This is a genomic window from Neorhizobium sp. USDA 3394, from assembly GCF_056280385.1.
In genome coordinates this window covers 1527931-1584778 of sequence record NZ_JBWCDU010000002.1, presented here as the reverse complement: position 1 = coordinate 1584778, position 56848 = coordinate 1527931, and the positions used below count along the sequence as shown (strand labels likewise).

55 protein-coding genes (2 of these 55 running past the window's edge) are annotated in these 56848 nt (G+C 61.2%); 40 read left to right on the top strand and 15 right to left on the bottom strand.

Annotated features, from left to right (window positions below; all coding sequences use genetic code 11):
- The 25 genes from ACZ9EJ_RS29090 to ACZ9EJ_RS28970 form a co-directional block, all read left to right on the top strand.
- Positions 1-99, top strand: the 3' end of a protein-coding gene (locus tag ACZ9EJ_RS29090; RefSeq protein ID WP_080955787.1) for an MmgE/PrpD family protein. The gene continues 1542 nt to the left of window position 1, outside the view; the window shows 99 of its 1641 coding nt (coding positions 1543-1641); its start codon lies off the left edge, out of view; it ends in the stop codon at positions 97-99.
- Between the two features lie 78 nt (positions 100-177).
- Positions 178-1758 (top strand): ABC transporter substrate-binding protein, encoded by a 1581-nt coding sequence (locus ACZ9EJ_RS29085; RefSeq protein ID WP_080955786.1) that lies wholly within the window; start codon positions 178-180, stop codon positions 1756-1758.
- Between the two features lie 64 nt (positions 1759-1822).
- A complete protein-coding gene (locus ACZ9EJ_RS29080) occupies positions 1823-2797 on the top strand; it encodes an ABC transporter permease (RefSeq protein ID WP_255737103.1) in 975 nt (324 codons plus the stop codon).
- The gene (locus ACZ9EJ_RS29075) at positions 2797-3711 is read left to right on the top strand and encodes an ABC transporter permease (RefSeq protein WP_046641231.1); all 915 of its coding nucleotides are present in this window, start codon (positions 2797-2799) and stop codon (positions 3709-3711) included. The genes ACZ9EJ_RS29080 and ACZ9EJ_RS29075 overlap by 1 nt, the downstream gene beginning before the upstream one ends.
- The gene (locus tag ACZ9EJ_RS29070; RefSeq protein WP_255736761.1) at positions 3711-4712 is read left to right on the top strand and encodes an ABC transporter ATP-binding protein; all 1002 of its coding nucleotides are present in this window, start codon (positions 3711-3713) and stop codon (positions 4710-4712) included. Before ACZ9EJ_RS29075 ends, ACZ9EJ_RS29070 begins: the two co-directional genes overlap by 1 nt.
- A complete protein-coding gene (locus tag ACZ9EJ_RS29065; protein ID WP_046641230.1) occupies positions 4709-5737 on the top strand; it encodes an ABC transporter ATP-binding protein in 1029 nt (342 codons plus the stop codon). Before ACZ9EJ_RS29070 ends, ACZ9EJ_RS29065 begins: the two co-directional genes overlap by 4 nt.
- A 2-nt stretch (positions 5738-5739) precedes the next feature.
- Complete coding sequence (locus tag ACZ9EJ_RS29060; protein WP_046641229.1) at positions 5740-6987, top strand: M20/M25/M40 family metallo-hydrolase; 1248 nt, start codon at positions 5740-5742, stop codon at positions 6985-6987.
- A gap of 16 nt (positions 6988-7003) precedes the next feature.
- On the top strand, positions 7004-8464 hold the full coding sequence (locus tag ACZ9EJ_RS29055; protein WP_046641272.1) for a M20 family metallopeptidase: 1461 nt from the start codon (positions 7004-7006) through the stop codon (positions 8462-8464).
- 158 nt (positions 8465-8622) lie between these two features.
- On the top strand, positions 8623-9285 hold the full coding sequence (locus ACZ9EJ_RS29050) for a transcriptional regulator (protein ID WP_476100344.1): 663 nt from the start codon (positions 8623-8625) through the stop codon (positions 9283-9285).
- A gap of 130 nt (positions 9286-9415) precedes the next feature.
- Entirely contained in the window at positions 9416-9973 is a 558-nt protein-coding gene (locus ACZ9EJ_RS29045; protein WP_476100342.1) for a hypothetical protein, read from the top strand.
- Positions 9974-10258: 285 nt separating this feature from the next.
- Positions 10259-10945: a TetR/AcrR family transcriptional regulator gene (locus tag ACZ9EJ_RS29040; RefSeq protein ID WP_046642045.1), complete on the top strand. Its 687-nt coding sequence runs from the start codon at positions 10259-10261 to the stop codon at positions 10943-10945.
- A gap of 296 nt (positions 10946-11241) precedes the next feature.
- Entirely contained in the window at positions 11242-12189 is a 948-nt protein-coding gene (locus tag ACZ9EJ_RS29035; protein WP_046642046.1) for a 4-hydroxy-tetrahydrodipicolinate synthase family protein, read from the top strand.
- Positions 12190-12199: 10 nt separating this feature from the next.
- A complete protein-coding gene (locus tag ACZ9EJ_RS29030) occupies positions 12200-12979 on the top strand; it encodes an SDR family NAD(P)-dependent oxidoreductase (protein ID WP_046627609.1) in 780 nt (259 codons plus the stop codon).
- A 113-nt stretch (positions 12980-13092) separates the two neighbouring features.
- Positions 13093-14064: a Bug family tripartite tricarboxylate transporter substrate binding protein gene (locus ACZ9EJ_RS29025; RefSeq protein ID WP_046627608.1), complete on the top strand. Its 972-nt coding sequence runs from the start codon at positions 13093-13095 to the stop codon at positions 14062-14064.
- A 2-nt stretch (positions 14065-14066) separates the two neighbouring features.
- Positions 14067-16427 carry a molybdopterin-dependent oxidoreductase gene (locus ACZ9EJ_RS29020; protein ID WP_046642083.1) on the top strand — a complete coding sequence of 787 codons (2361 nt, stop codon included), beginning with the start codon at positions 14067-14069 and terminating at the stop codon, positions 16425-16427.
- 11 nt (positions 16428-16438) lie between these two features.
- The gene (locus ACZ9EJ_RS29015) at positions 16439-16897 is read left to right on the top strand and encodes a tripartite tricarboxylate transporter TctB family protein (protein ID WP_046642047.1); all 459 of its coding nucleotides are present in this window, start codon (positions 16439-16441) and stop codon (positions 16895-16897) included.
- A gap of 10 nt (positions 16898-16907) precedes the next feature.
- Positions 16908-18407, top strand: coding sequence for a tripartite tricarboxylate transporter permease (locus ACZ9EJ_RS29010; protein ID WP_046642048.1), 1500 nt, complete (start codon positions 16908-16910; stop codon positions 18405-18407).
- A 34-nt stretch (positions 18408-18441) separates the two neighbouring features.
- Positions 18442-19698: an NAD(P)/FAD-dependent oxidoreductase gene (locus ACZ9EJ_RS29005; RefSeq protein WP_046642049.1), complete on the top strand. Its 1257-nt coding sequence runs from the start codon at positions 18442-18444 to the stop codon at positions 19696-19698.
- A gap of 226 nt (positions 19699-19924) precedes the next feature.
- A complete protein-coding gene (locus ACZ9EJ_RS29000; RefSeq protein WP_046642050.1) occupies positions 19925-20374 on the top strand; it encodes an acetyl-CoA carboxylase biotin carboxyl carrier protein in 450 nt (149 codons plus the stop codon).
- Complete coding sequence (gene accC / locus ACZ9EJ_RS28995; RefSeq protein ID WP_046642052.1) at positions 20374-21753, top strand: acetyl-CoA carboxylase biotin carboxylase subunit; 1380 nt, start codon at positions 20374-20376, stop codon at positions 21751-21753. The genes ACZ9EJ_RS29000 and accC overlap by 1 nt, the downstream gene beginning before the upstream one ends.
- Entirely contained in the window at positions 21750-22175 is a 426-nt protein-coding gene (locus ACZ9EJ_RS28990) for an acetyl-CoA carboxylase (protein ID WP_046642054.1), read from the top strand. Before accC ends, ACZ9EJ_RS28990 begins: the two co-directional genes overlap by 4 nt.
- Positions 22172-22879, top strand: a complete 708-nt coding sequence (gene pxpB, locus ACZ9EJ_RS28985) for a 5-oxoprolinase subunit PxpB (RefSeq protein ID WP_046642055.1) — start codon at positions 22172-22174, stop codon at positions 22877-22879. The genes ACZ9EJ_RS28990 and pxpB overlap by 4 nt, the downstream gene beginning before the upstream one ends.
- Entirely contained in the window at positions 22876-23871 is a 996-nt protein-coding gene (locus ACZ9EJ_RS28980) for a 5-oxoprolinase subunit C family protein (RefSeq protein WP_046642056.1), read from the top strand. Before pxpB ends, ACZ9EJ_RS28980 begins: the two co-directional genes overlap by 4 nt.
- A gap of 28 nt (positions 23872-23899) precedes the next feature.
- Entirely contained in the window at positions 23900-24667 is a 768-nt protein-coding gene (locus tag ACZ9EJ_RS28975; protein WP_046642057.1) for a 5-oxoprolinase subunit PxpA, read from the top strand.
- A 60-nt stretch (positions 24668-24727) separates the two neighbouring features.
- Entirely contained in the window at positions 24728-25933 is a 1206-nt protein-coding gene (locus ACZ9EJ_RS28970) for a pyridoxal phosphate-dependent aminotransferase (protein ID WP_255742806.1), read from the top strand.
- Positions 25934-25982: 49 nt separating this feature from the next.
- Here the strand turns inward: ACZ9EJ_RS28970 and nac are convergent, their stop codons facing one another.
- Complete coding sequence (nac, locus tag ACZ9EJ_RS28965) at positions 25983-26888, bottom strand: nitrogen assimilation transcriptional regulator NAC (protein ID WP_046642059.1); 906 nt, start codon at positions 26886-26888, stop codon at positions 25983-25985.
- A gap of 211 nt (positions 26889-27099) precedes the next feature.
- Between nac and ACZ9EJ_RS28960 the strand changes: the two genes are divergently transcribed.
- From ACZ9EJ_RS28960 to ACZ9EJ_RS28920, 9 genes are all read left to right on the top strand, one after another.
- On the top strand, positions 27100-27882 hold the full coding sequence (locus ACZ9EJ_RS28960) for an SDR family oxidoreductase (protein WP_046642060.1): 783 nt from the start codon (positions 27100-27102) through the stop codon (positions 27880-27882).
- The gene (locus ACZ9EJ_RS28955; protein WP_046627588.1) at positions 27879-28586 is read left to right on the top strand and encodes an amino acid ABC transporter permease; all 708 of its coding nucleotides are present in this window, start codon (positions 27879-27881) and stop codon (positions 28584-28586) included. The genes ACZ9EJ_RS28960 and ACZ9EJ_RS28955 overlap by 4 nt, the downstream gene beginning before the upstream one ends.
- Positions 28583-29341: an amino acid ABC transporter permease gene (locus ACZ9EJ_RS28950; RefSeq protein ID WP_007752154.1), complete on the top strand. Its 759-nt coding sequence runs from the start codon at positions 28583-28585 to the stop codon at positions 29339-29341. The genes ACZ9EJ_RS28955 and ACZ9EJ_RS28950 overlap by 4 nt, the downstream gene beginning before the upstream one ends.
- A complete protein-coding gene (locus ACZ9EJ_RS28945) occupies positions 29338-30105 on the top strand; it encodes an amino acid ABC transporter ATP-binding protein (RefSeq protein ID WP_046627587.1) in 768 nt (255 codons plus the stop codon). Before ACZ9EJ_RS28950 ends, ACZ9EJ_RS28945 begins: the two co-directional genes overlap by 4 nt.
- A gap of 38 nt (positions 30106-30143) precedes the next feature.
- The gene (locus ACZ9EJ_RS28940; protein WP_046627586.1) at positions 30144-30980 is read left to right on the top strand and encodes an ABC transporter substrate-binding protein; all 837 of its coding nucleotides are present in this window, start codon (positions 30144-30146) and stop codon (positions 30978-30980) included.
- Positions 30981-31074: 94 nt separating this feature from the next.
- Complete coding sequence (locus ACZ9EJ_RS28935; protein WP_007752169.1) at positions 31075-31749, top strand: 4-carboxy-4-hydroxy-2-oxoadipate aldolase/oxaloacetate decarboxylase; 675 nt, start codon at positions 31075-31077, stop codon at positions 31747-31749.
- Between the two features lie 56 nt (positions 31750-31805).
- Positions 31806-32573, top strand: a complete 768-nt coding sequence (locus tag ACZ9EJ_RS28930; RefSeq protein ID WP_046642061.1) for an SDR family oxidoreductase — start codon at positions 31806-31808, stop codon at positions 32571-32573.
- A gap of 56 nt (positions 32574-32629) precedes the next feature.
- Positions 32630-33577, top strand: coding sequence for a 2-hydroxyacid dehydrogenase (locus ACZ9EJ_RS28925; RefSeq protein ID WP_046642062.1), 948 nt, complete (start codon positions 32630-32632; stop codon positions 33575-33577).
- Between the two features lie 10 nt (positions 33578-33587).
- The gene (locus ACZ9EJ_RS28920) at positions 33588-34619 is read left to right on the top strand and encodes an L-idonate 5-dehydrogenase (RefSeq protein ID WP_046642063.1); all 1032 of its coding nucleotides are present in this window, start codon (positions 33588-33590) and stop codon (positions 34617-34619) included.
- Between the two features lie 194 nt (positions 34620-34813).
- Here ACZ9EJ_RS28920 and ACZ9EJ_RS28915 read toward each other — a convergent pair whose 3' ends face one another.
- Entirely contained in the window at positions 34814-36097 is a 1284-nt protein-coding gene (locus tag ACZ9EJ_RS28915) for an MFS transporter (protein WP_046642064.1), read from the bottom strand.
- Between the two features lie 198 nt (positions 36098-36295).
- On the bottom strand, positions 36296-36751 hold the full coding sequence (locus ACZ9EJ_RS28910) for a MarR family winged helix-turn-helix transcriptional regulator (RefSeq protein WP_046642065.1): 456 nt from the start codon (positions 36749-36751) through the stop codon (positions 36296-36298).
- 206 nt (positions 36752-36957) lie between these two features.
- Between ACZ9EJ_RS28910 and ACZ9EJ_RS28905 the strand changes: the two genes are divergently transcribed.
- The 5 genes from ACZ9EJ_RS28905 to ACZ9EJ_RS28885 are packed head-to-tail and all read left to right on the top strand — an operon-like array spanning position 36958 to position 41720.
- Positions 36958-37497 (top strand): flavin reductase family protein, encoded by a 540-nt coding sequence (locus ACZ9EJ_RS28905; RefSeq protein ID WP_046627573.1) that lies wholly within the window; start codon positions 36958-36960, stop codon positions 37495-37497.
- Between the two features lie 10 nt (positions 37498-37507).
- Complete coding sequence (locus ACZ9EJ_RS28900) at positions 37508-38740, top strand: flavin-dependent monooxygenase (protein ID WP_046642066.1); 1233 nt, start codon at positions 37508-37510, stop codon at positions 38738-38740.
- 41 nt (positions 38741-38781) lie between these two features.
- Entirely contained in the window at positions 38782-39762 is a 981-nt protein-coding gene (gene tsdA, locus ACZ9EJ_RS28895) for a gamma-resorcylate decarboxylase (protein WP_046642067.1), read from the top strand.
- 31 nt (positions 39763-39793) lie between these two features.
- Positions 39794-40852: a maleylacetate reductase gene (locus ACZ9EJ_RS28890; protein WP_046642068.1), complete on the top strand. Its 1059-nt coding sequence runs from the start codon at positions 39794-39796 to the stop codon at positions 40850-40852.
- A 19-nt stretch (positions 40853-40871) separates the two neighbouring features.
- Positions 40872-41720, top strand: coding sequence for a dioxygenase family protein (locus ACZ9EJ_RS28885; protein WP_046642069.1), 849 nt, complete (start codon positions 40872-40874; stop codon positions 41718-41720).
- Between the two features lie 153 nt (positions 41721-41873).
- On the opposite strand, the gene ACZ9EJ_RS28880 is transcribed toward ACZ9EJ_RS28885, so the two are convergent.
- The 7 genes from ACZ9EJ_RS28880 to iolG form a co-directional block, all read right to left on the bottom strand.
- Positions 41874-42662 carry a TIM barrel protein gene (locus ACZ9EJ_RS28880; protein ID WP_046642070.1) on the bottom strand — a complete coding sequence of 263 codons (789 nt, stop codon included), beginning with the start codon at positions 42660-42662 and terminating at the stop codon, positions 41874-41876.
- A 113-nt stretch (positions 42663-42775) separates the two neighbouring features.
- The gene (locus ACZ9EJ_RS28875) at positions 42776-43546 is read right to left on the bottom strand and encodes a Gfo/Idh/MocA family protein (protein WP_476100326.1); all 771 of its coding nucleotides are present in this window, start codon (positions 43544-43546) and stop codon (positions 42776-42778) included.
- Positions 43510-43914 carry a Gfo/Idh/MocA family protein gene (locus tag ACZ9EJ_RS28870; protein WP_476100324.1) on the bottom strand — a complete coding sequence of 135 codons (405 nt, stop codon included), beginning with the start codon at positions 43912-43914 and terminating at the stop codon, positions 43510-43512. Before ACZ9EJ_RS28870 ends, ACZ9EJ_RS28875 begins: the two co-directional genes overlap by 37 nt.
- Before the next feature lie 11 nt (positions 43915-43925).
- On the bottom strand, positions 43926-44705 hold the full coding sequence (locus ACZ9EJ_RS28865) for an ATP-binding cassette domain-containing protein (RefSeq protein ID WP_046627559.1): 780 nt from the start codon (positions 44703-44705) through the stop codon (positions 43926-43928).
- A gap of 1 nt (position 44706) precedes the next feature.
- Positions 44707-45813 carry an ABC transporter permease gene (locus ACZ9EJ_RS28860; protein WP_046642072.1) on the bottom strand — a complete coding sequence of 369 codons (1107 nt, stop codon included), beginning with the start codon at positions 45811-45813 and terminating at the stop codon, positions 44707-44709.
- Between the two features lie 66 nt (positions 45814-45879).
- Positions 45880-46803: a sugar ABC transporter substrate-binding protein gene (locus ACZ9EJ_RS28855; RefSeq protein ID WP_046642073.1), complete on the bottom strand. Its 924-nt coding sequence runs from the start codon at positions 46801-46803 to the stop codon at positions 45880-45882.
- A gap of 146 nt (positions 46804-46949) precedes the next feature.
- On the bottom strand, positions 46950-47942 hold the full coding sequence (iolG, locus tag ACZ9EJ_RS28850) for an inositol 2-dehydrogenase (protein ID WP_046642074.1): 993 nt from the start codon (positions 47940-47942) through the stop codon (positions 46950-46952).
- A gap of 166 nt (positions 47943-48108) precedes the next feature.
- Here iolG and ACZ9EJ_RS28845 point away from each other — a divergent pair, with 166 nt between their 5' ends.
- Positions 48109-49131 (top strand): LacI family DNA-binding transcriptional regulator, encoded by a 1023-nt coding sequence (locus tag ACZ9EJ_RS28845; protein ID WP_046642075.1) that lies wholly within the window; start codon positions 48109-48111, stop codon positions 49129-49131.
- Positions 49132-49532: 401 nt separating this feature from the next.
- Here the strand turns inward: ACZ9EJ_RS28845 and ACZ9EJ_RS28840 are convergent, their stop codons facing one another.
- The 5 genes from ACZ9EJ_RS28840 to ACZ9EJ_RS28820 form a co-directional block, all read right to left on the bottom strand.
- Positions 49533-51527 carry a PhoX family protein gene (locus ACZ9EJ_RS28840; protein WP_046642076.1) on the bottom strand — a complete coding sequence of 665 codons (1995 nt, stop codon included), beginning with the start codon at positions 51525-51527 and terminating at the stop codon, positions 49533-49535.
- 322 nt (positions 51528-51849) lie between these two features.
- A complete protein-coding gene (locus ACZ9EJ_RS28835; RefSeq protein WP_046642077.1) occupies positions 51850-53853 on the bottom strand; it encodes a CocE/NonD family hydrolase in 2004 nt (667 codons plus the stop codon).
- 50 nt (positions 53854-53903) lie between these two features.
- The gene (locus tag ACZ9EJ_RS28830; RefSeq protein WP_046642078.1) at positions 53904-55535 is read right to left on the bottom strand and encodes an ABC transporter ATP-binding protein; all 1632 of its coding nucleotides are present in this window, start codon (positions 55533-55535) and stop codon (positions 53904-53906) included.
- Positions 55528-56355, bottom strand: coding sequence for an ABC transporter permease (locus ACZ9EJ_RS28825; protein ID WP_046642079.1), 828 nt, complete (start codon positions 56353-56355; stop codon positions 55528-55530). The genes ACZ9EJ_RS28830 and ACZ9EJ_RS28825 overlap by 8 nt, the downstream gene beginning before the upstream one ends.
- On the bottom strand, positions 56352-56848 hold the end of the coding sequence (locus tag ACZ9EJ_RS28820) for an ABC transporter permease (RefSeq protein WP_046642084.1). It continues 511 nt past the right edge of the window; 497 of the gene's 1008 nt are visible here — the last part of the coding sequence; its start codon lies beyond the right edge, outside the window; its stop codon occupies positions 56352-56354. Before ACZ9EJ_RS28820 ends, ACZ9EJ_RS28825 begins: the two co-directional genes overlap by 4 nt.

Here is a 56848-nt window from a genome sequence, read left to right as displayed (position 1 = left end):
GCGGCCGAACCGCTTTTCAAACTCGCAGGGGCGTTGGGAGCGGCAATCGACGTCGGTGAAGTCATGGCGGAGGTCGAAAGGACCCTGCGCATCCAATAAACGGCCCATCCGGGCCAATCGGTAAAAGGGAACGTCTTCGAAGAAATACAAGAACGAAGACAAAAGTGGAGTGAAATCATGAATTTCGTGAAAACCAGGCTGGCCGCTTCGGCAGCTTTTCTTCTTATGGGTGCATTGTCTCTTTCTGCGGCGGATCTCAAGATCGGTGTCAAATCAGAACCGTCTTCGCTCGATCCGCAGTTCCACGTTCTCGTGCCGAACGTGCAGGTGACCTTCGCCATGTTCGATCCGCTGGTGATGATGGACCCGAAGCTGGTGCCACAGCCGGCGTTGGCCGAGAGCTGGAAGCCGACCAGCGACACGGTCTGGGAATTCGCCTTGCGGAAGGATGCAAAGTTCTCCGACGGCTCGCCGCTAACTGCCGACGACGTGGTTTTCACGTTCGACCGCATTCCGAAGGTTCCGAACAGCCCGACGGCTTTCACGCTGTTCACCCGCCAGATCGCCAAGGTGGAGGCAGCCGATGCGCATACGGTGCGCATCGCCACGAAGCAGCCCTATCCGCTGTTGGTGACCGATATTGCCAACCTGCCAATCCTGTCGAAGGCGGCAGCATCCGGCCCGGCTGCTGAAGGCAAGACGACCGTCGAGTTCAACCGCGGCGAAGGACTTGTCGGTACGGGCCCGTTCAAGTTCGTTTCCTGGCAAAAGGGCGCAGATCTCGTTCTGGAGCGCAATCCGAACTATTGGGGCAAGCCGGCGGCATGGGACAAGGTGATCTATCGCCCGATGACCAATCCGGCGGCCCGTGCCGCAGCGCTCCTGTCCGGTGACATCGACATGATGGAAGACCCACCGACGACGGACCTGGAACAGTTCAAGACGAACCCCAAGCTCACGGTGGCGGAAGCCCCCGGCACGCGTATCGTCTACATCGCTCTGGACCAGAAGGGCGAACCGAGCCCGGGCATTCCCGGACAGGGCAACAAGAATCCGCTGATGGACAAACGGGTCCGTGAAGCGCTTTCGCTGGCCATCGATCGCAAGGCGATCGCCGAACGGGTGATGGGCGGCGTCGCCGTCGCCACGGGAGACCTGCTGCCCGAGCCGATGTTCGGCGCGGTCAAGGCACGGCAGGCCGCACCGGCGGTCGACACCGCCAAGGCCAAGGCCCTGCTTGCGGAAGCCGGCTATCCCAACGGCTTCCAGATCACGCTTGGCACTCCGAACGGCCGCTACGTCAACGACGCCCGCGTCGCCCAGACGATTGCCGCCATGTGGACGCGTGCCGGCGTCAAATCCGAAGTCGCCGCCGCTGCTCCGCCGGTCTTCTTCAAGAGCCGCGACAATTTCGAATACAGCGCCTATCTTGCCGCCTGGGGAAATTCCACGGGAGAGATGTCCACGACGCTGCGGTCGCTGGTCGGAACCCGCGAGCCGTCCAAGGGCTCGGGCACTTCGAACGGCGGGCGTTATTCCAATCCGGAACTGGACGCCCTCCTCGACAAGGCATCGGCCACCATGGACGACAAAGCCCGCAAGGAGCTGCTGCAGAAGGCCGACGAGATGGTCCTGTCGGACTACGGCATCATTCCGGTCCATTTCGAAGTACCGGTCTGGGCGCTGCGCAAGGGCCTGAGCTACGCCGCCCGCGCCGATCAGTATACCCTGCCTCAGGACGTCACGTCCGCGAAGTAAATCAAGTTTCCGGCCTGCTTCGCGATGCGCAGCAGGCCGGGACCAGCGAAAGAAGGACAGGCAAGTGCCCGTTTTTATCATAAACCGACTGTTTCAGGCACTCGGCGTGATCCTTGTCATGTCGGTCCTGGTCTTTGTCGGCCTCTACCTGATCGGTGATCCGACGTCGATGCTGGTCAGCCCCGAGGCGACGGAGATCGAACGGCAGGCGTTGCGCAAGGCGCTTGGCCTCGATCAATCGATATGGGTTCAATACCTGACGTTTCTCGAAAATGCCGTGCAGGGTGATTTCGGTCGCAGCTTTCTCACCGGCCAGCCGGCGCTGCAACTGATCATCGAGCGCATGCCCGCGACCGTCGAACTCGTGATCGTTGCCATGACGTTTTCCGTGCTTGTCGGCGTCCCGCTCGGCATTCTGGCCGGGTTGCGGCCGAAGGCGCCGTCCAGCAAGGCGATCATGACGGGCTCGATCCTCGGCTTCAGCCTGCCGAATTTCTGGATCGGCCTGATGCTGATCATGCTGTTTGCGGTCTATCTCGGTGTCCTGCCGGCATCGGCACGCGGCGAAACCGTCAGTGTAGGCCCGGTTGCGCTCAGCATATTGACGGTCGATGGCTGGCAGCATCTGGCGCTGCCGGCGCTCACGCTCGGCCTTGCCAAGGCCGCGCTGATGATCCGCGTCACCAGGGCTGCCACCCGCGAAGTCCTGCCGATGGATTACATCAAATTCGCCCGCGCCAAGGGACTGCGCCCCTCTCGCATTCTCAACGTCCACCTGCTGAAGAACATCCTGATCCCGATCATCACTGTCGCCGGTTTGGAATTCGGCCAGGCCATCGCGTTTGCGGTCGTCACCGAGAGCGTCTTTTCCTGGCCCGGAATGGGCAAGCTGCTGATCGATTCCATCATCACCCTCGATCGTCCTGTGGTCGTCGCCTACCTCATCATGATGGTGTTTTTCCTGGTGATCCTGAACCTCGTCGTCGACATTCTCTACATGGCGATTGACCCGAGTGCCCGCGAAAAGGTGCGCGACTGATGAGCACGCCAACCACCGTTTTACCCACGACAACCGTCGAGGAAACGCCCTTCCGCCGCTTTGTGGTGCAGTTCAGGGAAAACAAGCTGGCCATGGCCGGTCTGATCCTGATGATCCTGCTTGCGATTCCCGCCTTTGCGGCACCGTGGATCGCGCCACAGAACCCCTATGATATCGGCGCGCTTGATATTCTGGATTCGCAGATGCCGCCGGGCAGCGTCGCCGAGGTCAGCGGTATCACTTACTGGCTCGGCACGGACAGCCAGGCCCGCGACGTCCTCTCCGCCGTCCTCTACGGCATGCGGACGAGCCTGCTGGTTGCCTTCCTGTCCGTCACGGTTTCACTTCTGATCGGCTCGACGGTCGGCCTCTGCGCGGCCTATTTCGGCGGCTGGCTGGACGCCCTGTTGATGCGCATCGTCGACATCCAGCTTTCCTTCCCGGCGATCCTCGTGGCGCTGGTCATGCTTTCGGTCCTCGGCCAGGGACTGGACAAGGTGATCATCGCGCTCATCATCGTGCAATGGGCCTATTTTGCCCGGACCGTCCGAGGCACCGCGCTTGTGGAGCGCAATCGCGAGTACATTCTGGCGGCCCGCTGCCTTTCGCTCGGCTGGCGGCGCATCATCGCCCGCCACCTCCTGCCGAACTGTCTTCCGCCGCTGATCGTCATCGCCACGATCGATCTTGCGAACGCCATCGCGCTTGAAGCGACCCTTTCCTTCCTCGGCGTCGGCGTTCCGGTCACGCAGCCGTCGCTGGGCATGCTGATCGCCAACGGTTTCGAATTCATGCTGTCCGGTCAGTACTGGATCTCGTTCTTTCCGGGTATCGCGCTGGCTCTCACCATCGTCGGGATCAATCTCGTGGGCGATCACCTTCGCGACATTCTCAACCCGAGGAATGCCCTGTGATGGACGTTAGCAGCATGCAAGCAACCGCGACGACCAGACAGGAGCCGCTACTCTCGATCAAGGGGCTGAAAACCCATTTCGCCACGAGAGCAGGCGTCGTGAAAGCGGTCGACGGGGTCGATATCGAACTCGGTCGCGGCGAGATCCTGGGTCTTGTCGGCGAGTCCGGTTCCGGCAAGTCGATCACCGGCTTTTCCATTCTGGGTCTGATCGATCCGCCCGGCCGTATCGTGGACGGCAGCATCGAGTATGACGGTCTCGATCTCGTTTCGATGGGCGAGGAGCCACGCCGGCAATTGCGCGGCAACGACATCGCGATGATCTTCCAGGATCCATCGATGACCCTCAATCCGGTTCTCCGCATCGACACGCAGTTGATCGAAACGGTTCAGGCTCATGCAGAGGTCAGCACGGCCGAAGCCCGGCAGCGGGCCAGGGATGCGCTCGTGCAGGTCGGCATTCCTTCTCCAGACGAACGCCTGAAAGCCTATCCTTACGAACTTTCCGGCGGCATGCGGCAACGTATCGCCATTGCCATCGCTCTCATCAACAAACCGAAGCTCATCATCGCGGACGAGCCGACGACCGCGCTCGACGTGTCGATCCAGGGCCAGATCATTTATGAGGTGAAGCAGCTTTGCCGCAAGACCGGCACCGCTCTCATCTGGATCACGCACGACCTCGCTGTCGTTGCCGGTCTCGCCGACCGTATCTCGGTCATGTATGCCGGCCGGATCGTGGAGACGGGTATCACTGCGGACGTGATCGAGAGGCCTCTGCACCCCTACACGCAAGGGCTGATCGACTCCGTTCCTTCGCATGCCACGCGTGGCCGCAGACTTCACCAGATCAAGGGCATGACGCCGTCGCTGCTCAACCTGCCGCAGGGTTGCGCCTTTCGCGATCGATGCGAAAGGGCGACGCCCGAATGTCTGGTCGCACCCGAACCGACCCTGTTGCCGGGCGGAAAATCGGTGCGTTGCTGGAATCCAGCCCTATGAGACAGGACATGACGACAGAAAAAAGCCAGCACGAACCGATGCTGGAATTACGTTCCCTCGCCAAGACGTTCACCAAGCCGGTCGGCGTGGCCGGGCACATCGCCAACCTCTTTGGCGCGGGGGTCAAGAGGATCGACGTGCGTGCCGTCGCCGGCATCGATCTTTCCGTCAGAAAGGGGGAGGTCGTCGGGATCGTCGGCGAGTCCGGCTGCGGCAAGTCCACCGTGGCCCGGATGATCGCCGGCATCAGCAGCATCAGCGCCGGCACCATCAGCTACAAAGGGGTTTCGTCCGCAGCGATGACGCCAGAGCAGCGCCGGGATTTTGCGCTCAGCGCCCAGATGATTTTTCAGGACCCGTTCGCCTCGCTCAATCCGCGCATGCGCGTGGTCGATATTATCGGTGAAGCGCCGGTCGCTCACGGGTTGATCCGCAAGGCGGAGCAGCGGGCCTACGTCGTTGACCTCATGGAAAAGGTCGGGCTTTCCGGCGCCTATGCCAACCGCTACCCACACCAGTTTTCCGGCGGCCAGCGGCAGCGCATCGGCATTGCCCGTGCTCTTGCGGTCAAGCCATCGCTGATCATCTGCGATGAGGCGGTGGCCGCACTCGACGTATCGATCCAGGCGCAGGTGCTGAACCTCTTCATGGATCTGCGTGACGAGCTGGACCTGACCTATCTGTTCATTTCGCACAATCTGGGCGTCGTCGAACATATCTCCGACCGGGTGGTCATCATGTATCTCGGCCGCGTGGTGGAAATCGCGCCGACCGAAGAGCTGTTTTCCACACCCAACCATCCCTATACGCGGCTGTTGCTGGAGCAGTTGCCGGTGCTCGAAGCCGGCGAACGCGACTACAAGCCGATCCAGGGCGAACTCCCGTCGCCGCTCGATCCTCCGTCGGGTTGTCCGTTCCATCCGCGTTGCCCAAGCGCGATGGATCGCTGCAAGCGAGACATTCCCGAACTCAAAGTGATTGGCCCTGGGCGCCTTTCAGCCTGTCATCTCAACGAAGCGGCCTGACCATGCAAACCTTCAAAACCGCCCAGCCCGCCGGAGATACTGCGATCCCGGCGCTCCTCGCCAGCGCGTCTTTCAGGGCTGCGACGAGCTCTCTCGCACAAACCCATGACCGTTTCATCAGCGAGCTTGTGACGCTCACCGAAATTCCGTCACCTCCCTTCAAGGAGGAGGCCCGCGGGCGGACATACCGGGACATGCTCGAAGCTGCCGGTCTGGAGGACGTTGCGATCGATTCCATCGGCAATGTTACGGGAGTTCGCCGAGGCAAGGCTTCGGGCGGACGCATGATCGCCGTTTCCGCTCATCTCGATACGGTGTTTCCCGAGGGGACCGATGTTACAGTCCGGCACGAGGGCTTTCGTCTATCCGCGCCGGGCGTGGGCGACAATACCCGTGGCCTTGCAACAATCCTGGCCTATCTCCGTGCTCTCGATGGCGCCGGAATAGAGAGTCGGGACGACATTCTCGTTCTGGCGACCGTTGGCGAGGAAGGCGAGGGCGATCTGCGCGGCATGCGGCACTTCTTCGCCAACAGCGCCTATCGTGACCGCATTGCCGCTCTCATATGCCTCGATGGCCCGACCCCGGCCGATACCATCGTTTCCGCAGGAACGGGGTCGAAACGTTACCAGGTGACGTTCCGAGGACCGGGTGGCCACAGCTTTGCCGACCATGGAATCGTCAATCCGATGATTGCCGCAGCACGTGCCGTTGTCGAACTCGGCCGTCTTTCGCTGCCGGACGACCCGAAGACCACATGCAGTTCCACGGTCATCAAAGGCGGCAGTTCCGTCAACGCCATTCCTGCGGAGGTTTCGCTGATGGTGGACCTGCGTTCCAATTCCGCATCCGAGTTGGCGGATCTCGATACCCGCTTTCACGAGATCGTGCTGCAATCCTGCCATGTCGAGAACGACAGCCGTTCGATCGAGAAGGGCTCAATTGCCGTCGAGATCCTGCTGATCGGCGATCGGCCTGCCGGGGTCACCGCCGACGGTGAACTGACGCGGTCCGCGGCCGCTGCCATTGCAGCGATTGGTCGGACCCCGGTGTTCAGTTCGTTTTCGACGGACGCCAATGTCGCCATGAGCCTCGGTGTTCCGACCGTTACCCTGTCGTGGGGAGGGAAGGGCGGCGACGCCCATACGCTGAACGAGTGGACGGATGTGGATCCGGCGACGACCCTTCCGGAAATGTCCGTCGGACTGGCCGTGCTGCTCGCCTGCGCAGGCGCCGATATTCTCAAGTGATCGAGGAATGATCGATATGCAGGACGACAAGGCTGAAGCGACACGGCGCAACGACGTTCTCGATGCCGACCATATTGCACGCTGCGCCGACGCCAAGGCTCAGGCCTTTATCGATCTCAGCGATCGCGTCTGGGGCATGCCGGAGCTGCGTTTCGAGGAATTCCGCTCAGTCGAGGAGCATATCGCCGCCATGGAAGCCGAAGGCTTCCGTGTCACCCGCGATATTGCGGGAATGAAGACCGCTTTCATGGCCGAGGCAGGTGAGGGTGAGGTCACGATCGGGTTCCTGGGAGAGTTCGATGCTCTGGCCGGTCTTTCGCAGGAAGCCGGCATCACGGAGCAGCGGGCTGCCGAGCCGGGCGCCAATGGCCATGGATGCCATCACAATCTCCTGGGCGCTGCTTCGCTTCTTGCGGCCGTCGCCCTGCGCGACGCCTTGGCCGAAAGCGGTGTGAAGGCACGGGTCCGATATTATGGATGCCCCGCCGAAGAAGGGGGATCGGGCAAGACATACATGGTGCGTGCAGGCGTATTTGATGATCTCGATGCCGCCTTCTGTTGGCACCCTTGCGTCTACAACGCCGTCATGTCCTCCTCGACGCTTGCCAATATTCAGGCCTATTTCCGCTTCAGCGGTCGTGCGGCGCATGCCGCGATGAGCCCGCAGGTCGGTCGCAGCGCTCTCGATGCCGTCGAGTTGATGAATGTCGGCATCAACTATATGCGCGAGCACATGCCCTCGGACGCCCGTGTGCATTATGCGATTACCCAGACCGGCGGCATCTCTCCCAATGTCGTTCAGGCTTCCGCGGAGGGTCTCTACCTGGTCCGCGCACCCAGGCTCAGCGATGTCCGCAGCCTTTTCGAGCGCGTGCGCAAGATCGCCGAGGGCGCGGCCCTCATGACCGAGACGAAGGTCGAGATGGTTTTCGACCGCGCCACTTCGAATATCCTCCCGAACCGGGCCCTGGAGGAGGCGATGCATCAGCAGTTCGAGAAACTGGGTGCCCCCGGGTTTGATGCTGCGGACTTCGACTTTGCCGACAGGCTACGCGCCGCCGCATTGACGGATGACGATGTCCGCGCCAGCGCCGAAGCCTTTGGCGGGCCAGCCGATTATCCGAAATCGCTGCATGACGGGATTCTGCCGCTGCCGGAACAGCCCGGCCTGCTTTTCGGTTCGACGGATGTGGGCGATGTCAGCTGGGTCGTACCCACCGCGCAGTGCCTGACGGCGACCGCGGCGATCGGTACGCCGTTCCATGCCTGGCAGACCGTGACGCAAGGCAAGTTGCCGGCCGCCCACAAGGCCATGGTGACGGCCGCCAAGGTGATGGCGGCAACAGGTGCAAGGGCGATTGTCGATCCTGAATTGCTGGCGCGCGCCAGGAAAGAATTGCATGGACGACGGGGCGGGCTGGCGTATCGGAGCCCGCTTCCGGAAGGCAGCGAGCCGCCAATCAAAGCCGCCCGATAGCCTAAGCTCACGAGGAAGGCGGGTCGCTGCGACGGCGATCCCGTGGCCGGGCATCACCAGGGGGGTGGACCGCCGGGGCGATAGCGGTTATCTGCAGGACTTGTTGCGATGCTGAAACATCGCCGAAACATCACCGCAGACACCCAAGGCCTCTCAAAGTGAAAAAAGTCCAGCGCAGCTTTGCCGTCGAATACAGATCTGGTCGGCGAAAAGTGAACTCCAATCCGAATTCGATCTGGGGGGACATGGATCTCAGGTCCGTTGCGCAGGATCTGCAGGACGAGGCAACGCCGTTGTTGACCGGAACGTCTGAGGTCATCAGCAGCGAGAGGGTTTTCACCGGCGAAGAACAGGCCTCGGCGTTGTTGACACTGCCGATGGAGCAGCAGACAAATGTACCGGCTTTACAGGAGACCAGAATGGCCGACGAAAACAATACGATGACTGATGTTGATACGCCGGCCGTAGCGGCGCCCGCTGTACCCAAGAAGGAGCGCAAACCTCGCGCCAGGAAGGCGGTACCTGAAACCGTCTCGGCAGCGGTTTCGGCGCAACCGGCAGCGGCTTCGAATGCCGCAGTTGGAAAGCCGAAGAGAGGACGCAAGGCAAAGTCCGACGACGGTGCGACAAGCGCCAAACGTGCGCCTGTCAAGCGGGCTCCGAAGGCCGTGCAGGCAGCGGCTATTCCTTCGACGGCGGCAGTCGATGAGTTTGCGGATCTTCTACAGCTGGAAGAGGAAAACCAAAAACTGCGCAAGCTGCTGGCCGAGAAGCTCCGTGCTGAAAATGTCGATCTGCGAAAGCGGCTCAACCTCGGTTGATCGTTAGCAGCCGGTCAAGCGCTGGCCGCATTCTCATGATTATTGAAACGAACATATTGGCGGCGGCTAGTCCTGCCGCCAACGCCTTTGCCCGCTGCCTGCATGCGGGGTAGAATACGAGGTCGAAAAAATGGCGTCTCCATGGAAACTTCTGGCTCGGCTGGTGTCGCCGCGACGTCAACAGACACAGGAACACGGCTCGACCGATGATGTGAAGCCGGAGCTGTTGGCCATCGCCAAGCCGACTGAAACGGCTGCGGATAACGGATTGAACACCGCGGCGCCTCCGGTCGACGAAAAGCCCGTCGCCGACGAACAATCGGAGGCGATGTCAGCGGACCCGGATCATTCCCAAACGGCAAGAACTCTCCATGGCAAGGCGGATAGCGAAAACGCCGGGTCTGCGGAGGCGGCTGATCCGGCCTTATCCGATGACGCGGCGGCGGTCGCACGCGAAACACGAACAACCTCGCAGGTTGGCGAAGGTGCAACGCGAAAGCGCAGCAGGCGGGGCAAGGCAACGGAAACGATCGAGGCCGTTCCGCCACCCTCTCCAGGCGTTCCCGCCGTTTCTGACGATGCGATCAGCCTTGACGAAGAGATCAGGCTGCTCCGGGAGCAATTGGCGCGCAAGCTTCGGCTGCAAAATGCACAGCTGAAGAGGATGCTGGAGCGGTTCGAACGCTGAACCTGTCCTTCTTCGCGGCAGGTCATCCAGCCATTGCAGCCTGGCTCGGCATGGGTGTTTTGCACTTTCTGCCGCAGATGGGCGCCAATCCTTCGAACGCTCGCTCGTCAAGCCTTGCGGCAACGATATCCCGGCATGACCGACGACAATCATGAGCAAAGCGAGGCGTGCCAAGCTTCATGACGACCCCACAAACGCTCTTGCTCCCCAAAATTGCACTTGATGGCTCCCGTTGGTCCGCTACAAAACGACGACGATAGTCACGAAGCAGAGAATTTTGGATGCATGACAAAAAAGGCATATAACGGAACGTCAAAGGTCGATCACGCGGATGAGCCGCGAGAGCGTATTGTTGCGGCCGCGCGCGAAGTGTTTATTGAGCAGGGGTTCGATCTGGCGACTGTTCGCGACATCACGAGGCGGGCGGATGTGAATGTTGCCGCCGTCAACTACTATTTCGGCTCCAAGGAAGAACTCGTCAGCGAAGTGCTTAACCTGATGATGGAGCCCTATACCCATGCCCGTATAGAGGCTTTGGAAAAATGCGAGGCTTCAGCCCGGCCGGGATTCCCGATTTTGGAGGATGTCGTCGGGGCTCTTGTCCGACCGATGGTCCAGTTCAGCCGCGATGCCTCGGGCGCCCGTCCGTTGACACGGCTGATCCTGCAGGTCCGTTCGCGGCCGCGTGAATCGACCAATCGTTTTTTCATACGCCGCGTCGATCCTGCCGTGTTCCGTTTTATCGACGCCTTCAGTCGCGCGCTGCCGAATATGCAGCGCCGCGATATTTTCTGGCGTTACAATTTTTCGATTGGCGCCATCATGCAGGTTCTGATCGATTCAGATCCGGCATCTCACCGTCTCAAGCAACTGTCCGGCGGTCTTTGCGATACCGATGACGACGAAGAGATCATCCGTCAGCTCTCGCGGTTTATCTGCACCGGATTCCAGGCGCCTGCCGTCGGGCAATGACGCTGAACTCAGAACTTACAGGTAGAGACTGCTCAGGATAGGATATATTTCGGTTCTGTTTAAATTCGGATCTATGCTGGATAATTATCTTTTTTATTCCCTTTTGAGAAAAAGGACCGGGGTATCTATTTCAAGGTTAGACGGTCTTTCCAATTATCCCTTCACTTGCATGCTGGTTTTTTCAAAGTCACTCGTCGCTGCTCGATTCTTGAGCAAATTGACCAATTATAGTCATTGACTCCATCCCGTCTGAAATTATGTTTCAAACATCGTTTAACATTTCACGGAGCCGTGCAATGACTGTTGCTGCCCCCAGGATCACCGGATCCTTCGTTGCCTTGATCACCCCGTTTGACAAGTCAGGCGCCGTCGATATGGGGGCATTCCGCGCATTGCTTTCCTTCCACGAGGAGAACGGCACCTCTGCCGTCTTGATCATGGGTTCGACCGGCGAGGTATCCATGCTGTCGGCCGACGAGAAGAAGAAGATCATCGTCGAGACCTCGAAAATGAAAACGGCCAACATGCCGATCTTCTTTGGCTGCACCGGCAACAATACGGACGTCACGATTGAAAATGTGAAGTTCGCCAAGGATAACGGCGCAGACGGTGCCATTCTCGCCGCTCCGGCGTATATCTGCGCCCCGGAAGCGGACATCGAAGCCTATTTCCTGGAAATCGCCGACGCGACCGACCTGCCCCTCGGGCTCTACAACAATCCGCCGCGCGTCAAGAGCGACCTGCACTGGGATCACCTGCTGCGCATCTTCAAACATCCCAACTACGTCATTCACAAGGAATCCACCGCGCGTGTCGGCCAGGTTGCCCAGGTTCTCGCCGCGCGTCCGGATGTTTCGGTCATGTGCTGCGACAGCCCCAATCTCGGCCTTGTCGTTCCAACAATGAGCCTTGGCGGCCATGGCACCGCCAACATGGGCGGCAATATTGCGCCGGCCGAAGTGGCGGTGATGTCGCGTCCGTGGACGAGTTATGTCGAAGCCGAAGGGTTCCGCGACACCTATCTGAATCTTCTGCCGCTGCTGCACTACAATTACTCGGCCATCAATCCGGTAGCCGTTAAATCGCTGATGAAGGCCGTCGGACTGCCGGCGGGCGAATTGCGGCGACCATTGACCGGCCTTGAAGGCGAAGCGCTCGCAAAGGGCATTCGCATCGTCCAGGATCTCGGCCTCGACAAGAAATACGGCTGGAAGCTGCAGCCTGCTTCGGCCTTGGCCGCCTGAGGTCCGGCCGATGGATCTCGGGATCTCGGGTCGGAATGCTATCGTTACCGGCGCAAGCCGGGGCATGGGTAAGGCCGCCGCAATGGCTCTCGCACGGGAGAATGTGGATCTGACCATCATCGCCCGCACGCCCGAAACGCTGCAGGCGACAGCCGCGGAAATCCGAGCCGTCACCGGCGCCCGCGTCACCACCGTCGTCGGCGATATTACCACGCTTGCCGGACGTGAAGCCGTTCTGTCTGTCTGCCCAAAACCGGACATCCTGGTCAACAACGCCGATGGCGAACTGCCGGGCGATTTCCGCAACTGGTCTCGTGAGGACTGGTTGCGCGGCATCGATCGGATGATGCTGACGCCGATCGACATGATGCGCCTGACCGTCGACGGAATGATGGAGCGTGAGTTCGGGCGTGTCGTCAACATAGTGTCGCGAAGCGTCAAGATCGCCCAGGCCGAGCTTGGCATGTCCAATGCGGCGCGCTCCGGTCTCGTCGGGTTCGTCGCGGGCCTGGCTCGGCAGACGATCGCCCGCAATGTGACGATTAACAATATGCTCCCCGGCATTGTCGCTTCGGATGGCCAGCGGCAACATGTCGAGGTGCTTGCTCAGGAAAGCGGCCGCTCTTTCGAGGAAATCTGGGCCGCCCGCGCGGCACAGAATCCGGCTGGCCGCTACGGACGCCCCGAAGAAGTTGGCGCCTACATCGCCTTCCTCTGCTCGGCTAATGCCGGCTTCGTCACTGCTCAGAACCTGCTGATCGATGGCGGGCAATATCCCGGAACGTTCTGACGGCGTGAACCGAGCGGATTACCTCACGCCGGTCGCCGCCGCCAAAGTATCGGACGACGCATACAATGACTCTCGACTGCATACATCCTCTTGGAGCCAGAAGGAATCCATCCATGAACCGCTTCGGAACAGCATTGCTTTTTCTTTCGATGACGCTGCCAGTGGCCGGCCTTGCCAAGGCGGACGACTATCCCAGCCGGCCCGTGTCCATTGTCGTGCCTTATCCGCCGGGCGGTGCCGTCGACGGCGTTGCACGGGTTCTTGCCGCCACGCTTTCGGTCAAGACCGGCAAAACGTTCGTGGTCGACAACCGTGCGGGCGGTGCCGGCGGGGTGGTCGGTTCGTCCGATGTGGTCAAGGCTGCTCCCGATGGCTACACCCTGCTGCTGAATGCGTCGATCCACGTGGTCACGCCGCTGATCAACAAGAACGTGCCTTTTGACGTTGTCAATGACTTCACGCATATCAGCGGCATCGCGGCTGGCCCGCTGCTGATCACCACCAATCCGTCGGACAAGGCGAACACGCTGAAGGAATTCTTCGCCGAGGTGAAGGCGGATCCGGATTCCTACAATTTCGCCACCTCCGGTTATGGCTCGGCGGGTCATCTGGCTGTGGAGGTCCTGAAGGGTAAAGCTGGCGTCGATACAGAAGTAGTCACCTACAAGGGAGCCGGTCCGGCACTTACCGACATGATTGGCGGCCAGGTGCAACTGATCGCCGACCCGATCCTGTCGTCCCTGCCGCATGTCAAGGCTGGCCGGCTGAAGCCGCTTGCGGTGACCAGCCTGACCCGCTCGGCCCTGGCACCGGATGTTCCGACCGTTGCGGAAAGCGGCATGCCTGCATTGGAAATGCTCTCCTGGTATGGAGTCTGGGCGCCGAAAAATCTTGATCCAAAGGCGGCGGAATATCTCGGCAAGGTCCTGCAGGATGTTGTCACCTCCGCTGAATTCAAGGACAAGTTGACGGTCTTCGGCTTTGAGCCGATGTACAAGAACAGCGCCGATCTGCGGACCTTCGTGATCGACGAGACAAAGCGTTACGGCGAGATCGTCAAGACCGCCGGCATCAAGGTGGAATGAAGATGACGAAGGCTCCGAGAATCGCGCAACATTCGGAGCCTTCGACAGGTCAGCGCCATGTCGGAACCCATTGGGGTTTCTACACTCACGATGGCTTGCAAGGCGGCATTCGTCCGACGTCGGGCGATCCAAACCCCGTTCAATTCGGCCAGGAGCTTCCAGCTGACAGACTTGCGCCATGCCGCATTCTCAAGCCAGCAGTCAGGCGGTCCTTCCTTGAAAATGGACCCGGTTATCGTGCCGGCCGGCGGGGAGCCGAGGCATTTGTCGAGGTTTCCTGGGATGAAGCGCTCGACCTTGTCGCCGGCGAAATCCGCCGCATCAGGGACGAACATGGCAACGGCGCGATTTTTTCCGGTTCCTACGGCTGGTCGAGCGCCGGACGATTTCATCACGCGCAAAGCCAGCTGAAGCGTTTTTTCAACATGAATGGCGGTTCCGTTCGTTCCGTCCAGACCTATAGTTATGCCGCTGGAGAGGTCATCCTGCCGCACGTCATCGGTTCTACCGATGGGCTGATCTCCGGCCACAGTCCATGGAGCCAGATCGTCGGCCATGCGGACTTGATCGTGATGTTCGGCGGCACGCCGCTTCGCAATGCTCAGGTCAATGCCGGTGGCGTTGCCCGCCATGAGACCCGCCAGTATCTCCTCGATTGCAAGGACGCTGGCGCCCATTTCATCAACGTTGGACCCGTCCGGGATGATGCCGCAAGCGAACTCGATGCCGAATGGATGGCTCTCAGACCCGGGACGGACACCGCGCTGCTGCTGGCCATCGCCCATGCGCTGATCCAGGAAGATCGTCACGACGCAGGTTTCGTCGAACGTTACACCGTCGGCTTTGAGACATTGCGGGATTATCTGTTCGGAAAGGTGGACGGCGTCGTCAGGGATGCCGCCTGGGCAGCCCGCATTACCGGCCTTGAAGCGCAGGACATCCTCACCCTTGCCCGGACAATGGCCACGAAAAAAACCTTCATCATGATGGCATGGGCGCTGCAACGCGCCGACCATGGTGAACAGGCCTATTGGGCGGCAATTGCGGTGGCATCGCTGCTGGGTCGCATCGGTCTGCCTGGCGGAGGATTTGGTTTCGGTTATGCATCCATATCGGGCATCGGCCAGCCGGCGCCGGCCGTGAAATGGCCGTCGCTACCCCAAGGTCAGAATGCCGTTTCCGACTACATTCCAGTCGCGCGGATTGCCGACATGCTGCTGTCGCCGGGCGCGGAATACGACTACAACGGCCAGAAGCGGATCTATCCGGAAATAAGGCTCATCTATTGGGCTGGCGGCAATCCTTTCCACCATCATCAGGATCTTCATCGGCTGGTCGAAGCTTGGCAGAGGCCGGAAACGATCATTGTCCACGAGCATTGGTGGAATGCCAACGCCCGGCATGCCGACATCGTATTGCCGGCTGCGACATTCCTGGAACGGGACGATCTGGTTGCAAGCGGCCGCGACAGTTTTCTCGGATATTCGACACAGACGGCGGCGCCACCTGCGGACGTATTCTCGGATCACGAGATCCTTCGTCGCATTGCCCAGAAGCTGGGGACTGAAGCTTCATTCACGGGCGGATTGAGCGAGCCCGAATGGCTGGAGAAGCTTTATGCCGAGGCGCAGGCAAACGCTGCGTCACGCGACATTTCCTTGCCGGAGTTTTCCGCGTTCCGGAATAAGGGAGTGATCGAGGTGGAAAGCCAAACCGAGGCTCGGCCTTTCCTTTCTGCGTTCCGCGCGGACCCCGTTGCCCATCCGCTGCGCACGCCCTCCGGTCTGATCGAGCTGTCCTCGGAGCTCATTGCCGGCTTCGATTATGCCGATTGCCCTGGCCATCCGGCGTGGGTGGAACCGGTCGAATGGCTGGGAGGCAAACTGTCGGCCATTTATCCACTGCATCTCCTGTCCTGCCAGCCGCATGACAAGCTGCACAGCCAGTGGGACCATGCCGCACCGTCGCGCCGGACCAAAAGCGGCGGCCGTCAGCCGGTGCGCATTCATCCCGATGACGCCGCGGCGCGTGGACTGGCGCAAGGCGAGGTGGTGAGCATTTCCAACGCCCGCGGTGCGTGCCTGGCGGTGGTTGCCATTACCGATGCCGTCATGCCCGGCGTCGTGCAGTTGGCGACAGGCGCATGGTTCGATCCGGCGGATCCCTCAAAGCCGGGTTCGCTGGAACTGAACGGCAATCCGAATGTATTGACGCCGGATCATGGAACTTCCCGTCTCGCACAGGGGCCAAGCCCGAACTCGTGCCTTGTCGAGATTTCCCGTTTCATCGGCACGCCGCCGGAGGTGCGAGCCTACCGCCCGCCGGACCTGGTTCCCGACCCGCGATCGAAAACGTCCAACTGAGAGGAATGCCCATGACCTCGCGTCTCAATTCGCAATTGATTGCAGGGCTCCTGTTCGTATTGATCGGCGTCGCTTTCCTGTTGGGCAGCCTCGATCTCTCCTATGGTACATGGCGCAAGATCGGCCCCGGTGCATTTCCGGGCCTGGTCGCCTCGGCCCTGATCGCCATGGGCGTTATTGTCGCCTTTACGGCCGAGAGACATGGCGCTGGTAAGGAACGACCGCGGCTTTATTCCTCGAAGGTCATGTTCATCATCGCAGCGATCGTGGTGTTCGGACTCGTCGTTCGCGGAGGCGGGTTGCTGCCGGCGGTCTTCTCTTGCTGCTTCATATCGTCGTTTGCCTCACGTCCTTTGCAGCCGGTGAAATCGGCATTGTACGGGCTCGGACTCGGGGCGGCCTGCAGCCTCGCCTTCATCAAGGGGCTCGGCATGCCGATTGCCATCATCGGCCCCTGGTTCGGGTTTTAAGGAAGATCACATGGAGACGCTGAACGCCCTGCTCCTCGGTTTCGACCAGGCAATCCTGCCGACGAACCTGTTCTGGTGCCTGATGGGCACGCTGCTCGGGACCCTTGTCGGTGTCCTGCCAGGCCTCGGCCCTGCCGCGACCATGGCTATCCTCCTGCCTTTCACCATCGGACTTGAACCGGTGACATCGCTCATCATGATGGCCGGCATCTATTACGGGGCTCAATATGGGGGGTCGACGACCGCCATCCTTCTCAATCTGCCCGGCGAAGCATCCTCCGTGGTGACGGCGATCGACGGCTACAAGATGGCCCGCAACGGACGCGCGGGCGTGGCACTGTCGACAGCGGCGATCGGCTCCTTTTTTGCTGGCACCGTCGCCACGCTGTTACTGGCCTTGTTTGCGCCTTCGCTTGCCGAGATTGGATTGCTGTTCGGCCCCGCGGAATACTTCTCCCTGATGATCCTCGGGCTTGTCGCCTCGGTCGTGCTTTCGCGCGGATCGCTGCCCAAGGCGCTTGCCATGGTCTTCATCGGCATTCTGGTCGGTCTTGTCGGCCAGGACGTGCAAACCGCCGTGCCGCGCTTCACGCTCGGTTTTGAAGAGATGTCGAGCGGCATCAATTTCGTCGTGGTGGCGATGGGATTGTTCGGCATCGGTGAGCTGATCAAGGATCTGGAAACCCCGGAAAGCCGTACGGCCATCAACGCACCATTCTTCTCGATGATCCCGTCGCGGGAAGACTGGCGTCGGATGGTTGCGCCGATCCTTCGTGGCACGGGGATCGGTTCGGTGCTGGGACTTCTGCCGGGCGGCGGTGCGCTTCTCGCCGCGTTCGCCGCCTATGCCGTCGAGAAACGCGTTGCCAACCCGCCCGAAGGTTTCGGCGGCGGTGCGATCGAAGGCGTCGCATCGCCGGAGAGCGCCAACAATGCCGGTGCACAGACCTCGTTTGTGCCGTTACTCACGCTCGGCCTGCCGGCCAATGCCGTCATGGCCTTGATGTTCGGCGCCCTGATCATGCAGGGTATCGCACCGGGGCCGACGCTGATTTCCGAACATCCGGATGTGTTCTGGGGCGTCATTGTGTCGATGTGGGTCGGCAATGTCATGCTGCTGGTCTTGAACCTGCCGCTGATCGGCGTCTGGACCCGCTTGCTGACGATGCCTTTCCACTATCTGTTTCCGGCTATCGTGGTGTTCTGCTCGCTCGGCGCTTTCTCGCTCGGCAACTCGGTCTTCGATATTTGGCTGCTCGGCGCCTTCGGCGTCGCCGGCTACGTCTTCGCCAAGCTCGATTGCGATCCGGCACCGCTGGTGATGGGCCTCATTCTCGGGCCGATGATGGAGGAGAATTTTCGTAGGGCGATGTTCCTCGCACGCGGCAATCCCAGCGTTTTTGTCGATCGTCCGATTTCGGCAGGTCTGCTTGTCCTGGCTGTGCTCGCCATCGCCGTGGTCGCCCTGCCGAAGATCAAAGCCGTCCGTGAAGAGGCATTTCAGGAATGAACCGGCTTATTCCCGTCACGCAGAGTGAAACGTCATGCATGTAGTGGTCATCGGAGCCGGTATCGTCGGTGCATCGACAGCACTCGAGTTGTTGAAGGACGGGCACGAGGTTACCATCGTCGAACCGAAACAGCCCGGCGGCCGCCACGCAGCGAGCTATGGCAACAGCGGCTGGCTGAGCCCTGCCTCGATCATCCCGATGTCGATGCCCGGCCTCTGGAGGAAGGTGCCCGGCTATCTTGCTGACCCTTCCGGGCCGCTGACCATCCGCTGGCGGCATCTGGTGCGCCTCGCGCCCTGGTTGCTGCGGTTCATGCTGGCCGGTTCGACCGCATCCAAGGTCGAGCGGACAGCGAGAATTCTGGCGAGCCTGCTGCATGATGCTCCGGCCCGGCATGCGGCACTGGCAGAAAAGATCGGACGGCCGGATCTAATCCGGCGCAAGGGTCTGCTCTATGTGTACCAGGATCGCGCGGCTTTCGAGGCCGAGGCTTTTGCGTGGCGCCTGCGGCGCGACAATGGCGTTTCCTATCGAGAACTATCGTCGGCCGAACTGCACGAACTCGAGCCGAATCTTTCATCCCGCTACTCCTTTGCTGCCTTCGTCGAGGATGGAGGTCATTGTGTGGATCCGGGAGGCTATGTCGCCGCGATGGTGGATCATGCGGTGGATCTCGGGGCCCGGCGCATCACAGCAAGGGCGACCGGTTTCAGTCTAGCCGGCAATCGGCTTTCCGGTGTCCGGACAGAGGCTGGCATCGTGGCGTGCGACAGGGCCGTCATCGCTGCCGGAATACATTCGAAAAAGCTTGCAGCGCTCGGCGGTGACACAATCCCGATGCAAAGCGAACGCGGTTACCACGTGGTCATCCCTCATCATCTGGCCAAGGGGGAGATGCCGATCATGCCAAGCGACGGCAGGATGGGCAACAATCCGACACTTGCCGGACTTCGCATTGCCGGACAGGTCGAACTGGCAAGTGTCGAGGAAAGGCCGAACTGGACCCGCGCCGATATCCTGCTGAAACACGCGAAGGGAACCTATCCGGCACTGTCGGATATATCCGAGGACAAGAGTATCGATCGATGGATGGGGCATCGTCCCTCGACTGCGGACGGCCTTCCGGTTATCGGGTTCTCACGGTCTTCCGAAGATATCGTTCATGCGTTCGGCCACGGTCATGTCGGCCTTGCATCCGGACCGGTTAGCGGCGCACTGGTTGCAGGCCTGATCGCTGGGCGCGAATGTGCCATCGATCTATCAGCGCTGTCCGCTGCCCGTTTTCGCTGATCTGCAATCTGCAGGGTCCGATTCTGCAGGTGTGTGTTACCCAGCGTCGGTCGTTATGGCTTTATGTGCCGGTCGTTCCAGAGGTATCAACGCTTCGCATGGCTGAGGCAGTCCATCAAAAGTTCGTCTGACCCCATCGGCGGCCCGATCGTGTTACGGAACGTTACCGTATCACGCGACCAATCTGCAAAAGCGCGCGACGGCATTTGAAATATCGAGCGCGAATATGGACCTCTCGAAGATCAAGACCCTGATCGACTTTGTCGGTCGATCGAGCATCACCGAACTCACGGTGACCGAAAAGGACCTGACGGTTCGGATTTTCCGGTCGCAGCCGACGGCGGGGGAGCCCTCCCTTGGCTTGGAGCGGGGGCAGCAGCCGGTTGCGGATGCGTTGATCGCCTTGGGGCCTGACGAGTTGCCGGCTGTCGGCCAGGCGTCGGTCATTCCCGTAAAAGCGCCGGTGTCCGGCGTGCTGCATCGCAGTGCGGCACCGGGCGAGGGGCCGTTTGTCAAGCCTGGGGACGAGGTGACGGAGGGGCAGACTCTGTTCATTATCGAAGCGATGAAGGTCTTCAACAAGATCGCCGCACCGCGGCCCGGGCGCATTGTCAGCCTGACCGAAATCGACGGCGGCGAAGTCGAGACGGGTGATCTGCTCGCGGAGATCGCGTGATGCCGGAGACGTTCGACAGTCGTCCGCGTTTCGATACGGTTCTCATTGCCAATCGCGGGGAGATCGCGACCAGGATCCAGAAAGCCTGCCGGGCATTGGGTCTCAAGACTGTCGTCGTCTGTTCCGAGGCGGATCGACAGGCGCCCTATGGCAGGACCGCCGATAGCGCCCTTTGTATCGGCCCTTCGAGCGCGGCCAAAAGTTACCTCAACAAGGATGCTCTTCTTCTGGCGGCGCGCTTGACGGGCGCTGGCGCCATCCATCCAGGTTATGGTTTTCTGTCGGAAAACGCCGCATTCGCCGATGCGGTCGAAAAGGCCGGACTGGCATTCATCGGTCCGAGCGCGTCATCGATCGAAGCGATGGGCGACAAGATTTCTGCAAAGAGGGCAATGATCGCCGCCGGAGTTCCTTGTGTCCCCGGGCCGGATACGGCGCTTGCCGAGGGTACGGCCGCCATCGAGCGCCTGGCACTGGAGATCGGTTATCCCGTCATCATCAAGGCTGCCGGTGGTGGTGGTGGGCGGGGCATGCGAGTCGTGCCGGAGGCCCGGCTGCTGCAAGAGGCGGTGGCGCTCACCCGGGAGGAGGCGCGGCAGGCTTTCGGCTCGCCGTCGCTCTATATGGAAAAATTCCTCCAGCATCCGCGCCATATCGAGATCCAGGTCCTTTGCGACACCCATGGCAATGCAGTCTGGCTCGGGCACCGGGATTGCTCGATGCAGCGCCGCCATCAAAAGGTGGTGGAAGAGGCGCCGGCATCCGGGATTGCGCCGGAGGTGATCGGGCCGGTCGGGAGGGCCTGCGTCGAGGCCTGCCGCCAGATCGGATACCGGGGCGTCGGAACCTTCGAGTTCCTCTACGAGGATGGCGCTTTCTATTTCATCGAAATGAACACCCGGCTTCAGGTCGAGCACCCGGTCACAGAGATGACAAGTGGGATCGACATCGTCCAGGCGCAGATCAAGGTCGCTCAGGGCGATCGGCTCGATCTGGCCCAGGCTGATGTGAACTGCGCGGGCCACGCTTTCGAATGCCGCATCAATGCCGAGGATCCCGATACTTTCCTGCCGTCGGCAGGCGTCATCACCGGCCTCACCCTGCCCGAAGGGCCTGGCATCCGGGTCGATACCCATATCCATGCGGGGTACAAGGTGCCGCCCTATTACGACTCGCTGATCGCCAAGCTGATCGTTCATGCGCCGACGCGCGCGGAGGCGATGGCGAGGATGCGCGAGGCGCTTGCCGGGACGCGGGTGGACGGAATTTCCACCAATATTCCCTTCCTGCGCGCGCTTTTCGAGGATAGCGCGTTCGCGCGCGGCGAGACGGATATCCACTATCTCGAGCAATGGCTGAAACAGCGGAGAGCGCCATGAGTGCGATCGATTTCAGCGATCCCACGACCATCGCGCTCCTGACCGATGCACTGACGGCAGCCGGGGTGAGTGGCCTGGAAATCTCCTGGCCCGGCGGGCAGTTGCGCATCGTTGTAGCGACGGGGGAAGAGGCCCGGATCAATGTAAGCAGCACAGCGCAACCGGTCTCGGCGGCTCAGCCGGTGGTCGTCAAGGCGCCGATGGCCGGCCATTTCTGCTCGGGCAGCTCATCGCGATCGGTAGCCGCCGACCGTCTGCCGCGATCGGTTTCCGCCGCAGATATCCTCGGCTTCCTTCGCGTCGGCCCCATCCTGCTTCCGCTTTGCGCCGGTCGTGCGGGTATTCTCACTAGGCAGCTTGCCGAGCCCGATGCGTTGGTCGGCTTCGGCGATCCCTTGTTCGAGGTCGAGCCTCAATCATGATTGCAACATTGAACAACCATATGCCGCTGCGCGAGATCGTACCCGCCGCCCAAGGTCGTGCTCGCGTCTCCTCGATCGGAGCCCGATCCTTCCTGCTCGAAGCGCCCGGAGAATTCGATCTCGCCGCACAGCGCCGGATCTGGGCCCTGTCGCAGACGCTCAGAGGCTGGCCGGATATCGCCGAAATCGTTCCGGGAATGACCAACCTGCTGGCGATATTCGCGGAAGCGCCGGAGGATCCCGATACTGTCGTGGCGCGGCTGCTGGAGGCATGGGACAATGCCCGCAGCATCGATCTGGCGGGCAAGACCATCGAAATCCCTGTTCACTATGGCGGGGAGCACGCGGTGGATCTGCCCGCGCTTTGCGACCTCGCCCGGCTCAGCGATCGTGAGATCGTCCGTATTCATCACGAAGCGACCTACCGGGTCTTCGCCCTGGGCAGCGCTCCGGGCTTCGGTTACCTGCATGGCCTCGATCAGCGCATCTACATGCCGCGCAAGACCGTGCCGTCGTTGAAGATGGAGAAGGGCTGCGTGACCATCGGCGGCATGCAGACCGGCGTTGCAATGCTCACCGGCCCGAACGGCTGGAATTCCATAGGTTTCGCAGAGTTGCAGATGTTCGACCCGACCTCGTCCACGCCGGCCATGATGGCGCCGGGCGATACGGTGCGGTTCGTGCCGGCAAGGATCGAGCTATGATCGAGATTGTGGAAACCGGCCCTTTCAATACGGTCCAGGATCTCGGGCGACCGGGCTATCGCGACATCGGCGTTTCGGCCAGCGGCGCGATGGATCCGCTTGCTATGAGGATCGGCAATATTCTTGTCGGGAATGACGAGGATGCGGCCGGGATAGAGGTGCAGACCTTTCCGTTCAGCCTGCGTTTCGACCGGCGGACTGTCTTTGCGGTCACGGGCGCCGATGGCGATCCGATGCTGGATGCTTTAAAATTGCTTCCCTGGTGCGCCTATACCGCGGAGGCCGGACAGGTGCTCGAGCTGAAACATCCTCCGACATTGGCGCGCGCCTATGTTTGCGTCGGCGGGGGGCTGGATATCCCCTCGGTGATGGGATCGCGCAGCACATCCCTGCGTGGCAGCTTCGGCGGGAATGCCGGCCGGCCATTGGTAAAGGGCGATCGGCTCGCGCTTGGTAACAGCGCCGACTTTGCCCCGGTGCCGGCGAACGGCCTGGCCGTCATCGAGCCTGCCGTAGCGCTCCGGGACGTCTTTCCGGATTTCGTTGACGGGACACTGCCGGTCCGTGCCCTGCCCGGTGGTGAGCATGCACTGTTTCCCGATGACGGCGACGCCTTCTGGAGCCAGACCTGGAAGATTTCTTCACGCAGCGACCGCACGGGCTATCGTCTCTCGGGTGAGCCCATCAAGCCAACGGCGTCGATCGAGATGCGCTCCCATGGGATCGTACCCGGAGTGATCCAGGTTCCGCCCGGTGGGGAGCCGATCGTCCAGATGAGCGATGCGAACACGGCGGGCGGATATCCGAAGATTGCCGGCGTGATCGAATGCGACCTGTGGCGGCTTGGCCAGGCCCGCATCGGCAGCCGGATACGCTTCGTGCGTTCCACCCATGCGGAGGCGCGCGCGGTGGAGCAGGCGGTCGCCCGCTATGTCGAAGACGTCCGGACCACATCCGAGATGGTCAAGCGCGCCCTGAAGGCGATGGCCTGAAATATCTTTCGGTCAAAGGGAGTTGCCGATGAAAATCGATCTGAATTCCGACATGGGGGAAGGCTTCGGCCCTTACCGGCTATGCGACGACGAGGCGATGATGAAGGTCGTGTCGTCTGCCAACATCGCCTGCGGCTTCCACGGCGGCGACCCGGATACGATGGCGCGCATGGTGCGGCTCGCAAAGGCGAACGGTGTCGGCATCGGCGCCCATCCGGGACTGCCCGACCGGCTTGGCTTCGGGCGGCGCGAAATGCCCTTCCAGGCGGATGAGCTGCGCCAACAGATGCTCTACCAGCTCGGTGCACTGATGGCGATTGCCGCCAGCGAGCGCGTCGCCGTCGGCCATATCAGCTTTCACGCAGCCATGGGCAACATGATCAACCGCGATCCCGTGCTCGCCGACCTGATGATGGATGCCATTGCGACGGTGGATGCGGGGCTCGTCGTGTTCGTGACGCCCGACAGCGAAATAGAACGGGCTGCCAAACGGGCGCGGTTGAAGACGCTGGCGCTCTTCCTGGCCGACCGGGCCTACGATGCTGAAGGCAGGCTTGTTGTCCGCGGCCTACCCGGCGCTGTCATCAAGGATGAAGGTGCCGTGCGGGCTCGGGTGCGCCGCTTCCTTCTCGACGGAACCGTCGAGACCATCGACGGCGGCATCCTTGCCATGCCGGCCCGGTCCATCCTCGTGCATAGCGATACGCCCGGTTCCCTGGAGCTTGCGCGTATCGTCCGAAGCGAGATCGAAGCCTCGGGCGCAACGCTCGCACCGGCTGCCGAACTCGCGCTTTAGCGCATCCCGACCGCCAGCCCGGCGGTCTCCCGTTCCAATCCGTATCGAAAGATCATGTCGATGTCTTCTACCGCCGATCGCCTGAAAAACGTCTCCATATCCGCCTCAGCCGCCATGACCCAGCGCGCCCGGGAACTGGCCGCAAAGGGTATCAAGGTTGTCAGCCTCTCTTCCGGCGAGCCGGACTTCCCGACGCCGCCGCATGCCATCGAGGCGGCCCATGCCGCCGCGCTTGGCGGTGATACCAAATATCCGCCGATGGACGGCACGCCGGCACTCAAGGCGGCGATCAGCAGGAAGTTCAAGCGGGACAATAATCTGGACTATGATGCCAGCCAGATCGTCGTTTCAGGCGGCGGCAAGCAGGTGATCTTCAACACCATGCTCGCCACCTGCAATCCCGGCGACGAAGTCGTCATTCCGACGCCCTCCTGGGTCAGCTATGCCGATATCGTCAAGTTAGCCGGTGGCGTTCCGGTGGCGGTACCCTGTTTCGAACAGGCCGGCTTCAAGCTACGTCCGGAGGATCTCGAAGCCGCGATCACGCCGCGCACCAAATGGCTAATCCTGAACTTTCCCAACAATCCGACCGGTGCGGCCTGCTCGCGCGCCGAAATGAAGGCGATCGCGGAGGTCATGCTGCGCCATCCGGATGTCTGGATCCTGACCGACGATATTTACGAACATCTGGTCTATGACGGTTTCGAATTCTGCACCATCGTAGACGCGGAACCCCGGCTCTATGATCGTGTCCTGACCATGAACGGGGTCTCGAAGGCCTATGCCATGACCGGCTGGCGGCTCGGCTTCTGCGCCAGCGGTTCGAAGGAGCTGATCGCTGCGATCAGCAACGTCAATGGGCAGAACGGCGGTGGTATCTCGACGGTGACGCAGGCGGCGGCCATCGCGGCGCTGAACGGGCCTCAGGATCTCCTGAAGGAGCGGGCCGCGATCTACCGCGAGAGGCGCGACTTCGTCCTCGACCGCCTGTCGCAGGTGGAGGGATTGCGTTGCCACAAGCCCGAGGGCGCGTTCTACCTCTATCCCAACATGTCCGGCTTGATCGGCAAGACCAGCAAGGGTGGGCGGAAGATCGAGACCGACATCGATTTCGTCATGGCTCTCGTGGATGAACATCATGTGGCGACCGTACAAGGTGCGGCTTACGGCATGAGCCCCCATTTCCGCATTTCCTACGCAACGAGCATGGAAATGCTGGACGAGGGATGCGCGCGGATCGCCCAGTTCTGCAGGGACATGCGCTGACGCTTGTTCGATGATCCGGCGCGGTCGCGCGTCGTGCCGGAGCTCTGCCTTACGCCCTCAGTCGCGCGGTCAGCTCGAGAAGGATATCCTTGACCGCCAATGCCGGCTCGGAAAGCGAGTTCTGTTCGGCAACGCAGAGCGACAGGGTTTCCTCGATCCGCGGGGACACGAGCCGGCAAATCAGCGGTTCGCTTGATTCCGTCACGATACGGTCAGCGATGGCTTTCGGCATGATGGTCGCTCCGAGACCGCTGCCCACGGCGCGCGCCAATGTCCTGACGATTTCCACTTCCGCCACGACCTTCAGGTTGATCCGGCTGCGCGTGAACGCGGTATCGACCGCACGGCGAACGAAGTTATAAGCGGGGGGCATCAAAAGCGGCAAACCGTCGAGAGCGGTAACCGCAACGGGCTTGTTATCCGCTTCGATCGCAAAATCGCGGTGGGCGACAAGATAGAATTCCTCGCTGAGGATCGGCTCGAACCGCACGCCCTTGATCGGCCCGGCCCCATGGATCAGAGCCATTTCCAGGCGGCCGTTCATGATCATCTGACTGTAGGTCTGGCCGACGCTTTCCGTGAGATGGAGCAGGATGCCGGGATGGCGTCTGCGCGTTTCGGCCAGCAGGTCGACGGACAGCGTCGCGGCACTGCTGAACGGCACGAGCCCCACGGAAACGCGTCCGGCAAGCGAGTTGCCGGCTGCGGAAGCGTCCGCCTGCGCCTGTTCCATCTGGCGAAGAATGATCTGCGCATGGCGATACACTGCATGTCCCGCATCGGTCATGCTGACGCCCTGCTGGCTGCGGATCAGCAGCTTTTGACCGAAATGCTCCTCCAGCGCCGCCAGCTGCTGGCTGAGCGCGGGCTGCGCGATGTGCAGCAGGTCGGCGGCGCGCGTGATGCTGCCGCTGTCGACGATCACGATGAAGGATTTGAGGCGTCTGATGTCCATGCGGATTTTGGTCTTTTGTCCTGAGCAGACGTATGTTTGCAGACGCGATCTTCTTTTGCAACGCCGCCGACTGCGATCTCGCCCGGTGACGGTCCCCCGCCGATTGCGGGACCGAGACTCCATAGCCGTTGCTTATTGCTCCACAAATAATCGGTCTTAGGCAAGAGATTAAAGGTTCGCTACTGTCTGCGGCAACAACAAGGGGATACGAATGCCATTCTCCGATTACAAAACCGCACTGGTTACCGGCGCTTCCTCCGGTATCGGCGCCGCTGTGGTGGAGCGGCTTCGCCGTGAGAATATCGAGGTCCACGCAATCGCCCGCAGTGGCGATGCCCTGCAGGATCTGGCCAAGCGCACGGGCTGCATCGCACATGTCATAGACGTCACCAACCGGCCGGCACTCGCCGAGCTCACCGGTCGCGTCGAGTTCGATATTCTTGTCAACAATGCCGGCGTCGACCGGCCGAAGAAATTCCTGGAAGCGGACGAGGGCGATATCGACCTCCTCGTTGATGTCAATCTCCGTGCGGTCCTGCACATCTGCCGCATGATCGTGCCGGGAATGGTCGCTCGCGATCGAGGCCATGTCATCAACATTTCCTCGATCGCCGGCAACTACAATTTCGGTGGCAACTCCATCTATCACGCCGTCAAAGCCGGCGTCGCCATGTTATCAAACCAGTTGCGCCTCGACGCGTTCGGCAAGCGCGTGCGGGTGACGGAAATCTGCCCCGGGCGCGTCGCCACGGACATTTTCAATCATGTGCACGGCGACGATCCCAGTATCCGGGAACGGTTCATTGACGGTTTCGAACTGCCGCAGGCAGCCGATATCGCCGACGCGATAGCGTTCGCGATTGCCGCGCCGGTCGCGGTCAATATCGGCCACATGGAGATCACGCCGACATTGCAGGTCATGGGCGGCTTGCAGACGGCACGGCCGCAGCCGGCTCCGGCAGGTCCGGACAGTTCCAAGGAGTCGGGGCGGTGAACGGGTTCGATCTCTCGGCCATCCTGAGGAACCCCGAATATACCGCGATGCTCCTGCACGGCATCGAGATGACCTTTGTCATCTATATCGGCTCGTGGCTGCTGGCCATGACGCTCGCGCTCCTGCTTCTGTGCATCCGGTTTTCGCCGCTCCGCTTCGGCGACAGGGCCGTGGCCGCCTATGTCTCCTATCACCGGAACGTGCCGACGCTCGTCCAGCTGATGCTGTGGTATTTCGGGATTTTCACCCTGTTCCCCGCAGGCTTGACCTCCTGGCTTGCGGCCCACAATGCCGAAGCGATCTTCGCCGTCATTGGCCTCGGCCTGTGCCAGGCGGCCTATTTCAGCGAGGACCTGCGGTCCGGCCTTCGCTCCGTAAGCCCGGGCCAGATGGAAGCCGCCAAGGCTCTCGGGCACAGCTATATCTCCGCGATGCGTTTCGTGATCATGCCGCAGGGCGTGCGCAATGCGCTTCCGCCGCTGATCAACCACAGCGTTTCCCTGTTCAAGAACAGCAGCCTCGCCATCGTCATCGGTGCGTCCGAACTGACGCATGCCGTGAAGGAAGTTGAAAATCTGAGTTTCCGCACCTTCGAAATCTACCTGATCGGTACGGTTCTCTACCTGTTCTTCTCGCTCCTGATCATGAGCGCCGGCGCTTATCTCTCGATGCGCGCCGACCCTGTCCGGAGTGCACGCGCATGATCCACGATATCATCGCCATCATCCAGGACTACTGGCTTCTGCTGCTGATCGGTCAATATCCGAACGGCCCGCTCGGCGGACTTGCAAATACGCTGATCCTGTCGGCGCTCAGCATCGCGCTCGCCTTCCCGGTCAGCATTATGCTTGCGCTGGCGCGGCTGTCGAAATGGCGGCTGCTGCGGTGGCCGGTCACCGCACTCGTCTACATAACCCGCGGTGTACCGCTTCTGATGCTCATCCTCTGGAGTTACTTCCTCGTCCCGCTTTGGACCGGGGCAGACGTTCCGAGCTTCGTGACGATGCTGACCACGCTCGTCGTCTACCAGGGCGCCTTCCTCAGCGAGGTCGTGCGCGCCGGTATTGTGGCACTCGGCAGCGGCCAGATGGATGCCGCCCGCGCACTCGGTCACAGCTCTCTCGGTGCGATGCGCTTCATCATCCTTCCGCAGGCGCTCTACAACATGATCCCGAGCATCATCTCGACCTTCGTCTCGACGATAAAGGACACGACGCTCGGATATGTCATCAATGTCCCGGACCTCACCTTTGCGGCAAGCCAGGTCAACAACCAGCTTTTGACGCAACCCTTCCAGGTCTTCTTCATCCTCGCGGTCGTCTATTACGCGATCTGCTGGAGCCTGACGCACGTCGCCAACATCGTCGAGCGCCGCATAACGCGGCGCCGTGCGGGTCTGTCCGGCGGCGCCGCGCCGGTGGAACTCGTGCCGGCCAAAATCATATCGGAGCAGCTATGAGCACCCCAGCAGCGGAGATCCAGCAGGTGCAGACGATCCGCCTTTCGGATGTTTGCAAAAGCTATGGCGACTATGCGGTCCTCAAGAATATCGAGGCGGAAGTCGCCCGAGGCGAGGTCGTGGTGATTTGCGGGCCTTCCGGTTCGGGGAAATCCACCCTGATCCGTACGATCAACCGTCTTGAGGAGATCAACAGCGGATCGATCACCCTCGATGGCCAGAACATTCATGCGGCGATGCGGACGAGGGAACTCAACCTGCTGCGCAGCAGGATCGGTTTCGTATTCCAGAATTTCAATCTGTTCCCGCACCTCTCCGTCGTCGAAAATGTGTCGATGTCACCGATCCGCGTAAAGGGCGTGGCCGCGGATGTCGCCCATGACAAGGCGCTCAAGCTTCTCGATCGGGTCGGACTCGCCGACAAGGCGCGGGCCTATCCCGGCCAGCTGTCGGGAGGCCAGCAGCAGCGGGTGGCGATAGCCCGCGCACTCGCCATGGAGCCACCGGTCATGCTTTTCGACGAGCCGACCAGCGCGCTCGATCCGGAAATGGTGGGCGAGGTGCTGGCGGTCATGAAGAGCCTGGCATCCGAAGGCATGACCATGATCTGCGTCACGCATGAAATGGGCTTCGCCCGCGATGTCGCCGACCGCATCTGGTTCATCGATGCAGGGCAGATACTCGAGACGGCCCCGCCCGAGGAATTTTTCAAGAGCCCCCGCCATCCCCGTGCTCAGCGGTTCCTCGCCGATCTGCGCCATTGATACTTACGACCAACGACCAACAACAAAGGAGAACAGCAATGAACTGGAAATTCGTAACTCTCACCGCCGTGCTGGCAGGGGCCGCAGCGGCCTTGCCGGCAAGGGCGGACCAGCTCGACACGATCATGTCGGCCAAGACGCTTCGCTGCGCGACGTTCGCAGACGTGGTGCCCTTTGCAGCACCCGACCCGAAGACGCGCGAAATGGCTGGCTTCGACGTCGATCTCTGCAATGCGATCGCCAAGGAACTGGGCGTCAAGGCCGAAATCAAGCCGGTTTCGGTCGAAGCGCGCGTGCCGGAAGTCAAGCTCGGCCGTGTGGACATCACGGTTGCCAATCTTGCCTATACGCTGAGCCGCGCCGAGCAGATCCAGTTCAGCGATCCCTACTATCTCGCCAAGGAAATGCTGATCGTCCCGGCCGATGATCCAGGCAAGAAGAAGGCCGATTACGAGGGCCAGCGCATCGCCTCGACCAAGGGCTCGACTTCGGAAATGTCGATCAAGCTCAACAAGTCCGAGCCGCTGACCTTCCAGGATACCGCATCCGCCTATCTCGCCGTCCAGCAGGGCAAGGCGCGCGGCATGGTGGCGAATACAATGACGACGACCAAGTTCGTCAACGAATCCAAGACCAAGGGCAAGGAAATGCGGATGATCGAGGATCCGATGCTGTTCCAGCCGATCGGCATCGGCATGGCAAAGGACAATCCGGCGCTGACTGCCAAGATCAACGAGGTGCTCCGCAAGCTCGATACATCCGGCGAGCTCAACAAGATCTGGGACAAGTGGCTTGGCCCAAGTACCGAATACAAGATGACGCGTAACGACAAGGTCGTACCGCTTTCCGAACTGAAGTTCGACCCGATCCCCTGAGGCCTTTGGCCCAGGCATTCCATCCAATTGCAAATCATCGAAGACTGCAGGCGGCGGGACGTGCCCGCCGTCGGCCTAACCGTGGGAGGTTTCCATGATCCACATAAAAGATATCGCCGAACGGCCGAGCAAAGCCGACATCGAGGCACTCTCCAAGTTTTCGCCGGCTACCATCCACGAAGCGCAGGGGCGCCGCGGAGCACTCTCCTCCCGCTTGAAGCCGGTGGACTACCGGATGAAGCTGTGCGGCCCGGCATTCACGGTCAAATGTGCGCCGCGTGACAACATCATGCTTCAGCTCGCGATCAACTATGCAAAGCCGGGTGACATCATCGTCGTGTCCGCCGGCGAATACGAAGAAGCCGGCTCGTTTGGTGACGTTCTCGCCAATGCCTGCCTGGCAAAGGGCATCGGCGGCCTGGTGACCGACACGGGCGTGCGCGACACGCTGCAGCTGAGGGACCTCGGCTTTCCGGTCTTTTCCCTGAGCGTTTGCATCAAGGGTACCGTCAAGGAAACCATTGCGGCGGTGAACGACACGATCATCGTCGGCGGTGAAACGATCAATCCGGGCGACATCATCGTCGGCGATGCCGATGGACTGGTCGTTGTCCGCCGCGCGGAAGCACAGGAGGCCGCAAGGCTTTCGCAGGCCCGCGAGGATGCCGAAGCCGGCTATATCGCAGCCTACAAGCAGGGCAAGTCGGTGATCGAGGTCAGCAATCTGGAGCCGGTCCTGAAAGCCAAGGGCCTGGTCGTCGATATCTGAGCCCCAACCGCAATCGTCGGACCAAGCGACGGTCTTTCTTTCGGAAAGAGGTTTGAATGACCTTCCCATTATTTGATCTTTCTGGCCGACGAGCGTTGGTGACGGGTTCATCGCAGGGCATCGGTTTTGCTCTGGCGAAGGGATTGGCGGAGCATGGGGCCTCGGTCGTGCTGAACGGCCGTGACCCGGTGAAGCTTCAAGCCGCCGTCGACAGCCTGAAGAATGAAGGCTATGAGGCAAGGATTTCCGACTTCGACGTCACCGACCCCGATGCCGTGAAGCGTGGCGTCGATGCGATCGAACAGGATATCGGGGCGATCGACATCCTGATCAACAATGCCGGCATGCAGTTCCGCAGCCCGCTGGAGGAATTTCCGGCCGATCGCTGGGAGCAGCTCATGAAGACCAACGTCTCCAGCGTCTTTTATGTCGGCCAGGCGGTGGCGCGTCACATGATCGGCCGTGGGCAGGGGAAGATCATCAACATAGCCTCGGTGCAGAGCGAGCTGGCTCGCCCGGGCATCGCGCCCTACACCGCCACGAAGGGCGCGGTGAAGAACCTGACGCGCGGCATGTGCGCGGACTGGGCAAAACACGGCCTGCAGATCAACGCGATTGCCCCCGGCTACTTCAAGACACCCTTGAACCAGGCGCTGGTCGATAACCCGGAATTCTCGTCCTGGCTTGAAAAACGCACCCCGGCAGCCCGTTGGGGCAATGTCGAAGAGCTTGTCGGGGCTGCGGTTTTTCTCGCCGGGAAGGCTTCCTCCTTCATCAACGGACACACGCTCTATGTCGATGGCGGCATCACGACCTGCCTTTAGGGAAGTCCGTCACGGACAGTGACAAACCATCATCTCTATCGCAACGGAGGAAAACAATGGCCAAGCCGGACATCCTGCTTGTCGGCCCTTACCCGGAATGGGATCTCGTCGAGCTGGAAGCGCAGTACAACGTGCTGAAGCTCTACGAGGCTGAAGACCGCGATACATTCGTTCAGGATCACGCGGGCGGCATTCGCGCCATCGCCACGCGGGGCGAGCTCGGGGCCTCCGCGGACCTGATCGCCCAGTTGCCGAAGCTGGAGATCGTCTCGGTCTACGGTGTCGGCTACGACGCGGTCAATCTCGACGCCTGCCGGGCGCGCAGCATCCGGGTCACCAATACGCCGGACGTGCTCACCAACGACGTCGCCGACCTGGGCGTTGCGATGATGCTCGTCCAGTCCCGCGGCATGATCGGCGCGGAAACTTGGGTGAAGGACGGAAGCTGGGGGACAAAGGGTCTTTATCCGCTGAAGCGCCGTGTCTGGGGTCGGAAGGCGGGCGTGCTCGGCCTCGGCCGCATCGGCTTCGAAGTGGCCAAGCGCCTCAAGGGCTTCGACATGGACATCGCCTATAGCGACGTCGCGGAGAAGCCGTATGGCGAAGGCATGACGTTCATTCCCGATCCGGTCGAGCTTGCCCGGCGTTCGGACTTCCTGTTCGTGACGCTGGCGGCCTCGACGGTGACCTGCCATATCGTCTCGAAGAACGTCATCGAAGCGCTCGGGCCGGAAGGCATGCTGATCAACATCTCGCGCGCTTCCAATATCGACGAGGAAGCGCTGCTCGAGGCGCTGGAAAGCGGCGCGCTGGGTTCGGCGGCACTCGATGTCTTCGAAGCCGAGCCGAAGCTCAACCCGCGTTTCCTGAAACTCGACAATGTGCTGGTGCAGCCGCACCATGCGTCCGGCACGATCGAGACCCGCAAGGCCATGGGCAAGCTGGTGCGGGACAATCTCGCCGCCCATTTTGCCGGCGCTGCCCTGCCGACACCGGTCATCTGAGGATACGCCCATGAAAGCCGTCGTCATTCATACCGCCAGGGATCTGCGCATAGAGGAAAGGGAGGTCGAAGCCATCGGCCCCGGACAGGTGGAGGTGGCGATCGAGGCGGGCGGCATCTGCGGTTCCGACCTGCATTATTACAATCACGGCGGTTTCGGCACGGTGCGCATTCGCGAGCCGATGATCCTCGGTCACGAGGTTGCCGGAAGCATCAAAGCCTTGGGCGAGGGGGTCTCAGGCCTCGTCGTCGGAGACCGTGTGGCCGTGTCGCCGAGCCGGCCCTGCAATGCCTGCGACTACTGCCTGAAGGGCCAACAGAACCATTGCCTCAACATGCGCTTCTACGGCAGCGCCATGCCCATGCCGCATATCCAGGGCGCCTTCCGTCAGCGGCTGGTCGCCGAACAATGGCAGTGCCACAAGATCGCGGATGGCGTCTCGATCAACGAAGCGGCGATGGCGGAGCCGTTTGCGGTCACGCTGCATGCGGTGGCCCGCGCCGGCTCGCTCACCGACAAACGCGTGCTGGTCACCGGCTGCGGCCCGATCGGCGCGCTGGCGATCATCGCGGCCCGTGCCCATGGTGCCCGCGAGATCGTCGCGACCGACGTCATGGGCGCGGTCCTGAAGAAGGCGCTTGAGGTGGGAGCCGACCGGGTCATCGACGTCGCCAGCAATCCGGAACAGCTTTCCGCCTATTCCGCCAACAAGGGCTACTTCGACGTCCAGTTCGAGGCGTCCGGCAACGAACGCGCCGTACGATCAGGCCTGGAAGTGCTCCGGCCCCGCTCGACGGTGGTCCAGCTCGGGCTCGGCGGTGATGTCTCCATCCCGCAGAACCTGGTGGTCGCCAAGGAAATCGAGATGAAGGGCACATTCCGCTTCCACGAGGAATTCGGGCTTGCCGTGGACCTTATCGGCAAGCGCCGCGTCGATCTGAAGCCGCTGCTTACCGGCATCTTCCCGGTCGAGAATGCCGTGGAGGCTTTTGAGACTGCCGGCGACAGAACCCGGTCGATGAAGGTGCAACTGGCTTTCTAGCAATCGAACCCGGGTCGACAAGATCGGCATAATAGAGGATGAAACCGCACCTCTGCCGGTATCGTTGTGCGTCCTTGCCGATCGCGCGGCTGACAGAAGAGTAAAAGGCGGCTTGCGAGAAGCCGCCTTTTACATTGATAGGTTCAATACCTGCAGAATTGCTTGCCTTTGACCTGCCGACATCCCGGCGAGATTCAGGCAGCCTTTTTCTTGTACATCAGTGTAGCCAGAGCCAGAACGCAGCCCACCGCGCCGACGGTCGCGAAAATGTAGAAGTTCCATTGCGGTGCAAGTCCTGCTCCCAGGACGGCACCGCCGATGGCGGGCCCGATCATCCCCCCGACGCGACCGATGCCCAGCGAAAAGCCAAGGCCAGTGCCGCGGATCTCGACCGGGTAGAGATTCCCGACCAGGACATTGGCTAGAATCTGGGTTCCGATCGTTCCGGTTCCAGCCAGCGCGACCAGACCGTAGACCTGAAGGCCCTGGCCTACCTGGGTCAACATCCAGATCGAGCATGCGCCGAGGAGAAACATTCCCGCCACGACGATCTTGACGTTTCCGAGGTCGGCAATTCTCGCGCCGATCAGCAGACCGATTGCCGCGCCAAGATTGAGCGTGACGGAGAAGAGAAGGGCGGAGCCGAGGTCGTAGCCCATCTTGTTCATGATGGTCGGCAGCCAGTTCACCATGCCGAATGTAAGCAGAAGCGAACAGAAATGGATGCCCCAGGCGTTCAGTGTCGGCAGCAGGCGGCCTTCGGAAAACAGCGACTTTATGCCTGCCTGACGCAGAGCGGCAGGGCTTGGACTGGGATTGGGCAGCCCATACTGATTGGCTATCCGATTGGCTTCTGCCTGGCGGTTCTTGGTCGCCAGCCATTCAGGCGATTCCGGAAGGAGGCGCAGGAACAGCGGAAGAAGCAAGACGGGTGCGCCGCCGATGATCATCAGCACGCGCCAACCGTAGGTCTCGATCAGCAGAATGCCGAGAATGCCCGAGATGATGCCACCGGCGAGATAACCGAGAAGAGCCGTCGAGTAGGCCATGGCTTTCCGCCTGGGCGGAGAAAACTCGATGATCAAGGCGGTTACCGTCGGAAACAGCGCGCCGAGGCCAAGACCGGCGAGAAAACGTGTTCCTTCGAAAATCAGGAAGCTCGGAGCCAAACCGCTGCCGATCATCATCACCGAAAAACTGAAGAGGCTCCCGATTATGACTTTGCGGCGGCCGATCCTGTCGGCAAGGGTTCCGGCAATCAGGGCGCCGAGCAGCATGCCGAACAGGGTGATTGACGCGGCTCTTCCGACCATGCCGGGCGTCAGAGCCCAGCTTCCTTCTCGAAGCAGCGAAGGTGCAACCGCACCATAAACGATAAGGTCATAGCCATCGAAAAGGATCAACAGGCCGCACAGGGCGATGATCATATTCGGGCTGCGGACGCGTTCCTTGGTGATAGCGACATCTTGTATGGTCATTTTTCCTCCCCATACATTTGAGTACAGGAAGTACGCTCCCGCCATCGGCAGGCCAGCATCGATCCATGTACAAATCCTCCGGTTCGTCGTCGGCGTGTTTCCTCCCACACCGGGCCCTCATCCAGAAAAGAGATGATGCCAGGACAACGATTGACGTCCCATTAGATACTTGCAGATAAAATATTTGCAAGTGCAAATTTACTGGTCGCTGGTTTTCCCTTTGCCGGACATGGCCGGCAGATTGCTGTGCATCCGCTTCAATGCACTTTTCAGGGCGCTGACCTCCTCTTTGGACATGCCCTGCACAGCCGTGGCCTCGAGTTCCATGGCAAGCGGCATCAGCTTTTCAGTCAGGGCCTCTCCCTGTGGGGTCAACCGAACGATGACGATACGGCCATTGTCCTCGGGACGGGTTCTGGAGACCAGCTTGCGTTTCGCCAGCGTGCCGACGAGTCGCGAAAGGGTGGAGATCTCAACCGAGACGACGTCGGCAAGGTCGCCAAGCGTGCTTTCCTTGCGCTCCCTCAACATTGCCAACACTCGATACATGGCGACGCTGAGATCGTTCTCGGCAATTCGTTGTGAGAAGACCTCGGCGATGCGCACGCCCGCACGGTTGAGCAGGTAGGGAACTGAATCGGTAAGTTTGTACATGTCTCAGTCTGCTGGCGAAATGTCGTGTGCGGCTGACCGCGGCTTGTCTCGACATGCACCTAAATAGCCGAAATGACAACACGAGCCGCTGAATCACTTTGCAAAAAGGAGCAGCGTTGCACGAGAAAATGCTCGAATCAAAAAATTGCATTGACAATAGTTGCGTTTGCAATAATTTTAGAGCCAAGGAGACTCGGGAGGAACTCATGTCTGCCACAGCTGCCGCCGGCCCTATGCCGGCAATTCCGCCAATCAGCGATGCGTTTCGCGCGACCATGCGCAGGTTTCCGGCGACGGTCACCGTGATATCCGCCTGCCGTAACGGAACCGACCACGGCATGACCGCAACGGCGGTGACATCGCTTTCCATGGACCCACCGTCGCTGATTATCTGCCTGAACAACCGCACTTATCTGCACGACATGCTGCTGGAAGTGCCTGAATTTGCCGTCAGCGTTTTGACGCGCGAACAGGTTTCCGTATCGGAAGGGTTCAGCGGAAAGATCGCTCCGGAACGTCGGTTCGAAGCGGGCGATTGGGTTCGCCACGAACGGGGCATGATGATCCTGGATTCGGCCCATGCCGCCGTGATTTGCCGTCGCATGGGTGCCGTTCCCTATGGAACCCATACGATCTTCATCGGCCAGGTGATGGACACCCGTCTTTCCGACAATACCACCCCGCTAATGTATGAAAACTCGAATTATTGCGCGCCACAGCACGCGCCTTTCACTTCCCATAACTGAAGGCAGTTCCATGAACAGTACAGCAGCCTTGTTTCCCGCTTCGATGCGGGTGGAAAACGCATGTCTTGCCACGCGTATCGCGCCGGTTCTGGATGAGATCCGCGCGACCGCTCGTGATACCGAGAAAGCGGGGCGCGTGCCGGCCCGCAATATCGACCTGCTGCGCGGCGTCGGGTATTTCGATATTGTCAAGCCTGCCCGTTTCGGCGGCGACCAGGGTTCCTTCGCAGAGCTTGTCGATGCCAATATCGAACTGTCGTCGGCCTGCGCCTCGACCGGCTGGGTTGCGGGACTTCTCTCCGCGCATCAGTGGCTTCTTGCGATGTTCGACGAACGGGTTCAGCAGGAAGTCTGGGGCACGAACCCCGATGCACTTATTTGCGGTTCCTATGCGCCGACGCGCATGGCGGAGCAGATGGAGGGCGGGTTTCGCCTTTCCGGCGACTGGGCCTTTGCGAGCGGTTGCGAAAATGCGCAGTGGGCATTGTGCGCTGCCATTATCCCGCCAAAAATCGAAGGAGAGCGCGCCATCCCGTCCTTTCTCCTGGTGCCTGCCAGCGATTACACGATCGCCGAGACCTGGGATGTCGTCGGCCTGGCCGGCACCGGTTCCAAGAGCCTGATCCTGAAAGACGTCTACGTGCCCGAGCACCGTATCCTGGCTTTCCCGGATGCCACCGCGGGCAGGACGCCGGGCGGGCGGGGATACGAGGGCATCGGCCTTTTCAACATTCCGCTCCTCATGGGAATTCCGTTTTGCCTCGGCAGCGCTGCCATCGGCGCCGCGAAAGGCGCGTTGACAAGCTATCTCGACCATATGGGCACGCGGATCACGCGCGGCGCCGTCGCCGGGGGCAACAACAAGATCGCTGAGTTTCCGACCATCCAGCTGAGGGTGGCAGAGGCATCGGCATCTATCGATGCAGCTCGCGAAATCATGCTGCGTGACGTGGCGTGGGCACAGCAGCTTGCACAGGCACGCGAAAACGGCACGGCCGAGATTACCGAGGAAGACAGAATTCTGGCACGGCGCACGCAGTCCTTCGCCGTCAGCCTGTCTCTTCAGGCGGTCGAAGCCTTGAACGCCTCCACGGGCGGTCTCGGTCTCCAGATGTCCAACCCCGTCCAGCGGGCATGGCGGGATGCGAATGCCGTCGGACGCCACATTTCGATGAATTGGGACGCCGTTGGGACCATGGTCGGCCAGCATCTCTTAGGTCTGCCGCCCAAGGGTCAGTACTGACCCGTACACATCCATTCCAGATCTGAGAAAGAGAGAGTATCGTGCAAGGTAAAATAGCGCTTGAAGAACACTTCGCCATTCCCGACACGCTGCAGGATTCAGCAGGTTTCGTGCCTGGAGACTACTGGACCGAACTATCGGCCCGCCTTCTGGACATACAGGACAAGCGCCTGCGGCTGATGGATGCCCATGGCATCGAAAAGATGATCCTTTCCCTGAACGCTCCGGCTGTGCAGGCTATCCCGGACAAGGCCAAGGCTCTGGAGATCTCCCGCCGCGCCAACGATTTCCTGGCGGAGCAATGCCTGAAGAACCCCAACCGCTTTCTGGGTTTCGCGGCTCTCCCCCTGCAGGATCCGGATGCGGCGATACAGGAACTGCAACGCTGCGTAACGACCATGGGCTTCGTCGGCGCGCTGGTGAACGGGTTTTCGCAGGAAGGCGACGGCTCGACTCCGCTTTACTACGACCTGCCGCAATACCGTCCGTTCTGGGCCGAGACGGCAAAGCTCAACGTTCCCTTCTATCTCCACCCGCGCAATCCTTTGCCGCAGGACAGCCGGATCTATGCCGGCCATTCGTGGCTGATGGGCCCGACCTGGGCCTTCGCACAGGAAACCGCCGTGCACGCGCTGCGGCTCATGGGGTCCGGCCTCTTTGACGAGCATCCCGGCCTGCGCATCATTGTCGGTCACATGGGCGAGGGATTGCCTTATATGATGTGGCGGATCGACAACCGAAATGCTTGGGTCAAGGTCGAAAAGAGCTATCCCGCCAAGCGCCGCATCGTCGATTATTTCAACGAGAACTTCTACATTACCACGTCGGGTAATTTCCGAACCCAGTCGCTGATCGACGCCATGCTGGAAATCGGCGCCGACAGGATTCTGTTCTCTGCCGACTGGCCGTTCGAGAATATCGACCACGCCGCCGACTGGTTTGATAGCGCCACGATCTCGGAGGCAGACCGCCTGAAGATCGGCAGGACCAACGCGCTTTCGCTGTTCAAGCTCGATCGTTGAACATGGCGCAATCAAGAGGGAGTCGACGGGTGTGGTAGCGTCCTTCCAATACAATATCGGTCCGGCGAGGATCATTTTCGGACCCGGCTCGCTTGGCCAGCTCGCCGATGCAATCACGGGGCAGGGCTGCAAGCGCGCCCTGATCCTGTCCACCCCGCATCAAAACACGGACGCCAGAGATATTGCGGCCGCGCTTGGCCCGCTTTCGGCCGGCCTGTTTACGGATGCCACGATGCACACGCCGGTCGACGTGACCGAACGGGCGATGGAAACTTATCGTGCCGCCGCAGCCGATTGCGTCGTCTCCTTCGGGGGCGGATCGACGATCGGCCTCGGGAAAGCGATCGCCTTTCGCAACGACGCGCCCCAGATCGTGGTAGCGACGACTTATGCCGGCTCGGAAGTGACGCCGATCCTCGGCCAGACGGAGAACGGCGAAAAGACGACCATCCGGGCCGCCAGCATACTGCCCGAGGTCGTCATTTACGATCCCGAATTGACCGTCGGGTTGCCGGTCGCGATGAGCGTGAGCAGCGGCCTCAATGCGATGGCCCATGCCGTAGAAGGTCTTTACGCACGGGATCGCAATCCGGTCTCCTCGATGATGGCCATGGAGGGTCTGCGCGCCCTGAAGCAGGCATTGCCGCGGATTCTGAACGAAGCGCAGGATCTCGGCGCGCGCGGGGACGCACTCTATGGAGCGTGGCTTTGCGGGACGGTGCTTGGCACCGTTGGCATGGCCCTGCACCACAAACTCTGCCATACGCTTGGCGGCAGCTTCGACCTTCCGCATTCGGAAACCCATGCGATCGTGCTTGCGCACTCGGCCGCCTACAACGCCCAGGCGGCGGCAGATGAGTTGAAGCCGGCGGCCGACCTCTTCGGCGGCTCGCTGGGAGCCGGGCTTTACGACTTTGCCGCGTCGGTCAAAGCTCCCATGGCGTTGAGAGATATCGGTATGAAGGAAGCCGATCTTGACCGTGCAGCCGATCTGGCCACCCGCAACCCGTATTGGAACCCGCGCCCCATAGAGCGCGAGGCGATCCGCGCCCTGCTGCAAAACGCCTGGGAGGGCGCGCGACCGCAATAACGCGTTAGGAGGACTTTCAATGTCTCGATATTTCAGCGAGGAGAAATCCGCAGAAGCGGTCAACGGACGCATGGCCCCGGACATAGCGCCACGACTGGCGGAGGTCATGGCGTCGCTTGTCACGCATTTGCATGCCTTTGCAAAGGATGTCAGCCTTACCCAGCAGGAGTGGGAGATGGCAATCAGCTTCCTCACCCGGACAGGCCGTCTTTGTCACGACGAGCGGCAGGAGTTCATCCTGCTGAGCGATACGTTGGGTTTTTCCATGCTGGTCGATGCCATCAATAATCGCCGGCCCGATGGGGCAACCGAAAACACTGTATTCGGTCCGTTTCACGTCGAAGGAGCGCCACTGCGCCAGATGGGAGAGACGATCTCCCTGGACGGCAGGGGCGAGAGTTGTCTTTTCACCGGCCGCGTGCTGGATCTTGACGGCCAGCCAGTCGAGGGTGCGCGGATCGATGTGTGGTCGGACAATTCCGATGGGTTCTACGACGTCCAGCAGCCGGACATTCAACCAAAATGGAACAATCGCGGGATTTTCGTGACGGGCGACGACGGCGCCTATAGTTTCGTCGGCATCAAGCCGGTCTCCTACCCGATCCCCGAGGACGGCCCGGTCGGCCAGATGTTGAGATCGCTGGGCCGCCACCCATATCGCCCCGCCCATACCCACTATCTGATCACCGCGGAGGGATACCAGAAGCTCGTCACCCACACGTTTGTCGGAGACGATCCCTATCTGGAGTCGGATGCGGTCTTCGGGGTGAAAGACAGCCTGATCGCTCCCTTCGAGCGGATTGACGAAGTGACGATCTGGCGCTCCGGTTTCGACTTTGTCCTGACGCCCCTGGATCACCACCGATGACCGCAGACCCCCGGGTTCGGCCGGGGCGATGCCAGCGCCGTGTTCCGACACCGGCCGGAAGGGAGCGCCAGCCGGCACGATCCCGCCGGCAACGCGAACTCGCCAGTGGCAGAAACAGGAACGGCTCCAAGCAGGGCAGGGAGGGGAAATATCCTAGCTGCGAAGGGTAAACGCAGCGCGAAATGCCTCGAGGGCAATTTCCGGATCGCCCTTTGCGAAAGCCTCCATGCCGACGGGCCCACGATAACCCATTTCGTGGAGCGCGCGCGCTATCATCGGGTAATTGACCTCGCCGGTACCTGGCTCGCACCGACCGGGCACATCGGCCACCTGCACCTCGCCGATCCATGGGAGGCAGGCACGGCAGGTTTCGATCAGGTTACCCTCGCCGATCTGCGCGTGATAGAGGTCGAGGTTGAGGCGTAGACGCGGACGGTTGACCGACGCGATGAGAGCCAAGGTATCCTCGGCACGTCCGAACGGCGTGCCGGGATGATCGACCGGCAGGTTGAGGTTTTCCAGTGTGAAGACAACGTCTTCCTCTTCCGCCATGTCTGCGATGCGGCAAAGCGTGTCCCTTGCCTTCAGCCACATCCGTCCTGTCACCACATCGCTGGGTCGGACCGGAAGCCCGCCTTCGCCAAGCCCGGTCCCATGCAGGTTAAGGCGCGCGACGCCGAGCCGCTTGCCGACCATGGCCGTCTCGCGCGCGGAACGCAGCAGTTCGTCGGCGCCCTCGTCGTCTGCAAGCCGGCCGGTAAGATAGCCGTTCATGATCGAGAACGTCGCCCCCGATCTCTCCAGCGCGGCGAGATCGTGGTCCGGCCAGTTCCATAGGCCGACCTGAAAGCCCAGTTCAGTCAGCCGCGCACAGCGCCACTCGATCGGCTTGTCGCGCCAGAGCATTTCCGCACAGGCGGCGAGCGTGAAGGGTTGATCCATGTTTACTCTCTCGATTGTTGTGGGGCGAAAGAAGGTTCATCTTCAATCCGGCCTGGCGCTGCCGCAGGCGGCGTCGGCAAGCGTGCCGGATGGCGATGACATCGCGCGCTCCTTCACGTTTCCAGCCTCTCGATCCGGATGACGGCGCCCTTCGAGGTAGCCATGGCGTGAATGATCTTCTCGATGTCGAGCCCTTGGGCGAAATCGGGGCCTGCGTTCGGACCGCCGGCGATCGCCACGAGCAGGTCGCGCGCCTCGACCACCTTCTGCTCGTTGAAGCCGAAATTGTGTCCCGGCGCCGGACAGAAGGCGGAAAAGTCCGGTTGCCCGGGTCCGGTCAGATGACGCACGAATCCGGCCTCGCCGGCGCGATGCACCCACAATTCGTTCATGTTCTCCTGATCGAACACGATCGTGCCGTCGCTGCCGTGCACCTCCCATTGCAGCCGGCACTTGCGGCCCCGTGCCACGCGGGAAGTGGCGAACGAGCCCTGCGCGCCCGAGGCGAAGCGCAGGAGCGCCAGCGCACTGTCCTCGTTCTCGACCCGTTTCGGCCCATCTGGAGACGGACGCGTGGGGATGGTGACCTGGGTCTGGGCGACCACTTCGCTGACCGGGCCCATCAACGCCAGCATATGGCTCACGAGGTGGCAGCCAAGGTCGCCGAGCGCACCCAGTCCGCCACCCTCGTGAGTCATCCGCCAGGACCACGGGAGGAGCGGGTCGGCAGAATAGTCTTCGTCATAGACGCCGCGGAAGGCGACCGGCCTGCCGATCGCGCCGTCGCGGATCAGCTCGCGTGCCGCCTGGAAGGCCGGGCTCCTGAGATAATTGTAACCGAGGATGGTCACCTGGCCCGGATGTGTGGCCGCCGTTGCCGCCATCGCCTCGGCTCGGCGTCTGCGAGGGTTAGCGCCATCGGCTTTTCCAGCCACACGTGCTTACCGGCCCTGAGCGCCGCCTCGGCCATCGGGCGGTGCATGCCGTTCGGGGCCGTGATCGAGACGATGTCAACCTTCGGATCGGTTACCGCTTCCTCCCAGAGCGCCGTGGCGCGGGCAAAGCCGAACTGGCGGGCGAAGGCCTCGGCACTCTGCGGCGTGGCATCCGAGAGGATCTCGAGCCGGTGATGCGCGCCGCCGAATACTGCGGCGACGTTGCGCCAGGCCATGGCGTGGCACTTGCCCATGAAGCCCGTGCCGATGAGCGCCACTCCGAGCGGATGTTGGGGCAGTGAGGACGATTTATCCATACGGGGTTGCCTCAGATCGTTCCGCCGAGCGAGCCTTCGAGCTCGGCCATTTCCTGACCGCCGGCCATCAGGTCCTGTAGCTGGGCAGCAGTGATTTCGCCGCGCGTAGCGGTGCCGAGCGTCTGACCGCGGTTGAGCACGGTGAAGCGGTCGCCCACCGCAAGCGCATGGCGGACGTTGTGGGAGATGAACACCACGCCTATTCCCTGGGCACGCACGCGTTTGATGGTCGCAAGCACATTGGCGGTCTGCCGCACGCCAAGCGCCGAGGTCGGCTCGTCGAGGATCAGCACCTTGGCTCCGAAATAGACGGCGCGGGCAATCGCCACCGTCTGCCGCTCACCCCCCGAAAGCGTACCGACCGCCTGGTCGGGGCCGCGCAGGTTGATGCCCATCTTGCGCATTTCTGCCATGGTGATCTCGTTGGCGGCGTCGATATCGAAGCGCTTGAACAGGCCGCGTCCCTTGGTCGGCTCGCGTCCCATGAAGAAGTTGCGGGTCACGGACATCAGCGGGATCATGGCGAGATCCTGGAACACCGTGGCGATGCCGGCTTCCATGGCGTCCCGCGGGCTGTCGAAGGAAAGCGGTCTTCCCTCGAAAGTGATGGAGCCCTCGGTCGGCTTGTGCACGCCCGACATGGTCTTGATGAAGGTCGATTTGCCGGCGCCGTTGTCTCCGAGCAGGCAATGGCATTCTCCGGCGCGGAGGTCGAAGGTGACCCCATTGAGCGCGATGACGTTGCCGTAGTGCTTTTTGATGTTTTCCATATGGATGATTGGGGCGGACATCTCAGCGCTCTCCGGTCACACGTCGGCGGATGACGTTGTTGAAGATCACGGCGAGCAGCAGCATCGCGCCGAGGAACACCTGGAACCAGTCCTGATCGAAGCGGGTATAGGTCAGCCCGATGGTGACCATGCCGAAGATGATCGCACCGAAGAAGGCACCGATCGCGGAACCGTAGCCGCCGGTCAGAAGGCAGCCGCCGATGACCGCGGCGATGATCGCCTCGAACTCCTTCATGAAGCCGCGGCGGGCGTCCGTGGAACCGGCATCGATCACAGTGATGATGGCAACAAGCGCGGCGGCCATCGCCGTCAGCATGAACAGCGAGATCTTGACCCGACGAACGGGTACCCCGGAATTCTGCGCCGCCAGGGCGTCACCGCCAGTGGCGAAGATCCAGTTGCCGGCTGGCGTGCGCAGCAGGACATAGGTTGCGACCAGCGCGAAGGCGATAAACCAGATAATCTCGACCGGGATGCCCGGTACTTTGGGCACGCCGGATTTGAAGCTGTCGACAAGACCCGCCTTTGCCAGCCATGTCAGGACAAATCCGAAGGCATCGCCGGAAAAGATCGGCGCCAGGAAATCGCCCTCCACCGCTTCGCGGATGCCGCGCAGCTGGGTCGAACCGCCGGTGAAGATTTTCAGGCCGACCAGTGATGCGCCCCGCAGCACGAAAAGACCGGCGAGCGTGACGATGAAGGAAGGCAGCCCGGTGCGCAGCACGATCAGCCCGTTGGTGACGCCAAGCGCCGCGGCGAGCCCCATTGTCAACGGTATTGCGATGATGAGCGGCATGCCGACATTGACGACGAAGACGCCAAAGACCATGCCCGCAAAGGCGACCATCGAGCCGATCGACAAATCGAATTCGCCGCCGATCATCAGCATGGCCGCGGCGATGCCGAGAATGCCAAGCTGTGCGGCCGGCGTCATGAAGTTCATGATCCCGGATAGCGTGAACATGGTGCGGTCTGCGGTCAGGAAAAAGAACACGGTGACGAGAACGACCCCTCCGATCGCTCCCAGTTCCGGCCGCTTCATGAGTTTCGTTGCGAAGGACTCGGTTTTGATCCGTTCGTCCGCTCGCGACAGCGTTTCTGTCGACATTGACCTGTCTCCTGATCGGTGGCCGAGCCGCGACGTGGAACGCTGCGGCCCGGCAATCAACTGCGGTTAGCGGATGCCCTTGGCCGAAAGATCGATGACCTTGGCGGCAGCCTCCTTGGTCACGAGGTTCGGCCCGGACGGAACGTCGCCACCCGGAACAAGGCCATACTGCGCATTGAGCGCGAGGAAGGCGACTGGCAGATAACCCTGCAGGAACTGCTGCTGGTCGATGGCGAATGCCGCCTTGCCGTCCGCGACGAACTTGAGGAAGCCGGCCGAAAGGTCGAAGGTGGAGATCAATACGCTGTTGCGTCCGACCGCCTGCGCTGCCTTAACGCTGGGCTCGCCGACGAGCGAGGCGTTGAGCGCCAAGATTACATTGAGGTCCGGGTCGGATTCCAGCGCGGCGCGCACCTTGGCCTCGACTTCCGCCGGATCGTTGCTGGTGGGGAGTACTTTGACAGTCTTGCCGAAGCCTTCCTTGAAGCCGGCGCAACGCAGGTCGAGCGAAACGTTGCCGACTTCCTGGTTGACGCAAATAGCCTTTTTTCCGCCCAGCTCGGCAAGCTTCTGGCCGGCGATCTTTCCGGCGTCGAATTCCGATTGACCAACATGCAGCAACGCGCCGAGTTTGTGCGCGACATCCGACCCGGAATTCATGGATATGACCGGAATGCCGGCAGCAACTGCGCGCTTGATCGCCGGACCCAGCGCGTCGCCATCAGGAATCGAGACGACGAGGCCGTCGGGGTCCTGGTTGACGGCGGCGTCGATCATCTGGCCCATCTGGACCATGTCGAAGGTTTCGGGCGAGCGGAACTGGACTCTAACGCCTGTATCCTTGGCAGCCTTTTCGACGCCGTTTTTCACCACCGACCAGAACGGATCGTTCGCCTGGCCGTGAGCCACGACGATGATGTCGGTCGCAAGGGCCGGACCGGCCATGGCGACGACCGCGGCGATGGCAACGGATGCTAATAATTTCTTCATGCTAACCTCCCGATTAAGTTCCCCTTGAACGTCACTCCCGTACGTCCATTCCTCCGGCCAAGCAGGCCGGAACCGAAAGCCGGTGGCGACACCTCCCGTGTGCCACGGCAATGCTTGGGCGATGGCCCGGCCACCGCCCTAAATGCTTAAAGCGCCAGATCGACCGATTGGCCCGACCGTGCCGACTGGGTCGCAGCCTCGGCCATCGCCAGCGCCGCAACGCCATCCGCCAGTGTCACCGGGATGGGGGCACCGTCGAGAATGGCGCGCAGGAAGGCATCCCATTCCGCGGCATAGGCACGCATGTAGCGCTCGAGGAAAAAGAACTCCGGCTTGGCACTTGTGACGCCGGCCGTCGTCGCCTTTGACACCGTGTTTTCGAGTACGTTTGCGGCCGACAGCAGTCCCTCGGCGCCCAGCAATTCGACGCGCTGGTCATAACCGTAGACGGCGCGACGGCTGTTTTTGATAACCGCGATGCGCCCGTCGGCATAGGTCAGCGTCACGACGGCGGTATCGACGTCGCCGGCTGCGCCGATCTCGGGATCGACAATCGACGTGCCGACCGCGTGAACGGTCTTCGGCGCATCTCCCATCAAGAAATTCGCCATGTCGAAGTCGTGGATCATCATGTCGCGAAACAGCCCGCCAGACACCTTTATATAGCTGACCGGTGGGGGCGCCGGGTCAAACGAGGTAATCGAAAGCAATTCCGGCTTGCCGATTTCGCCGGCGTCCAATGCCGCCTTGATGCTTGCGAAATTCGGGTCGAAGCGACGGTTAAAGCCGATCATGACTGGAACACCGGTGGCCGAAGCCACCGCCAGGCATGCCTTGGCTCGTTGCAGCGAGAGATCCACCGGCTTTTCGCAAAGCACCGCTTTGCCGGCCTTCGCTGCCTTCTCGATCAAGTCGGAATGGGTATCAGTAGAGGTCGCGATCAGCACGGCATCGATCGAGGTGTCCTTGAGGATCGCCTCGGAACTTATTGCTTTCGCACCGTAGGAACTGGCCAGGGACTGCGCAGCCTCTTCGTTGACGTCCGATACCGCGACCAGTTCGCTCCTGGCATGACCCGCAATATTAATGGCATGCACACGGCCAATGCGGCCGGCACCCAGCAATCCAATTCTCAGCACTGATATCCTCCTGAAAGCGGCCTCCCGCCGCCTTGAAACGGACTATCTCCACATTTGCTCGCGCGAGCAAGAAAAATCTGCTCTCGCGAGCAAAAAAGGTGGGATAGATGAAAAAGGCGCTATCAATGGAGGCTAAATCAATCCAGAACAGAGGCGGGAGATCGGAATGCCAAACGAAAAGAGACCCCCTTTTGCCGAAAACGTGACGGCGGACGATGTCGCAATCGCCGCAGGCGTGTCGCGCTGGACGGTCAATCGCGCCTTCCGCAAAGATGCATCCATCTCGCCGAAAAGCCTCCAGAAGGTGATGGTTGCGGCAGAGCGCCTCGGCTATCTGCCTGATCTGCGTGCCGCAAGCCTCGCCTCGGACCGATCCAATCTGGTGGCGCTGCTGATCGACGACTTCGCCAACCCGCACAAGCTGGTCATGATGGAACGCCTCACCCGGATCCTGCGGCGCGAGGGCTGGGACATCCTGCTGGTAAACACGCTGGATAGAGACGATGCTGGCCATGCTCTGCTGAACGCAAGCCAGCGGCGTGTCGACGCGGTCATCCTGATCGGCATCCAGTTTGACGACGACGTACTGGAAACCGCGCTCCAGGCTCGACGCTTCCGCAAGCTGATCGTTTTTGCCCGCAGTTCGGAAAATCCGAACACCATCTCGATCGCGGTCGATGATGTCGGAGCAATGACGGAACTGGCGCGTTACGTGCACCAACGCGGATACCGGCGCCCTCTGTTCCTTGCAGGGCCGCAAAGCCATTCGGCCCATCTGCTCCGGAAGGAAACATTCCTCGAATATTGGGGAAAACATTTCTCCTTCCAACCCGAGGCGGTGACAGTCCCTGCCTATGATCCCGCGCTGGCCGCAACTATCGCGATGGAAACGTTAAGCCGTCGCGGCCCATCAGACTTGCCGGATGTTATCGTTTGCGAGAATGACGCACTTGCAATGGGGGCAAGTGACGTCATTCGGCACAAGCTGGGACTGGAAATCCCCAAGGATATCGCCATTACCGGCTTTGACGATGTGCCCCAGGCGGACAATCCAAACTACCGCCTTACCACCTATCGGCAGCCCCTTACGGAAATGGTTGAATACCTCGTCAAAGTTCTGGCGGATCCGGAAGAGCGGGATCTCAATCGTCTTTTCACCGGAAGATTGATACCGCGACACAGCGCTTAAGTACCATGCGGGGTTAAAAAGCATTGAGAGACTGCCGCATCGTATGACTGCGAACAGCTGCGACGGTCGGCATATGAATGTCGAACGGCTTCATGCAAAGGGTGCTATCGAGGCCCCCCTTGGCAGTCTTTGTGCGACCCCAGCTTGCACAGAGTGTGTGGCGGCAGCTCTTCCCTTATCCAGGATAACCCACGCTCAGGGCTGCGACCGACCAAGCCACCAGATACCGCGGCAAATGAGGGACGGAGGCAAGGAACGGAAATCGTTGGGGCGCAAGGGGAGGGACGTGTTGTCCGTTGCCGGGATGCAGCCGGGATGATGCACTCACCCCGGCCGGCATTTACAGCCAGGCGGCAGCCTCGCTGCCGCTCTCTTTGCGGCTCTATACCGCGCTGATGGCGTCAGACGGCAATCTTGCCGCCACCCGCCTTGGTGATTGCAACGACTGCGGGCCGCACTGGCATGTCGGGCTTGAAATCCGGCCAGCGGGTGGAAAGGTCCTCGTAGTAGGACGGACGACCATGGCCCGGCCAGTCCTCGCCGCCATCGCCAGGATGCTGAACGGCGACGAAGGCGGTCTCGTCATCCGGCGTAAAAAGCGGGCCGCACATTTCGGCGCCGACCGGCACGCGGAAGAACAGTTTCGAGGTGGCGCGCGCCGCCCCTTCGGTATCGACGGCCCAGAGACCGTCCGTTCGGCCGGTCGCCTTGTTGTTGTTGCCGTCGGTCGAGACCCAGAGCCGGCCGGCGGAATCGACGGCGCAGTTATCCGGCATGCCGAACCAGCCGTTCTTGGTGGTCTCGGTGGAGAAGGTCGCGCCGACCGCCGCAACGGAAGGATCGCCGCACTTCAGAAGCACTTCCCACTTGCCGGAGGTCGCGGTGAAATCGCCGTCGTTTTCGGCGATCTCGATGATGTGGCCAAAGGCGTTTTCTGCGCGCGGATTGGCGGCATTTACCTGGTCGGCCTTGCGGCGGGTGTTGTTGGTCAGCATCACGTAGACCTTGCCGTTGACGCCGTTCGGCTGGACGTCTTCCGGCCGGTCCATTTTCGTGGCTCCGAGCACGTCGCCCGCGCGCCGACACTCGATCAAGACGTCCGCCTGGCTGTTAAATCCATTGGCGGCGGTCAGCGGCCCCTGTCCGTGGATCATCGGCAGCCACTGCATGGTGCCGTCCTCGTTGAACTTGGCGACATATAGCGTTCCGTTGTCCAGCAGGTTCATGTTGGCTGCGCGGTCGTTCGGGTTGAACGTGCCTTCGGTCACGAACTTGTAGACATAGTCGAACCGTTCGTCGTCACCGAGATAGAAGACGACCTTGCCGTTCTTGGCGACGATCGATTCGGCACCTTCGTGCTTGGTGCGGCCGAGCGCGGTGCGCTTTTTCGGGGTGGAGGCCGGGTCCATGACATCGACCTCGACGATCCAGCCGAAGCGGTTCGGTTCGTTCGGCTCCTTGGAAAGATCGTAGCGGTCGTAGAAATTGGCCCATTCGTAGCCGCCTTCCGGAACGCCGTAACGCTTGTAGTTGGCGGTTTCCTTGTGACCTTCCGGCAGCTTGCCGGAGAAATAGCCATGGAAATTCTCTTCCGCCATGATGTAGGTGCCCCACGGGGTGACACCGCCGGCACAGTTGTTGATCGTGCCGATGGCGCGTGTGCCGGTCGCATCGACATTGGTCTTCAGGCGGTCGTTGCCGGCGGCCGGGCCGGTAATTTCCATCGGTGTATTGGCCGTGATACGGCGGTTGTATTTGCCGTCGGTAACGACCTGCCACTTGCCGCCGACCTTGCGGATTTCGACGATGGTGCCGCCATGGGCCGCCATTTCGACATCCACCTGCTCCTTGCTGAGCGCGCCCTGCTTGATCTTGCCATCCACGACCTTGACGAGGCCCGGGAACATCAAGTGCGGGTTGGTGTATTCGTGGTTGACAACGAGAAGGCCGTGTTCGGTCGAACCTTCGAGCGGAATGTAGCCGACATAGTCGTTGTTGTAGCCGAACTGCTTGCTCTGGGCATCGGCCGTCTGCCTGGTCGGATCGAATTCCGGTGCGCCGGGCAGCACGGCATCGCCCCAGCGCAGCAGGATATCGGCGTCATAACCGTCTGCGACGTGGTGCTTAGCGTCAACGCCGGCTTCCACTTCGGTGAACTTGAAAGCGGAGCCGCCCTTGTTCTGGGCGCGCGCCTCGTCGGCGCTCATGAGAGCGACGGGGCTGACTGTGGCCGCGATCGCCGAGACGGCGAGCGAGCCCTGCAGAAAATTCCGGCGTGAGAAACGCTTGCCGATGATTTCACCCATGGTCGGGTTGACGCTCGTGTTGTGGCCGTCTCCATCCGCGTCTTCAAGCTGAGTCGTTGGGAATATCTTCTGGGAACTGTGCTCGTTCATTGGCTCGCCTCTAAGTTAGGATTTGCCCCAAGTATGGAGTCATTCTAACCTAAGGTTACGGTATTACAGATATGCGACAGGCATGACAGGCCCGCTCAATCTCGTGTGTCAGGGGAGGGGTTCGTTGTCGGAGCGCCTCAGTTTGGCAAAGCGCGCGCTGGGTCGTCTGGATGGAATCACAATGCTGCTCCCGCGCCTCCCAAGCTGGTTAAGCATTTTAGGATACGGGATAGACTGCCCCGCCAATTGCAATCCATGCCGCGGTATCTCGCCCCTGTGAACAGACCCTCGGCGGCGAGCCGATTTGCCTGTCAGCGCTAATTTACATAAGGTCGCGCGGGATGCGCTTCTCTTCGAATATCTTCCGTGAGACCTCGTTCTCGCCTTCATAGGCTATGACCGAGGCGCTGATGATCCAGTCCCTTGCCGTGCAGGCTATGGATGAGGTCGCGACCGTGCGAACGAACCAGCCGGGGCGCTGCATGTCGCAGGTCCAGGTCGAGATGCCGGACATCGACAGCGGGTCATCCGGCGCAATCGACCAGGTTTCCTCGCGCAGCTGCCGCGTCGACAGGCCAGTGCCGGGATGTTCGAAAAGGCCGGTATCCTCCTGGATTTCATAGCGGGTAAGGCCGGCCGAGAGATCGCGCACCACTTGCCGCTTCGTCGAGCCCGGCGCATGTTCGATATATTTCGGCAGCGGATCGGGATTGTCAGGCTGCTTCACGTCGATGAGTTCATGCGCCCCAAGAATTGGCAGGGCAAGGCCGATGGAGGCGATGTCGATCGTCAGACCCGGATCTTCCGGAGGCGGCAGAACCATTGGCCAATAGGCAGTCGATAGGGACAGACGGATGCGGTGCCCCTTGCGAAAACGGTAGCCGCAGGCATCGAGGGACAGGTTCACAGTCGTGCGTTTACCCTTGCTCATCGGTTCGGGCGCGGCGTTGCTATCGCGATGGGCGAGATTGAGCAGGCCGAAGGAAACACGGGTTGCCGTGCCGTCCGGATGGATATCGACAAGCCTTGCGCAGAGATTGGCGGTTTCGGCATCGCATCTGAGCGCCAGCGTCACGGCTGGACGGCCGAGATAATCATGATCGTCGGCCAGCGGAGCGGTCTGAAAGGTCAGCGACCCGGCGTCGTCGACGCGCTGATCGATCGCCAGTTCCGCATCCGGCTTCAGCGTGAACCACTCGCCCGAGGCGGTGCCCGTGTCGAGCGGCGAGCGCAGATAGACGGGGTGCTCCGGCGCGTGCGGGATCGGCATGCCTTCCATCAAGACGCCGAGCTGCTCGACATAGAAGGACTGCAAGTCAGGCTGCTGCCAACTCCGTTTGGCGATCCAGAAGCCGGGATCGAAATCGCGGCGCGTGGCGGGCTTGATTGCATCGAGAATATAGGCGCGCACGGATGGCATGGTCTCCGCACCATTATCCCCGTTTCGCAGCCAGCGATTCCACCAGGCAATAGCTTCGCCGTGGAAGTCAGCGCGCGGTTTCGGCCAGGCGAGATGCGGATATTTGTGGACCCATGGTCCGACAAGCGCTTTCGCCTTCTCGCCGAGGCCTTCGACTGCGAGCAACGGCGTGTTGCGATAGCCGTCCGCCCAGCCGGCAATGACGAGAGCCGGAATATCGAGGCTGTCGAAGTCCTCACAGATCGACCCATGTCGCCAGAAGTCGTCGCGGCGCTGATGCTGAAGCCACTCCTCCATGAAGAAGGGTTCCTGCTTAAGGCGCCGCAGCCACATCTCCCGCCAGTCCTCACCGACGATGGCCGGATCGGGTGAACGGGATTGATAGGCAAGCATGGTGGCAGCCCAGGAGAGCTGCGCCGACAGATGGCAACCGTTCCTGTAATGGATATCGTCGTTGTAACGGTCGACAGTGGAGGCAATCGAAATCACCGCCTTCAGCGCCGGCGGGCGAAGGGCTGCGACCTGAAGGCAATTGAAGCCGCCCCAGGAGATGCCCATCATGCCGACGGAGCCGTTCGACCAGGGCTGTTCTGCGATCCAGGCTATCAATTCGCAGGCATTGGCGAGTTCAAGCTCGGTATATTCGCCGTCGATAACGCCGTCGGATTCACCGGACCCTCTGATATCGACGCGTACCCCGGCAATGCCGGCTGCCGCAAAGACGGGATAGGTGGATTCGTCGCGCAGGCTGGTTCCGTCGCGCTTGCGGTAGGGTAGAAATTCAAACACCGCCGGCACGGGGTCTGCCTCGGCATTGTTAGGCATCCAGATACGCGCCGCCAGCCGCGTTCCGTCCTTGAGCATGATCCATTCGTTTTCGATGACAGTGAAGCTGCGGTCAGTCATTGTATAATTCCATGTTTCACTACGCCTGCTGGTCTCGAACGACCACCTGGTCAATTCTCGGCGCAGGCCATCTTCCGCCTTGTGAGTACCTTCTCGAGCCAGCCGATTTCCATCGCGGGCACGGACTCCAGCAGGAGTTCGGTGTAATCGTCGAAAGGCGGCACGAGTACTTTCGATTTTGGTCCGAAACGCACCAATTTGCCCCGATGCATCACGGCAACCGAGTCCGCAATGGCGCGGACAATGGCGATGTCGTGGGTGATGAAGATATAGGAAAGCTGCTGCTCTTCCTGCAGCCGCATCAATAGTTTCAGGATGCCTTCCGCAACCAGTGGATCAAGGGCCGATGTCGGCTCGTCGCATAAGATCATCTCCGGATTGGCAGCCAGCGCCCTCGCAATCGCGACGCGTTGCTTCTGGCCACCGGAGAGTTCGGCGGGATAGCGATCGATGAAGCCATTGCTCATTTCGATATGCTCAAGCAACTCCTTCACCCGCGCCGTCTTCGCCGCGCCCCGCAGGCCTTCATAGAAGGTCAGCGGCCGGCCGATGATGTCCCGGACCGTTTGTCGCGGGTTCATCGCCGTATCGGCCATCTGATAAATCAGCTGGATACGACGGAGATCGTCATTCGATCGGCCCTTTAGTGCCTTGGATAAAGGCTTGCCGTCGAACGAGACGGTACCCTGTAGTGGTGGCAGAAGCCCGGTGATGACCCGAGCGAGCGTCGATTTTCCGGAGCCGGATTCGCCGACGACCGCAAGCGACTGTCCCTTCGGCACATGCAGCGAGATGTCGAACAACACCTTGAAGCCGTTGGGATAGCCGGCGGTAACATTCTCGACTTTCAGCAAAGCCGAACTCTGGTCGGCAGCCTCCTCGCGCTTGTCCTGCCGGACATTGACCAGTGCCCGAGTATATTCTTCACGCGGCGCTTCGATGATCTGTTGCGCTGTGCCGGATTCCACCGTCTTGCCGTGCCTCAGCACCATGATGTCGTCCGAGATCTGGGCGACGACGGCAAGGTCATGGGTGATGTAGAGGGCGGCCGTGTGCGTTTCCTCGATGGCATGCTTGATCGCCGCCAGCACGTCGATCTGCGTGGTGACGTCAAGCGCTGTCGTCGGCTCGTCGAAGACGATGAGTTCGGGATTGGAGCAGAGTGCCATTGCCGTCATCGCCCGCTGCAGCTGGCCGCCGGAGACCTGGTGGGGAAAGCGCTCGCCGAAGGTGTCGGGATTGGGCAGGCCGAGGACCCCAAAGAGATAAAGCGCCCGTTTGCGCGCGTCGTGTCTGCTTATCAAACCATGCTTGACCGACGCTTCGATCACCTGATCGCCGAGCCTGTGGGCCGGATTGAAGGCGGCCGCCGCCGATTGTGCGACGTAGCAGACCCGTGCGCCGCGGATTTTCCGGATGCCGTTCTTGCCGAGCGCCAGGATATCGGTGCCGTCGAGCCGCACCTCGCCGCCGGTGATTACAGCGCCGCCCCGGCCATAGGCAAGCGCGGAAAGGCCGATCGTCGACTTGCCGGCGCCCGATTCCCCGATCAAGCCGAGAACCTTGCCCTTTTGCAGGTCGAAGGAGACCCCATCGACGATCGTCACCCGCCTGGGCGGCTCGCCCGGCGGATAGCTGGTTGCTTCGATCGTCAGATTGCGCACGGAAAGAAGCTCAGGCATCGCCGCGCCCTCCCTTGAGGCTGGATGTGCGTTTCAGGAGCCAGTCGACGACAAGGTTGACGCAGACGGCAAGTGTCGCGATCGCCGTGCCCGGTACCAGCGCTGCCGAGATACCGAAGATGATACCGTCCTTGTTGTCCTTGACCATGCCGCCCCAATCGGCCGCGGGTGGCTGAATGCCAAGGCCGAGGAAGGAAAGCGTCGAGAGGAACAGGATCGAAAAGGCGAAGCGCAGGCCGAATTCGGCAAGCAGAGGCGACAGCGTGTTGGGCAGGATCTCGCGGAAAATGATCCAGAGCTTGCCTTCGCCGCGCAAAGTCGCTGCCTCGACGAAGTCCATGACCGCGACATCAAGAGCCACGGCACGGCCGAGGCGATAGACGCGGGTGGAATCGAGGATCGCCATCACCAGGATCAGCACGACCATGTTTTGCGGCAGCACCGCCAATACCACCAGCGCGAAGATCAGTGTCGGGATCGACATCATCAAATCGTTGAAGCGCGAGAGAACGGTGTCGACAACGCCACGCGAGACGGCGGCAGTGAAGCTCAGGATGATGCCGAGCGAGAAGGAGATGACGGTGGCGGCGGACGCGACCAGCAGCGTCGTGCGTGCGCCGTAGATCAGCCGCGAGAAGATGTCGCGGCCCAGATTGTCGAGGCCGAAGAGGTATTGATCATCCGGCATCTGCCAGACGTCGCCGACGACCTGCGTCTCGCCATAGGGAGCGATCCAGGGCGCGAAGATCGCGAATATGAAGGCGATGGCGATGCCGGCCATGCCGATCCAGGCGGTGATGGGGATATCTCTCAATCTCATCGCGGATGCCTCAGCCGCGGGTTGGCGATGATGGCGAGAATATCGGCCGCCATGTTGAGGAAGATGTAGACGGCGGCAAAGATCAGGCCGCACGCCTGGACCACGGGCATGTCGCGCACCGTTACTGCATCGACCATGTATTGGCCCATGCCGGGATAGACGAAGACGACTTCGACGACGACGACGCCAACGACGAGATAGGCAAGGTTCAGCGCGATGACATTGATGATCGGCGCCAGCGCATTGGGGGCGGCATGCTTGACGATGGCGCGGAAGGCGGAGAGCCCCTTCAGCTCGGCCGTTTCCATATAGGCCGACGACATGACGGAGAGGATCGCCGCCCGCGTCATGCGCATCATATGCGCGAGTACGACGAGCACGAGGGTCGCCGTCGGCAGCGCGATCGCCTTCAGCCGGTCAAGAAAGCCCATGCCGTCGAAGACCGTCGCCGGAAAGGTGGCGACACCGAATTTGACGGAAAAGAACATGATGA

Bases quoted from the DNA above. Each gene is read 5' to 3' on its own strand.
- ACZ9EJ_RS28900 (WP_046642066.1), top strand. From the start codon at position 37,508: ATGAACAGTACAGCAGCCTTGTTTCCCGCTTCGATGCGGGTGGAAAAC.
- ACZ9EJ_RS29025 (WP_046627608.1), top strand. From the start codon at position 13,093: ATGAACCGCTTCGGAACAGCATTGCTTTTTCTTTCGATGACGCTGCCA.
- ACZ9EJ_RS28830 (WP_046642078.1), bottom strand. From the start codon at position 55,535: ATGCCTGAGCTTCTTTCCGTGCGCAATCTGACGATCGAAGCAACCAGC.
- nac (WP_046642059.1), bottom strand. From the start codon at position 26,888: ATGGACATCAGACGCCTCAAATCCTTCATCGTGATCGTCGACAGCGGC.
- ACZ9EJ_RS29045 (WP_476100342.1), top strand. From the start codon at position 9,416: ATGGCGTCTCCATGGAAACTTCTGGCTCGGCTGGTGTCGCCGCGACGT.
- ACZ9EJ_RS28925 (WP_046642062.1), top strand. From the start codon at position 32,630: ATGGCCAAGCCGGACATCCTGCTTGTCGGCCCTTACCCGGAATGGGAT.
- ACZ9EJ_RS29035 (WP_046642046.1), top strand. From the start codon at position 11,242: ATGACTGTTGCTGCCCCCAGGATCACCGGATCCTTCGTTGCCTTGATC.
- ACZ9EJ_RS29020 (WP_046642083.1), top strand. From the start codon at position 14,067: ATGACGAAGGCTCCGAGAATCGCGCAACATTCGGAGCCTTCGACAGGT.
- ACZ9EJ_RS29030 (WP_046627609.1), top strand. From the start codon at position 12,200: ATGGATCTCGGGATCTCGGGTCGGAATGCTATCGTTACCGGCGCAAGC.
- ACZ9EJ_RS28945 (WP_046627587.1), top strand. From the start codon at position 29,338: ATGAGCACCCCAGCAGCGGAGATCCAGCAGGTGCAGACGATCCGCCTT.
- accC (WP_046642052.1), top strand. From the start codon at position 20,374: ATGCCGGAGACGTTCGACAGTCGTCCGCGTTTCGATACGGTTCTCATT.
- ACZ9EJ_RS29040 (WP_046642045.1), top strand. From the start codon at position 10,259: ATGACAAAAAAGGCATATAACGGAACGTCAAAGGTCGATCACGCGGAT.
- ACZ9EJ_RS28980 (WP_046642056.1), top strand. From the start codon at position 22,876: ATGATCGAGATTGTGGAAACCGGCCCTTTCAATACGGTCCAGGATCTC.
- ACZ9EJ_RS28875 (WP_476100326.1), bottom strand. From the start codon at position 43,546: ATGGCGGCAACGGCGGCCACACATCCGGGCCAGGTGACCATCCTCGGT.
- ACZ9EJ_RS29000 (WP_046642050.1), top strand. From the start codon at position 19,925: ATGGACCTCTCGAAGATCAAGACCCTGATCGACTTTGTCGGTCGATCG.
- ACZ9EJ_RS29070 (WP_255736761.1), top strand. From the start codon at position 3,711: ATGGACGTTAGCAGCATGCAAGCAACCGCGACGACCAGACAGGAGCCG.
- ACZ9EJ_RS29015 (WP_046642047.1), top strand. From the start codon at position 16,439: ATGACCTCGCGTCTCAATTCGCAATTGATTGCAGGGCTCCTGTTCGTA.
- ACZ9EJ_RS29065 (WP_046641230.1), top strand. From the start codon at position 4,709: ATGAGACAGGACATGACGACAGAAAAAAGCCAGCACGAACCGATGCTG.
- ACZ9EJ_RS28870 (WP_476100324.1), bottom strand. From the start codon at position 43,914: ATGGATAAATCGTCCTCACTGCCCCAACATCCGCTCGGAGTGGCGCTC.
- ACZ9EJ_RS28905 (WP_046627573.1), top strand. From the start codon at position 36,958: ATGTCTGCCACAGCTGCCGCCGGCCCTATGCCGGCAATTCCGCCAATC.
- ACZ9EJ_RS28950 (WP_007752154.1), top strand. From the start codon at position 28,583: ATGATCCACGATATCATCGCCATCATCCAGGACTACTGGCTTCTGCTG.
- ACZ9EJ_RS28920 (WP_046642063.1), top strand. From the start codon at position 33,588: ATGAAAGCCGTCGTCATTCATACCGCCAGGGATCTGCGCATAGAGGAA.
- ACZ9EJ_RS29005 (WP_046642049.1), top strand. From the start codon at position 18,442: ATGCATGTAGTGGTCATCGGAGCCGGTATCGTCGGTGCATCGACAGCA.
- ACZ9EJ_RS28845 (WP_046642075.1), top strand. From the start codon at position 48,109: ATGCCAAACGAAAAGAGACCCCCTTTTGCCGAAAACGTGACGGCGGAC.
- ACZ9EJ_RS28970 (WP_255742806.1), top strand. From the start codon at position 24,728: ATGTCTTCTACCGCCGATCGCCTGAAAAACGTCTCCATATCCGCCTCA.
- ACZ9EJ_RS29075 (WP_046641231.1), top strand. From the start codon at position 2,797: ATGAGCACGCCAACCACCGTTTTACCCACGACAACCGTCGAGGAAACG.
- ACZ9EJ_RS28880 (WP_046642070.1), bottom strand. From the start codon at position 42,662: ATGGATCAACCCTTCACGCTCGCCGCCTGTGCGGAAATGCTCTGGCGC.
- ACZ9EJ_RS29010 (WP_046642048.1), top strand. From the start codon at position 16,908: ATGGAGACGCTGAACGCCCTGCTCCTCGGTTTCGACCAGGCAATCCTG.
- ACZ9EJ_RS28855 (WP_046642073.1), bottom strand. From the start codon at position 46,803: ATGAAGAAATTATTAGCATCCGTTGCCATCGCCGCGGTCGTCGCCATG.
- ACZ9EJ_RS28915 (WP_046642064.1), bottom strand. From the start codon at position 36,097: ATGACCATACAAGATGTCGCTATCACCAAGGAACGCGTCCGCAGCCCG.
- ACZ9EJ_RS28960 (WP_046642060.1), top strand. From the start codon at position 27,100: ATGCCATTCTCCGATTACAAAACCGCACTGGTTACCGGCGCTTCCTCC.
- ACZ9EJ_RS28865 (WP_046627559.1), bottom strand. From the start codon at position 44,705: ATGTCCGCCCCAATCATCCATATGGAAAACATCAAAAAGCACTACGGC.
- ACZ9EJ_RS28990 (WP_046642054.1), top strand. From the start codon at position 21,750: ATGAGTGCGATCGATTTCAGCGATCCCACGACCATCGCGCTCCTGACC.
- ACZ9EJ_RS28825 (WP_046642079.1), bottom strand. From the start codon at position 56,355: ATGAGATTGAGAGATATCCCCATCACCGCCTGGATCGGCATGGCCGGC.
- ACZ9EJ_RS28930 (WP_046642061.1), top strand. From the start codon at position 31,806: ATGACCTTCCCATTATTTGATCTTTCTGGCCGACGAGCGTTGGTGACG.
- ACZ9EJ_RS29055 (WP_046641272.1), top strand. From the start codon at position 7,004: ATGCAGGACGACAAGGCTGAAGCGACACGGCGCAACGACGTTCTCGAT.
- ACZ9EJ_RS28910 (WP_046642065.1), bottom strand. From the start codon at position 36,751: ATGTACAAACTTACCGATTCAGTTCCCTACCTGCTCAACCGTGCGGGC.
- ACZ9EJ_RS28860 (WP_046642072.1), bottom strand. From the start codon at position 45,813: ATGTCGACAGAAACGCTGTCGCGAGCGGACGAACGGATCAAAACCGAG.
- ACZ9EJ_RS28935 (WP_007752169.1), top strand. From the start codon at position 31,075: ATGATCCACATAAAAGATATCGCCGAACGGCCGAGCAAAGCCGACATC.
- ACZ9EJ_RS29085 (WP_080955786.1), top strand. From the start codon at position 178: ATGAATTTCGTGAAAACCAGGCTGGCCGCTTCGGCAGCTTTTCTTCTT.
- ACZ9EJ_RS28885 (WP_046642069.1), top strand. From the start codon at position 40,872: ATGTCTCGATATTTCAGCGAGGAGAAATCCGCAGAAGCGGTCAACGGA.
- ACZ9EJ_RS29060 (WP_046641229.1), top strand. From the start codon at position 5,740: ATGCAAACCTTCAAAACCGCCCAGCCCGCCGGAGATACTGCGATCCCG.
- ACZ9EJ_RS28840 (WP_046642076.1), bottom strand. From the start codon at position 51,527: ATGAACGAGCACAGTTCCCAGAAGATATTCCCAACGACTCAGCTTGAA.
- ACZ9EJ_RS28975 (WP_046642057.1), top strand. From the start codon at position 23,900: ATGAAAATCGATCTGAATTCCGACATGGGGGAAGGCTTCGGCCCTTAC.
- ACZ9EJ_RS28940 (WP_046627586.1), top strand. From the start codon at position 30,144: ATGAACTGGAAATTCGTAACTCTCACCGCCGTGCTGGCAGGGGCCGCA.
- pxpB (WP_046642055.1), top strand. From the start codon at position 22,172: ATGATTGCAACATTGAACAACCATATGCCGCTGCGCGAGATCGTACCC.
- ACZ9EJ_RS28835 (WP_046642077.1), bottom strand. From the start codon at position 53,853: ATGACTGACCGCAGCTTCACTGTCATCGAAAACGAATGGATCATGCTC.